This window comes from Flavobacterium terrisoli (assembly GCF_030167905.1).
In the GTDB taxonomy this organism is placed as follows: domain Bacteria; phylum Bacteroidota; class Bacteroidia; order Flavobacteriales; family Flavobacteriaceae; genus Flavobacterium; species Flavobacterium terrisoli.
In genome coordinates this window covers 115,344-173,014 of the sequence record NZ_JARGNA010000006.1, presented here as the reverse complement: position 1 = coordinate 173,014, position 57,671 = coordinate 115,344, and the positions used below count along the sequence as shown (strand labels likewise).

Here is a 57,671-nt window from a genome sequence, read left to right as displayed (position 1 = left end):
TCATTGGATTGGTCTTATCCTTCTTTGTTCATGACATGAATACCAAAAGCGAGAACAGCCATAAAGAGCTTTACATCCTTTCAATCGGTATTCTTGTTGCTGGAATTTTGTTTGCTTTGGTTTCCCAACTGAGGAAAAACCAAGTTCGAAACGGCTTTACCATTATCATTACTGATTTATTAAACATGCCCAAAACCATGAAGCAATTGGCTTGGGTACAGTTTTTCTCGTGGTTTGCTTTATTTGCCATGTGGATTTATACTACCAAAGCTGTTACCGGCCATGTTTTTGGAACCAATGACACTACCTCAAAAGTTTACAATGATGCCGCCGACTGGGTTTCTGTGATGTTCACCGTCTACAATGGTGTAGCTGCTGCAGTAGCCTTCTTGCTGCCGGTTTTGGCCAAAAGAACCAGCAACAAATTCACTCACATGCTGGCTTTGATTGCCGGAGGATTAGGATTGATTTCGGTTTATTTTCTATCCGACAAAGTTGGACTATTATTAGCCATGGTGGGTGTAGGTATTGCCTGGGCAAGTATCTTATCCATTCCATACGCTATGCTTTCGGGCTCATTGCCTTCAAGCAAAATGGGTTACTATATGGGTGTTTTTAACTTCTTTATCGTAATCCCGCAAATTGTGGCCGGAACCATTTTAGGTTTCCTGGTGAACACATTTTTTAATGATGAACCCATTTATGCTTTAATAATTGGCGGACTTTCCATGATACTGGCAGGTTTATTGACCCTGACCGTATCAACAAACAAAAAGATTGATATTAATGAGTAAAAAAGCATTCATTTTCGACCTTGACGGAGTAATCGTTGACACAGCCAAATATCATTTTTTGGCGTGGCAAAAATTAGCTCAGGAGTTAGGAATCGAATTTACCCCAGAACACAACGAAGAATTAAAAGGCGTTAGCCGCGTTCGTTCTCTTGACATCATTTTAGCTCTGGGCAATGTCCACGCTTCTCAAGAAGACAAAAACAGATGGCTGATCCAAAAAAATGAAGAATATTTATCCTATCTGGTCGATATGGATGAAAGTGAATTGCTCCCGGGAGTAATCAACGTTCTTGAATTTATTAAAGAAAAAAAACAACTGATTGCCTTAGGTTCGGCTAGTAAAAACGCCCGGCCTATTTTAGAAAAAACAGGGATTTTGCACTTTTTTGACGCCATCGTAGATGGCAATGATGTAGCCAATGCGAAACCTGATCCCGAAGTTTTTCTCAGAGCAGCAAAACTGGTGAAAGCAAACAACAAAAACTGTATCGTTTTTGAAGACAGTGTCGCCGGAATACAAGCAGCCAATATTGCCAACATGATCAGTGTCGGGATTGGAGAGGCAGAAATATTGCACGAAGCAAAATACAATTTTAAAGATTTTACGTTTATGGATCTTTCTTTTATAGAAGCACTCCTCGACTAAAATTGAATGATAAAAGGACAATAAAAAAATTACAATGAACCAAGATTATATAAAACCAGATAACTGGTCGATTATTGAAGAAGGATTTGATTTAGAAAGAGTAAAATCTTCGGAAAGTTTATTCAGTATTGGTAACGGCGCCATGGGGCAACGTGCCAATTTTGAAGAGTTTTACTCTGGTGATACTTTCCAGGGAAGTTACATCGCCGGTATTTATTATCCGGACAAAACCAAAGTGGGCTGGTGGAAAAACGGTTATCCGGAATATTTCGCCAAAGTGTTGAACGCACCGGTTTGGATTGGAATCTTAATCGAAATCAATGGCGAATCACTTGATATGGCTGCCTGTAAAATAGCCAACTTCAAACGCGAACTGAACATGAAAGAAGGTTGGTACAACCGCTCTTTCTCGGCGACCTTGAAAAACGGAATCGAAATCGACGTGAACGTTAGACGTTTCTTGTCTTTGGACTTAGACGAATTGGGCGTTATCAAGTATGAAATCACGCCAAAAAACAATGATGCCACTATTGTTTTCAAACCTTATCTGGATGCCGGAGTACACAATGAAGACGCCAACTGGGAAGAGAAATTTTGGGAACCATTGCTTACCCATCATAACAGCAACGAAGCTTTTGTCTTAGCCCGTACTTTCAAAACGCATTTTGAAGTGGCGACTTATATGCACAACAGCCTGTTTATTAATAACGAAAACCAAAATGTAAATCCAACAGCTGTCGAGACTACTTTAGACAAAGTGGTTTTTACTTATGAAAAATCGGTTGGTAAAGGTCAAACCGTTGCGTTCCAAAAATTGGGCGGTTATACCGTTTCCATGAATCATGCCTCAGCCGAATTGATTCCGGCGGCGCAAAAAGTAATCGAAAAAGGATTGGCTTTAGGTTATAATACTTTATTGCAAAATCAAATCGATGCTTGGGCCAAAATCTGGGAAATGAGCGATATTACTATTGAAGGCGATGTCAAAGCGCAACAGGGAATTCGTTTCAATATTTTCCAATTGAATCAAACGTATTTAGGCAAAGATTCCCGCTTAAATATCGGCCCAAAAGGATTTACCGGCGAAAAATATGGCGGTTCAACCTATTGGGATACCGAAGCGTATTGTATTCCGTTTTATATGGCCACCAAAGACCAACAAGTAGCGCGAAACCTTTTGGCGTATCGTTACAACCAGCTGGATAAAGCCATTGAGAATGCTCAAAAATTGGGCTTTACTAACGGTGCGGCTTTGTATCCGATGGTAACCATGAACGGTGAGGAATGCCACAACGAATGGGAAATTACTTTTGAGGAAATTCACCGAAACGGTGCGATTGCCTTTGCCATTTTCAACTATTACCGTTTCACAGGAGATTATAGTTATATACCGGAAAAAGGTTTGGAAGTCTTAATCGGAATTGCCCGTTTTTGGCACCAAAGAGCAACTTTCTCCACCTACAGAAATCAGTATGTGATTTTAGGCGTAACCGGTCCAAATGAATACGAAAACAACGTCAACAATAATTTCTACACGAATTATATTGCCAAATGGTGCATCGATTATACCATCGAGCAAATCGAAAAAGTGAAACAAGAATATGCTTCCGATTACTCAAGAATCATGAGCAAAGTAAAATTGGAAGACACTGAAATCCAACACTGGAAAAAAGTAGCCGATCATATGTACTTCCCGTATTCTGAAGAACACGATGTGTATTTACAACAAGACGGTTTCTTAGACAAGGAATTGGTAAAAGTCCACGATTTAGACAAATCACAACGACCGATCAACCAAAAATGGTCTTGGGACAGAATCCTGCGTTCGCCTTATATCAAACAGGCTGATACGCTGCAAGGTTTCTATTTCTTCGAAGATCATTTTACCAGAGAGCAATTGGAAAAACATTTCGACTTTTACGAACCGTTTACCGTTCATGAAAGTTCGTTATCGCCATGTGTTCACTCGATTCAAGCCGCTAATTTAGGCCGAATGGAACAAGCCTATACTTTCTATTTGAGAACGTCGCGTTTGGACTTGGATGATTACAACAAAGAAGTCGAAGAAGGTTTGCACATTACATCGATGGCCGGAACCTGGATGAGTATAGTAGAAGGTTTTGGCGGTATGCGTGTGAAAAACGACACATTACATTTCGAACCGAGAATTCCGAAAGACTGGAACGGCTATTCGTTCAAAATCAATTTCAGAAACCAGATTTTAAAAGTTTCTGTTCACCAAAATGAAACCAACTTTACCCTAGAAGGCGAAACAGCGATTTCGGTTTTCGTAAACGGAAAAGAAATCTTGGTTGAACCTAACAGTCTGGTAACCGTATAATTCAACAATCAAAACCCTTTCGGATGTCACTCTGAAAGGGTTTTTAATTTAACAAACAACATGAACAAACTACTATTATTGCTCTTGATTTCTGTTTCGGCTTTCGCCCAAGTGGACAAAGTGGAACCGCCGTTTTGGTGGAACGACATGACACATTCTGATGTGCAGGTTATGTTCTACGGCAAAAACATTGCCCAAAACGAAGTAACCGTTTCCAACGGCATCATCATCAAAGGCATACAAAAAACCGAAAATCCGAATTACTTATTTGTGACTATTGAAACAAAGAACATTCCGGCTCAGGATTTTGTCTTCACTTTCAAAAACGGTAAAAAGTCATTCACCCAAAACTATTCGCTAAAAGCAAGAAGAGAAAATTCACGCTTCCGCGAAAGTTACGACAGTTCGGATATGATTTATTTAATCATGTCTGACCGTTTTGCCAATGGTAATCCAAACAACGATAACAATGCTGCCTTAACGGAAAAAATGGACCGTTCTAAAGACAACGGCCGTCACGGTGGCGATATCGAAGGGATTATCAAAAACCTGGATTATATACAATCGCTTGGCGCGACAGCGGTTTGGCCAACACCGCTTTGCGAAGACAACGACGAACGTGGTTCGTATCATACTTACGGACAATCGGATGTGTACAAAATCGATGCGCGTTTCGGAACCAATGAAGATTATGTTCGCATGAGTGCCGAATTGCACAAACGCGGCATGAAAAACATCATGGATTATGTGACCAATCACTGGGGCTGGCAGCACTGGATGTACAAAGATTTACCAACACGCGATTGGGTTCACCAATTTCCTGAATTCACGAATTCCAACTACAGAATGACGACGCAATTTGATTCTAACGCTTCAGCTCGCGATGCCCAATATTGCATGGACGGCTGGTTTGTAAAATCGATGCCCGATTTGAATCAGTCGAATCCGTTGGTGTTGAATTACCTGACTCAAAATGCGATTTGGTGGATTGAATATGCCGATTTGGATGGTTTCCGCGTGGATACTTATTCCTATAACGACAAAGTTGGCATAGCCAAATGGACCAAAGCCATCACCGATGAATATCCACATTTCAATATTGTAGGTGAAGTTTGGATGCACGACCAAGCCCAAATGGCCTTTTGGCAAAAAGACAGTAAAATTGGTGCCATTCAAAGCTACAATTCCTATTTGCCTTCAGTAATGGATTTCACTTTACACGATGCTTTTGGTTCTGTTTTCAACGAAGACAAAGCTACTTGGGACAGAGGAATGATTAAAGTTTACGAGAATTTCACCAATGATTTTTTGTATCCCAACATTAATAACATTTTGATTTTTGCCGAAAATCACGACACGAATCGTTTCAACCAAGCGTACAACAACGACTTCAAAAAGTACCAGATGGCGATGACTTTATTGGCTACCGTTAGAGGAATTCCTCAATTGTATTACGGTTCTGAAATCGCGATGATGGGAGACAAAGGCAAAGGCGATGGCGACATCCGCAGGGATTTCCCCGGAGGTTGGAATGGCGATGCCAATAACGCTTTCACCAAAGCCGGCCGAACAGAAGAGCAAAACAAATTCTATGATTTCACCTCCAAACTATTCAATTGGAGAAAAAACAAGGACGTTATTCACTTCGGAAAAATGACACATTACGTTCCGGAAAACAATGTGTATGTTTATTTCCGATATAACGAAAAAGAAAGTGTAATGGTGGTGATCAACAATAGTGATGAAACACAAACTATTAAAACTAACCGCTTTCAGGAAAATATTAAAGGTTATACAACCGGAACTGATAATATCAACAAGCGATCCATAAATATATCTAAAGAAATAATCATTGAACCAAAATCTTCCTTGATTTTAGAATTGGGAAACAATCTGTATCGATTTGAATAAACCATGAAAAGAATACTTTTCTTATTACTTGTTTCTTCCATTGCATTTGCCCAAAATGCGAATCGAAAATACCTTTCCCACAGTTGGAAGAACAATCTTTTGGAAGTCAAAACCAATGACGGAACTTATCGAATCAAACCTTATTCTGATAAGATCATTGAAACTTCTTTTGTGCCGAATGGAGAAACATTTAACGCCAATTCGCATGCTGTTGTCAAAACACCTGAAAAAATAAAACCCGAATTCGTCAAAAACGACAATTCATTGATTTTACACACCAAAGGGATTACGGTTATTGTCAACAAATCGCCTTTTCAGATTGTCTATAATTCTAAAAAGGAATTGCTGTTTTCAGAAAAATTGGGTTATACCAAAAAAGATTCTACCGAGACTTTATCCTTTAACCTCGACAAGTCCGAAGTTTTATATGGTGGTGGCGCACGCGCTTTAGGCATGAACCGCCGTGGGAATCGTCTGCAGTTGTACAACCGCGCGCATTATGGTTACGAAACCAAAGCCGAGCTGATGAATTTCTGTATTCCGGTGGTTTTGTCTTCCAAATTGTACGCCGTGCATTTCGACAATGCCGCGATTGGCTACTTGGATTTAGATAGTAAAAATAACAACACATTAGAATACGAAACCATTTCGGGTCGAAAAACTTATCAGGTAATCGTCGGCGATACTTGGGAAGATTTGGTGTCGAATTATACTGATTTGACCGGGAAACAACCAATGCCTGCCCGCTGGACTTTTGGAAATTTCTCGAGCCGTTTTGGGTATCACAACCAGGAACAAGTAGAAAAAACCATTAACCGATTTAACAGTGACGGCATTCCGGTGGATGCTATTATTTTGGATTTGTATTGGTTTGGCAAAACCGTTCAGGGCACCATGGGTAATCTCGAATGGGACAAAGACCAATTTCCTAATCCGGAGAAAATGATAGCCGATTTGAATGCCAAAGGTGTTAAAACGATATTGATTACCGAACCGTTTATTTTGACAACCTCAACCAAATGGCAGGAAGCCGTTGATAAAAAAATATTGGTCACCGACAAAACCGGAAAACCGGCAACCTGGGATTTCTATTTTGGAAATACCAGTGTGGTTGACATCTTCAAACCCGAAGGCAATCAATGGTTTTGGAATGTATACAAACGTTTGATCAACCAAGGCGTTGGCGGTATGTGGGGCGATTTGGGCGAACCTGAAGTTTTCCCATCCAAAGCCATGACCGCAGCAGGAAAAGCAGATGAAGTCCACAATATTTATGGTCACCATTGGGCCAAATTAATCGCTGACGGTTACAAAAAAGATTTTCCAAACCAACGGCCATTTATCCTGATGCGTGCCGGTTATTCGGGTTCACAACGTTTTGGAATGATGCCTTGGAGCGGCGATGTTTCCAGAAGTTGGGGCGGATTGCAATCCCAAATGGAAATCGCGATGCAAATGGGAATGCAGGGAATGGCTTATATGCACTCGGATTTAGGCGGTTTTGCCGGAGATTATTTCGACAACGAATTGTATTTGCGTTGGTTGCAATATGGCGTTTTCAATCCTGTTTTCCGTCCGCATGCGCAGGAGGATGTAGCTTCGGAAGTCGCTTATAAAGATGTTCAGACTAAGGCCAAAGCCAAAAAATCGGTAGAACTTCGTTACCAATTGATGCCCTACAATTACACTTTGGCATTCGAAAACAACCAAAAAGGAACGCCTTTGATGCGTCCGTTATTCTTCGAAGAACCAACCAATGAAAAGCTGCTCAACGAAAAGGAAAGTTATCTTTGGGGTAATGCTTTTTTGATTAAACCAATCACCAAAGCAGGTGTAACTTCTACTGAAGTTTATTTCCCAAAAAGCAACAATTGGTTTGATTTCCATAATGGCAAAAAGTACTCAGCCGGCGCAACCGAAACTGTAAAAGTAGAAGAAGAATACATTCCGACATTTGTTCGCGGTGGCAGTTTTGTCCCAATGATTGCTACGATTCAAAATGCTTCGAAGTATTCCTTGGACAATTTTGATTTGCATTTTTACTTTGATGAAACGGTAAAAACTTCCACCGGAAAATTATACAACGACAATGGCGAAACGCCGCAGGCTTTTGAAAAAGGACAATACGAACTGCTTAATTTTATCAGTATTAACAACGGCTCAACATTAATTCTAAAATTGAACGCAACCGTGGGCAAAAACTATTCGGCTATCGATAAAAATGTTTCCGTGCTCATCCACAATATCAAAGCCAAACGCATTTTTGTCAATGGCAACGAATTGTTCTTCAAAACCTTCCACGAACCTTTGCAAATTCCGGTAACATGGAAAAAAGGCACAACGCCTGAAATTAAAATTGAATACTAATCATATGAAAAACATACTGCTTACGCTTTCCGCTTCACTCCTACTGTTGGGTTGTAATTCGACTAAAGAAACAACCAAAAATCAACCAACCAAGACGCCTTTTGTTTGGGAAAGTGCCAATGTCTATTTCCTGTTGATTGACCGATTCCAAAACGGCAATCCGGCGAATGACAAAATCATCAATCGCAATAAACCCACCGGAGTATTGCGTGGTTTTGAAGGTGGCGACATTCGCGGCGTAATCCAAAAACTGGACGAAGGTTATTTTACCAATTTAGGCATCAACGTCATTTGGATGACACCGGTCGTGGAGCAAATTCACGGTTCAGTAGATGAAGGAACAGGAAACACTTATGGTTTTCACGGCTATTGGACCAAAGACTGGACAGCAGTTGACCCAAGTTATGGCACCAAAGAAGATTTAAAGGAATTGGTCGATAAAGCCCATGCCAAAGGCATCCGAATCATGCTCGACGCTGTAATCAATCACACCGGACCGGTAACCGAATTGGATCCGGTTTATCCAAGTGATTGGGTTCGAACTTCGCCAAAATGCACTTACAAATCATACGACACTTATATCAATTGTACACTCGTTGAAAACCTTCCGGATGTGAAAACGGAAAGCAATGAAAACGTTTCTTTGCCTCCAATGTTAGCCGATAAATGGAAAAAGGAAGGCCGTTACGAACAGGAAGTAGCCGAATTGGATGCGTTTTTCAAAAAAACCGGTTATCCTCGTGCGCCGAAATATTACATCATGAAATGGCTTTCGGATTATATCACCGATTATGGGATTGATGGTTACCGTGTTGATACCGCCAAACATACGACTGAAGACGTTTGGGCCGATTTCAAAAAAGTATGTGACAAGACTTTCGCCGATTTCAAGAAAAAAAATCCTTCAAAAGTGTTAGACAACAATGGTTTCTTTACCGTTGGTGAAGTCTATGGCTATAATATCGGTGCCAAAAGACTATATGATTTTGGCGATAAAAAAGTAGATTATTACGCCAATGGTTTCACCGGATTAATCAATTTTGATTTCAGGAATGAAGCCAAAATGAACTATGAAGAATTGTTCTCAAAATATTCTAACATCCTGCAAAACGATTTGAAAGGCAACACCGTAATGAACTATACAACCTCACATGATGATGGTTATCCTTTTGACAAAAAACGTGAAAAAACCTTTGAAGCCGGAACCAAATTATTGTTGGCGCCCGGAATTTCACAAGTGTATTACGGAGACGAAACCGCCCGTTCATTGGAAATTGAAGGCGCACAAGGTGATGCGACTTTGCGTTCGTTTATGAATTTTGGCGACTTAAAAATCGACCGTTTCAAAAACAAATTGCTGATGCATTACCAATTGCTGGGTATGTTCAGAAAAAACCATCCGGCTGTTGGCGCCGGTGTTCACCAAATGATTTCGCAATCGCCTTATGTGTTCAGCAGAAGTTACAACAGCGATAAAGTTGTCGTTGGGTTGGATTTGCCAAAAGGTCAAAAAGAAATGGCTGTCGGAACCATTTTTGCCAACGGAACGAAAGTCAAAGATGCCTATTCAAACACGGAAACCGTAGTTGAAAACGGCAAAGTTTCTTTGAATACTGATTTTACGATAGTCCTACTCGAAAAAATATAACCATGCTCAAAATCGGTCATCGCGGTGCCAAAGACCATGCAGCCGAAAACACTTTGGCTTCCTTCCAAAAAGCCATCGATTTGGGCGTTGACATGATTGAACTCGATATTCAGCTAAGTTTGGATAAAATGCCGATGGTGATTCACGACCAGTCTGTTGACCGAACCACTCCGAAGACAGGTTTGGTTTCCGATTATTCCGCCAAAGAGCTGCAACATTTGGGCATTCCAACCTTAAGAGATGTTTTTGAATTGGTGCATAACCAATGTGAAATCAATGTTGAAATCAAAGCCTTTTCGGCAACGAAAAGCGTTTTGGATTTGATTGACAAAAACACTTTCGACAAAAATAAAATCCTCATTTCCAGCTTTGATTGGAATGCGTTGCAGGAAATCCGTTTTCACGATGACGACATTCGCATTGGCGTTTTAACCGAGACTGATTTGGACTTGGCTCTGGCTTTCGCCAAATTCATCAAAGCCTACTCCATTCATCCTCATTATCATTTGCTTTCGAGAGAAAATGTAGCGCAAATGAAAGACAAGCATTTTAAAGTTTTCCCATGGACGATAAATGAGCCGGAAGATATTACCTTTGTGAAATCGTTAAACGTTGACGGTATCATTACAGATTTTCCCGAGCGAATATGAATTCAAACTATGACATTATTATTGTTGGCGGCGGTGCGGCAGGTTTTTTTACGGCCATCAACACCGTCGAGAATAATCCTAAACTCAAAGTCGCTATTTTGGAGCGCGGTAAAACCGTTTTGGAAAAAGTGCGAATTTCGGGTGGCGGACGATGTAATGTTACCCATGCGTGTTTTGTGCCAAATGATTTGGTCAAATTTTATCCGCGTGGCGAAAAGGAATTGCGCGGACCGTTTCATAAGTTCTGCTCGGGCGATACAATTGAATGGTTTGAGAAGCATGGCGTTGAACTGAAAATTGAAGATGACGGCAGAATGTTCCCAACTTCAGATTCGTCACAAACAATCATCGACTGCTTTTTGGGCCTGACCCAAAAATTAAAAATCGATGTCTTAACCGGCCAGAGTGTACAATCGCTTTTTCACGGTGAGAATTACTGGAAAGTGGAAACGAATCACGAAATGTATTCTTGCCAAAAACTGGTGATGACCACCGGCAGCAATCCTAAAATTTGGGAAATGCTCCAAAGTATGAATCATACTATTGTGCCACCGGTTCCTTCGCTGTTTACTTTTAACATCAAAGATACCCGTATTAAAGATTTGATGGGCGTTTCGGCGTTCGCCACAGTCAAAGTCAAAGACACTAAGTTGGAAGCCTCTGGGCCTTTATTGATTACCCATTGGGGAATGAGCGGTCCCGGAATTTTAAGGCTTTCCGCTTGCGGCGCGATTATTTTGGCCGAAAAAAAATACCAATTTGTCATAGAAGTCAATTGGCTCAACGACGTCACTTTTGACGAAGCGATGGAAACACTAAAAGAACTCAAGCAGGAACATGCCAAGAAAGTAGTCAGTAAAAAATCGCCCTTTGACTTTCCGAATCGTTTGTGGGAAAGTTTGGTTTTGGCTTCCGGCATTTCGGACGAAACCAAATGGGCTGATTTGACTAAAACGCAATTGACCCATTTGGCGAACCAACTCACCAACGGGCAATTTCAAGTGAATGGCAAAAGCACTTTTAAGGAAGAATTTGTGACTGCCGGCGGTATTGATTTAAGGGAAATCAACTTCAAAACGATGGAAAGCAAGCTGCATGAAAACTTATTTTTTGCCGGAGAAATTGTCAATATCGACGCCATTACCGGCGGATTTAACTTTCAAAACGCCTGGACCAGCGGATTTATCGTAGCTAAAAAAATCACGGAATAATTCCTATAAGTAGCATTGTAGTTTGTTCAAAATCAGTTAAATTTGGTTTCCAAAATTGCTGACCGATGAAAAAACTATTACTCCTATTTGTTACTATTATCATTTCAAACAGTGTTTCAGCCCAATTTTACGAAGGCTTTGAAAACACCTCCGGGCCGGATCCTGTACCTTCCACCAACTGGACTTTAGGCAGTGGTAATTGGGCGGTGTTTGATAATGGTGTAGGACAAGCCGAACGATGGAAAATAAATAACACTGTTGGTATGCCTACGATACAGTATTCGGGGGCCAATGCTGCTTATATTACCAGGGAAAACATAGGTCAGGGAAATACTTCAGAGGATTATTTAGCCACTCCGGCGATAACCATAAATACAGATGATGTTTTGAGTTTTCAAAGCAGAAGCTGGACCATGGGCGACCAAGGCACCCTATACCAAATAAAGATTGCTCCCGCATCGGCTCAGCAAGATGACCCTAATGCATATACCCTAGTTGCTCAATTTACGGAGAGTGAATTAAGTTCAAATCACTATGTTTATGAAGCTAAGTTTGTTGATTTATCAGCTTATGCGGGCACAACTGTTTATATTGCTTTTGTTAAAAAATATACTCAGTCTTCTTCATCCTTAGACGGTGACCGCTGGTTGTTAGACGAAGTTACCGTTCAAGAAGACTATGATTGTTTGATTAATAACAGTTGTTCCAATTATTTTGTCATATCCGCTTTTATCGACAGCAACAACAATGGGATAAAGGATAATGATGAATTACCTTTCCAATATGGTAATTTTGTTTATCAGGTCAACAATTCCGGTAATGACATATATGCCAGTTCAAATTATGGAGACAATTATATATACAACCCTATCTATAATACTTCTTATGACTTTAATTATGCCATAAATAGTGATTTTACACCCTATTTCACCTGTGGCACCTCTTACACTGATTTTACCAACAATACACTTGGGACTACACTCTATTTTCCTGTCATTCAAACCGCTCCTTTTTCTGATGCCCGTGTTTCTCTTTACCCCTGGAACCAGCCTAAACCAGGCTATACTTACAGAGTTGGTGTCTATCTTAGAAATACTGGCGAACTCGTTATTCCAAATGCTAGTTTAACTTTTACCAAAGATCCTAATCTGACCATCAGTGCAATATCAGCACCACCAAGTTCAGATCCTGACCCTGTGATTACCCCTACCGGATTTACTTATGATTTTACATATTGGCAACCTAATGAAAATATAACAATCTATGTTGATTATTTAGTCCCTACGCTACCTACGGTTACTTTAGGGCAATTAGTGACTAGTAGTGGAACTATTCAAACAGCCAATGATGCTGTTTCAGGAAACAATTCATCTTCTTTTTCTTCAGTTATTGTGGCTTCCTATGACCCGAATGATATAACCGAATCCCATGGCAATCGAATTGTTTTTGCCGATTTTGGCACCAATGATTATCTGAATTATACCATTCGCTTTGAAAACACCGGTACGGCTGCGGCTGAGTTTATAAGAGTCATCGATGCATTAGACAATAAGTTAGACGAAAGCACCTTTGAGCTGATTGACGCAAGCCATAATGTAGATGCCATAAGAAGCGGTTCCCAACTGACCTTTAATTTCAACCATATCAATTTGCCACCAAGTACTATTAACACTGATGATGGCCATGGTTATGTTAAGTTCAGAATCAAGCCAAAACCGGGCTATGCCATCGGGGATATTATTCCAAATACGGCTTCTATTTATTTTGATTTTAACCCGGCGATTGTGACCAATACTTTTAATACGGAATTTGTTCAAAGCCTGGGCAATGATTCCTTTGAAAACAATAATGTTAGTTTGTATCCCAATCCGGCAAGCGATTTCATTACGATAACCAACTCAAATGAAGTAATCTCAAGTGTAAATCTTTATGATATTTCAGGTAAAAAAATATATTCGATAACAGAAAATATGACTGCCGAAATCAACTTTAATCTTTCCGGATTTGCTAAAGGATTGTATTTACTGGAGTTATCGACTGAGAACAACAAAAAAACAACTAAGAAGTTAATTATTAAATAGATAACTGCTCAACCAAAAGCAAAATCAATTATATTTGATAGTCAAAAACCAACCAACTATGAACAAAAAACTACTCTTCACTTTTTGGTCTATTTTATTGGTATCCATTTTCAGCGCCTCAGGTCAAGAACCTGTTTGCGGTGGAACATTTACCGATCCGGCAGGACCAAATGCCAATTATGCAGACAGCTCAGATTATACAGTTACCATCTGTCCAACCAACACCGACGAATTAGTAACTGTAACCTTTACCGCTTTTAACACAGAAGCCACTTGGGATGCGCTTTACGTTTTCAATGGAAATTCTATTTCAGCACCGCAAATTGCAAGTACCAATCCTGCAGCTAATGTTCCCGGTGGACTAGCCGGAGGTTATTGGGGAACTGTTATTCCCGGTCCATTTACCTCGTCGAGTCCGGATGGCTGTTTGACCTTTAGATTCAGAAGTGACAATACCATTAACAGACCGGGATGGATAGCCGATGTAACTTGTGCGCTACCACCAACTTGTCCAAAACCAACTCTTTTAACTGTTGCAGATATAACAACTTCATCCGCTACTTTAGGATGGACGGAAAATGGCTCAGCTACAAATTGGGAAGTAATTGTGTTGCCTTGTGGTTCACCTGCTCCAAGCGCTGTAACCTCTGGCACTTCAACAACTACAAACCCTCATGTATTGTCAGGTTTAAACAGTTTTACCTGTTATAATGTTTATGTTAGAGCCGTTTGTGCTGAAACCGATTTAAGCAATTGGAGTACTCTTGCTACTTTTACAACATTAATGGCACCGCCGGTTTGTGGAGGACAGTTTGCAGACTTTGAAGGACCAAATGCCAATTACGCCAATAATTCTGATGTTACGACGACCATTTGCCCAACCGTTCCGGGAGATGTTGTGACGGTTACCTTTACCTCATTCAATATTGAAGCAACATGGGATGCCTTATATGTTTTTAATGGTAATTCAATTGCCTCACCTCAAATCGCAAGTGCCAATCCGGCAGCGAACGTGCCCGGAGGTTTGCCCGGAGGATTTTGGGGAACTGTAATTCCGGAACCATTTGTTTCTTCAAGCCCTGATGGCTGTCTGACTTTTAGGTTCATCAGTGACGACGTGGTAAATAGACCCGGATGGATAGCCAACGTAACTTGTGGTCCACCTCCAACATGTCCAAAACCAACAGCATTAATCGTTACCAATATTACACCAACAACATTTACGGTAGGCTGGACGGAAAACGGAACTGCTGTACAATGGGAATGTCTCATCACTCCTGCTGGCAGCCCTATCCCTACTCCTAACGAGACTGGGACAGTTGTAACGGCTAATCCAGCCATATTCACAGGATTGGTCCCTAACACTTGTTATACTGTATACATAAGATCAATTTGTGGCGAAAATGACATCAGTCTTTGGTCTACAGGGGTTAATTTCTGTACCCAGCCCGAACCTCCTGTTTGTGGCGGAATCTTTGTTGACAATGGCGGACCAAATGGTAATTACGCCAATAGTTCTGATGACACTTATACCATTTGCCCAACCAATCCGGGTGAGGTTTTAACAGTCATTTTTAACTTCTTTGATTTGGAAGAAACCTGGGATGCTCTGTATGTCTTTGACGGAAACTCAATTGACGCACCTCAAATTGCAAGTTCCAATCCGGCAGCTAATGTTCCAGGTGGTTTAGCCGGTGGGTTTTGGGGAACGGCTCCTCCTGGTCCGTTTACGTCATCCAGTCCTGATGGTTGTTTGACTTTTAGATTCAGAAGTGATAATGCAGTCAACAGAGCAGGATGGATTGCCGAAGTGATTTGTGCACAAGATGCCGATAAAATTCTTTTGGTCGCTTATGTTGACGACAACAACAATGGTGTTAAAGACACCGGAGAAAGTCTGTTCCCGAATGGTTCATTTGTGTACCAACAAAACGATTCAGGTACTGATATAAATGGTTATTCCCCAACAGGACAATTTGCCATTTATGATACCAATCCGGCTAATAGTTATGATTTTAGTTATCAATTACAACCCGAATATGCCGCTTATTATAGTGCTACTGCAACAACATACAACGATATGAGCATAGCGGTCGGTAGTGGTACACAGTTTTTGTATTTCCCGGTAACGTTGACACAAGCTTATAACGACCTTAGTATATCAATAGCGCCATTGAGTGCCCCAAGACCGGCATTGAATTATCAAAATAAAATCATTTACAGAAACAATGGTGTTTCGGCTACCGATGGTACTTTAACCTTTGTAAAGCCAACACCGGTAACCATTAGCAATATAAGCCAAACGGGAGTTACAACAAGTCCAACAGGGTTTACCTATAACTTTACCAATCTTCAGCCTAACGAAACCAGAACCATCATCGTTACTATGACTGTTCCGACGATTCCAACAGTAAGTTTGAATCAATTGCTAACGGCCAATGCTACTATATCTGCTCCGGCAAATGACATTAATATGGCAAACAACGCAAGTGCCAATTCACAAGCGGTAGTAAATTCTTGGGATCCGAATGACAAAATGGAATCACATGGAGACAAAATCCGTATCAACGAATTTACTTCCAATGACTATTTGTACTATACCGTTCGATTCCAAAACAACGGAAACGCCAGTGCTATCGACATTAACATTGAAGACTTACTCAATGCTCAATTAGATGAAGAAAGCGTTCGAATGGTCAGCGCGAGCCACAATTATACGATGAGAAGAACCGGTAATCTTTTGGCCTGGGAATTCAAAAACATCTATCTTCCGTCTTCAACCGTAAATCCAAACGGAAGTAATGGCTATGTTCAATTCAAAGTCAAAGTCAATCCGGGTTTCCAGGTAGGTGATATCATCCCAAACAATGCATCAATCTATTTTGATGCGAATCCGGCTGTGGTGACCAATATCTTTAATACCAAATTCATCAATGCGTTAGACAATGCTACTTTCAATGATGGAAATCTGGTTTTATTTCCTAATCCAGCGAGCAACAGGGTTGAAATCAGTTTGATCAACACCGCGGAAAGCATCAGTAAAATTGTGCTGTATGATCTGTTAGGCAAAGCGGTCAAAACCGTTCCGGTACTCTCAAACGACAATATAACGGTTGATGTTTCGAGTTTGTCAAAAGGAGTTTACCTGATTGAAATCAATACAGAAAACAACCTCAAAACCATTAAAAAATTAGTAATTCAATAAATAAATGAAGTTAGAAATGAAAGTCCCGTCTTTACCAGACGGGATTTTTTATTTATTCAGCCACCAAATGCTCGCGTTGAGAATTGCAGCAAAACTGACCCAGGCCAAATAGGGAATCAATAACATCGCTGCTACTTTTTCAATTTTCTTAAACTGCGTATAGGTTTCAAATATCATCAACCAAAGCAAGACAATTTCAATCAAAGCCAATAACGGATTGTGCAATCCAAAAAACAGGTAAGACCAAAGCGCATTCAAAGCCAATTGGTAAATAAAAAATCGAAACGCTTTTTTTACATTCTCTTCATCGGTTTCTATTCGATTCCAAATCATGCCACCCGAAACGCCAATCATGACATAAAGGATTGTCCAAACGGGTGCAAAAATCCAATTCGGTGGATTGAAGACTGGCTTGACCAAAGTCGGATACCAAGTCGTGATGCTCTCACGAGTCACCATTCCCGATAAATAACCAATGACCAAACATGTGAAAACGACAAGTACAACTCTTAAAATCCTTTGCATGGTGATTTTGTTTAAATTTTAGTCAAATATACTAAACACGGCAACAATCTTTTATAAAAATGTATCTTTGTCACTCGAAGTTAATTTCAAGTCTATGCTTTCCGAAAAGGATTTTATTTCAAAACCATTTTCAACTGTAATCGAAAACGGAAGTTTTCAGTGGAGTGCGCCCAGTAATATTGCTTTAGTCAAATATTGGGGCAAAAAGGAAAATCAGATTCCGGCAAATCCTTCCATCAGTTTTACTTTAAATAATTGCAAAACGATTACCAAAACAACGTTTGTAAAAAAGAACACTTCGACGGCCCTCAGTGTGACAAACAACAGCTTTTCATTCGATTTGTTATTTGAAGGTAAACCCAAAGAAGATTTCAAACCAAAAATCCAAAAGTTTTTGGAACGCATTGAAATCTACTGTCCATATCTTAAAGACTATCATTTCACCATTGAAACCGAAAACACTTTTCCGCACAGTTCCGGGATTGCGTCTTCCGCTTCAGGAATGGCCGCTTTATCGATGAACATCATGAGTCTGGAAAAAGAATTGAATCCCGAAATGGCTGAAGACTTCTTTTATCAGAAAGCTTCTTTCCTAGCCCGATTAGGTTCGGGAAGCGCTTGTAGAAGTACAAAAGGAAGTGTGGTGGTTTGGGGAAATCACGCCGAAATCAACGGCAGTTCCGACTTATTCGGAGTGGAATTACCGACTGCTGTTCACGATAATTTCAAGAATTATCAGGACACCATTCTCCTGGTTGACAAAGGCGAAAAACAGGTTTCAAGTACGGTTGGGCATGATTTAATGCACAATCACCCATTTGCCGAACAACGTTTTGCACAGGCACACAATAATTTGTCAGCCATCAAAAAAGTTCTGGAGAACGGCGATTTAAATGAATTCATCAAGATTGTCGAAAGTGAAGCATTGACGTTACACGCCATGATGATGACCTCGCTTCCTTACTTTATCCTAATGAAACCCAACACGTTGGAGATTATCAATAAAATTTGGAAGTTCAGGAATGAAACGAATATTCCTATATGTTTTACCCTTGATGCCGGGGCAAATGTGCATGTTTTGTATCCCGAAAACGTTAGAGTTGCCGCAATGCAATTTATTACAACAGAATTAGTTGGCTATTGTCAAAATGGTAACTATATTTGTGATTCAATTGGAACAGGAGCAATAAAATTTTTATGAAAGGACCATTATTTTATTCAAAGATTCTTCTCTTCGGAGAATACGGAATTATTAAGGATTCTAAAGGTTTATCTATTCCCTATAACTTTTACAACGGCGCTTTGAAAGTGGACGAAAATCCATCAGACGAAGCAGTGAAATCTAACGCGAGTTTGCGTCGTTTTGTAACCTATTTGGAACAATTGCAAAAAGACCAACCCGAATTGGTGACGTTCAATCTTGAAACGTTAAAAGCCGATGTTGAACGTGGTATGTACTTCGATTCAAGCATTCCGCAAGGTTATGGCGTGGGCAGTAGCGGGGCACTGGTGGCGGCTATTTATGACAAATATGCCAATGCTAAAATCACCGTGTTGGAGAATTTAACCCGCGAAAAATTATTGCAGTTAAAAGCGATTTTTTCCCAAATGGAATCTTTCTTCCACGGAAAAAGTTCGGGTCTTGATCCATTAAACAGCTATTTGAGCATTCCGATTCTAATCAATTCCAAAGACAATATCGAAGCAACCGGCATTCCGTCACAAAGCGCAACCGGAAAAGGTGCCGTATTTTTATTAGACTCCGGAATCGTAGGCGAAACCGCTCCAATGGTGAATATCTTCATGGAAAACCTAAAAGAAGAAGGTTTCCGTAAAATGCTGAAATCCCAATTTATCAAATATACCGATGCCTGTGTGGAAAATTTTCTTGGCGGCGATATGAAATCTTTATTTGCCAATACCAAACAACTTTCCAAAGTCGTTTTGAACAACTTCAAACCGATGATACCGGAGCAATTTCACGGCGTTTGGCAGAAGGGAATTGACACCAATGATTACTATCTGAAACTTTGCGGTTCAGGCGGCGGCGGTTATATTCTTGGATTCACGGAAGATTTAGAAAAGGCAAAAAAATCCCTGAAAGATTACAAATTGGAAGTGGTTTACCAGTTTTAATTTCCCATAATGTTAAGCCGAAAAACCAAACACACCTTACTGAAAATTATAAGCATGTTTTCAGTAGTTCGCGGCTATAACATTCCCGTCATAGCATTAGCCCAGTATTTATCGGCCATCTTTATTTTGGCACCCGAAAAAAGAGCACTCGATGTATTGCTCGATTTTAACCTGTTTATCATTGTGATCGTTTCGGGTTTGACTATCGCTTCGGGCTATATCATCAACAATTTTTACGACAGCAAAAAGGACTTAATCAATCGTCCCAATAAATCCCAGCTCGACCGTTTGGTCAGCCAAAAAACCAAATTACAGGTTTACTTTTCAGTCAACTTCATTGTCTTTTTATTGGCGTTCCTGGTTTCGCTTCGTGCCGTATTGTTCTTTTCCGTTTACATTTTCCTGATTTGGTTCTATTCCCACAAGCTCAAAAAAATCACATTCCTTGGAAATCTGCTCGCGGCGTTTCTCGCCGTCCTGCCTTTCTTTGCGATACTTTTGTATTATAAAAACCTCTATCCGCAAATTTTTGCGCATGCCACATTTTTGTATTTGCTGATACTCATCCGCGAAATGATCAAGGATTTGGAAAACATCAAAGGTGATATTGCCAATGATTACCAAACCATAGCGGTGCTTTTCGGCGAAGCCATTTCCAAAAAAATCATCACCTTGCTGACCCTTTCAACCATTATCCCAATCTATTTCTTAATCGAAATATTCGAAGTTGGTTATATGGACATCTATTTCTATGTCAGCATGATTATCCTGATTTTCTTTTTGCAGAAACTATGGAAATCCAACTCCAAACCCGATTACTTAAAACTCCACAACATCCTGAAATTCCTGGTCGTTTCGGGCGTATTCTGCATTGTGCTTATAGACCCTTTAGTCTTAATTCACGGCAAAAAAATTGTCGAAACCATCGTTCGTTAGCAGCGAAAGTTTAGGCTTGTTGCTAAACCATTTTCCCGCTTTCCACAATATCTTTTTATTTATCACATCGAGCGCAGTCGAGATGCTTTTGTCAAAATAAAAAGAATATTCTGTTGCAATCGGGGCTAAAATTCAACCATAGCATTTTAATCGGCGGTATAAGCGGTTGAAATACGTATCTTTGCACTCACCTGAGACCAAAATGGCCGAACGGAACGAAGTTAAATTTAGAATTTATGAACAAGAAGGAAGGCAATAATAAAAGAGGAGGTTCACGACCAAACAGTTCGCGACCAAGTTCGAATAAGCCTAAACCAGCCATGCAGAAAAGAGCGCAAGGCCCAAAAAAGGCTAAGCCAACAACTGATAATACCGCACCCAAAAAAACCGCTACCCGAGCCGGAGGCGAACGGGGCGTAGCCAAACCGGTTAACAATATCCCGAAACCATTAAAATCGGATGACATTCGTTTGAACAAATACATCTCCAATTCCGGAGTTTGTTCGCGTCGTGATGCCGATATTTACATCCAATCCGGAAATGTAAAAGTGAACAACGTCGTGATTACCGAAATGGGTTACCGTGTAAAACCGGGCGATGTGGTCAACTTTGACGGTGCCGTTTTGACACCGGAACGCAAAGAATACATTTTGCTGAACAAACCAAAAAACTTTACGACTTCCAACGAAGACGATGCCGATCACAGAAATGTATTGGAATTGGTTCGCGCTGCGACCAAAGCCAAAATCCAACCGATTGGCCGTATGGACAAAAACACAACCGGTTTGTTGGTCTTTACCAACGATACCGATATGGTTCGTAAATTCAGTTTGCCAAATCAGAAATCAACCAAAATTTACCAGGTTTCTTTAGACAAAAACCTAAAATTTGAAGATTTGGAAAAAATTGCCGGCGGCGTAACGCTTGACGGACACAAATTATATGTGGATGAAATCACTTATATCGAGAACGAACCCAAAACAGAAATCGGATTAAAGCTAAGAACATCTAACGTAAAAGTGGTTCGCGCCATTTTTGAAAGTTTCAAATATGATGTTTTGAAAATTGACCGTGTCTCTTTTGCCGGTTTGACCAAAAAGAATTTACCGCGTGGCAATTGGCGTTTCCTAACCGAGCAGGAAATCATCAATTTGAAAAACGTATAAAAAATTATCATACATTTACCATTCTAAAAATCCCAATTGCTTGGGATTTTTTATTTACAAAACTTATGTCAGCAGAAAAAAATCTCTCTATTGCCCATCTTTGGTTTGAAGCATTTAATGCTCACAACCTTGAAAAACTATTATCGCTTTATGATGATGAAGCGGAGCATTTCAGTCCGAAGTTAAAAATCCGCCATCCGGAAACCAATGGTTTGGTCACGGGAAAAGACGCGTTGCGCTCATGGTGGCAGGATGCTTTTGACCGTTTGCCAACCTTAAACTACAAAGTCACTTCGCTAACTTCTAACTCCGATCGTGTTTTTATGGAATACATCCGAACGGTGGAAAACGAAGACCAAATGTTGGTCGCAGAAGTCCTGGAAATCAAAGAAGGCAGAATCATTGCCTCAAGAGTTTACCACGGATAATTTATCATTCTGTTAACAAATCAATTGACTAAAAACCAATAGTTTTACTCCAACTAAACCAAACTCATTATGAAGAACTTATATTCTTTTTCAGCCATGGTTTTACTGTCTTTACTTTTTGTAAACTGTAAATCAGAGGAAAAAACCGGCGACATCAATGCCGTTGCTAAATCCTATTTCAACGATAAGAATGCTTTGAATCCTTTGGATGCTACCTTGAACGGACAAAGCGATTTCAATGACCAATTGGTATTTGAAATGACCGATTCCTATCGCAAAAAGCAAGGCATTTTCTTTGATAAATATGAAAAGGAACTGGCAACCATTGACACCACAGCGCTTTCTGAAGAAGAAAAAAACAGTTTTGACATCATTGCCTGGGAAGTGGCCATCGGGAAAGATTTGTTAAAACAAAATGCCAATCTGACTCCGATACACCAATTCTGGGGAACGCATTTGACCATGGGGCAATTCGCCAGTGCCGAAAGTGCACAGCCATTCAAAACCGAAAAAGATTATCAGAATTTCTTAAAAAGAATGGACTCTTATTCCGTTTGGATTGACTCGGCGATAGTTTACATGAAAAAAGGAATGAAGGAAAAAGTAGTTTTGCCAAAGGCTTTGGCTGAAAAGGTAATTCCACAATTTGAAGATGTGATTACGCCAAAAGTGGAAGACAATCTTTTCTATTCGAGCTGTAAAAAGTTCCCGGCTGATTTTACCGAGGAACAAAAAAGCAATTTATCAAAACAGTATAGTGAGCTAATCAATACTAAACTGACGCCACAATTTCAAAAGCTAATCACTTTCATGAAATCGGAATATGTTCCGGCTTGCAGGACGACAAGCGGCATTGGCAGTCTTAAAGGCGGAAATGATTTGTACAAAGTCTATGTAAAACAATGGACGACTACAGATAAAACCCCGGAAGAAATCCATGAATTGGGTTTAAAAGAAGTGGCTCGCCTCAAAGCTGAAATGGAGAAAGTGAAAACTCAGGTTGGCTTTAAAGGAACCATCAATGAGTTTTTCGAGCACGTGAGAAACAATCCGTTATTGAAACCGTTCAAAAAACCGGAAGAAGTGATTGCCAACTTTGAACGAATCCATAAAATCATTGAGCCAAATGTAAACAAGTTTTTCTCTTTGCAGCCTAAAACGCCTTTCCAAATCAAAAGAACCGAAGCGTTCAGAGAGAAATCGGCGAGTGCAGAATATGTGCAAGGTTCAGCTGATGGTACAAGACCGGGGACTTTTTATGTTCCGATTCCGGACGTAGCAGCTTATAACTTATATGGCGATGAGGATTTGTTTTTACACGAAGCGATACCGGGACATCATTTCCAAATCTCATTGCAACAGGAAAACCAACAATTGCCTGATTTCAGGAAATTCAATTGGTTTGGCGCTTATGGTGAAGGTTGGGCTTTATACACCGAAAGCTTAGGAAAAGAATTAGGATTGTACAGCGATCCATACCAATACTTTGGCATGTTAGGCAATGAAATGCACCGTGCGGTCCGTTTGGTGGTTGATACAGGCATCCATTCCAAAGGCTGGACACGCGAGCAGGCCATCAAATATTCCTTGGAAAATGAAGCCGAAAGCGAAGCTAGTATCACAGCCGAAATCGAACGCTATATGGCGATTCCGGGACAAGCGCTATCCTACAAAATTGGTCAATTGAAAATTTTGGAATTGCGCCATAAAGCAGAGGAAAAAATGGGCAATAAATTTGACATCAAAGTGTTCCACCAAAAGGTTTTAGAATCAGGTGTAATGCCATTGGCTTTGTTGGAAAAGAAAATCAACAACTGGATTGCCACCGGAAAGTAATCATTAAAAAAAGCCTCTCAATTGAGAGGCTTTTTTATTTAGTTACTGATACTTTTTTCGAGATTATTGAAATCAATCGTATTTCCGTTGACATCAAAAAACTCATACGTATATTTTAATTTCCCGTCAACTTCTTCTATCTTGATAAACATCTGGTAAAACCCTTGGTTCCATTCCACAACCAAATGGTATTCATAATCGGCAACCCCAAAACTGGCCGGAAGATTACTGGTGTAAATCAGTTTTTTAGATTTTAAGTTAAGCGTATTGACTTCAAAATTTTCATACTCGAACATTTCTTCGTCATTTACTTTCTTGCCTAAATAGTCAAAGCTGGCAACGGCTTTCGCGTTTTTCTTTTTCTCTTTTCCTTTATTATAATCATCCTTAATGGAGAAAATTACATCTTTTAAAGAACTTTTCCCGGCGTTAACCAAAGAGAATCTGATTTGATGATGGTACATTAATTTATGTACTTTCTTATCACTGGTTTCAGCGGCTGCTCCTTCGCTTAAATCATTGTCTACGATTTCGATGATGGGAATATTTTGTCCTTCAGCCAAAGTAAAAGCATCAAATTTGTGGCTTTTCAGCTTTTGCTCTGTTTCTTCAACATACTTATCTTTTTCGACAATTTCAGCATTCAGAACCTCAATTTGCTTGATGGCTTCGTCTAATTGTTTCTGCTTTTCAGCTGAAATGGAATTGGAACTATTTCTATATAGCAAATAACCTGACAGTGCTAATAAAATAAATCCAAAAATCCCCAGTACCAAAGTTATCATACGCTTTTTCCCTTTCATTAGAATAAAAGATTTTACATCAAATTAGTATTGATGTTGTAAAAATAATCGAATTTTCAAAAATTAAAACACTCAAAAACAATAAACTGTAAACATATTATTAACCAATTCGTAACAATAAAAAAGCCCCAACTTTCGTTAGAGCTTCTGTTGTGCGGGTAATAGGACTCGAACCTACACGCCTTGCGGCACCAGATCCTAAGTCTGGCACGTCTACCAATTTCGCCATACCCGCAAAATCGTGAGTGCAAATATAATCATAACTTCAAACTTTCAAAGGAAAATTATTAAAAAAAATCACGGTCATTTTTGTACTTTTGAGGCATACCAAAATTAAACCCATGGACAACATAAAAAACTACGTTCAACAGAATAAGGAACGTTTTATAAATGAGTTAATTGAACTCCTGAAAATCCCTTCCGTAAGTGCCGACAGCGCTTACGCACATGACGTGATCAAAACAGCTGATGCGGTAAAAGCCAGCCTGGAAAAAGCAGGCTGCCAATTGGTGGAAATCTGCGAAACACCTGGTTATCCAATCGTTTTTGGGGAACATATCATTGACAAAAACCTGCCAACGGTTTTGGTTTACGGACATTACGATGTACAACCACCGGATCCGATTGATTTGTGGACTTCGCCTCCGTTTGAACCCGTAATCAAAACAACCGAAATCCATCCTGAAGGTGCGATTTTTGCCCGTGGCGCTTGTGATGACAAAGGCCAAATGTACATGCACGTAAAGGCTTTTGAATACATGATCCAAAGTAATTCGCTTCCTTGCAACGTGAAATTCATGATTGAAGGTGAAGAAGAAGTTGGGTCAAAAAGCTTGGGTTGGTTTGTTGAAAGAAACCAGGAAAAACTAAGCTGTGATGTGATTTTGATTTCCGATACCGGAATGATTTCCAACCAACAGCCGTCAATCACTACCGGTTTGCGCGGTTTAAGTTATGTGGAAGTAGAAGTGACCGGACCAAACAGGGATTTACATTCAGGATTGTATGGTGGCGCAGTGGCAAATCCAATTAATGTATTGACCAAAATGATTGCGTCGCTTCACGACGAAAACAACCATATTACCATTCCCGGATTTTATGACAAAGTAGAAGAGCTTTCGGCTGCCGAAAGAGCTGAAATGGCCAAAGCACCATTCTCTTTGGACAAATACAAACAAGCCTTGGATATCGCCGATATTTATGGCGAAACCGGTTATGTGACCAATGAAAGAAACTCCATCCGCCCGACTTTAGACGTCAACGGAATTTGGGGCGGTTATACTGGCGAAGGTGCCAAAACGGTTATTGCCAGTAAGGCTTACGCCAAAATCTCGATGCGTTTGGTTCCAAACCAGGACTGGGAAGAAATCACCGAATTGTTCTCTAAACACTTTGAAAGTATTGCACCAAAAGCAGTGAAAGTTAAAGTTTCGCCGCATCACGGTGGGCAAGGTTATGTAACACCTATTGACAGCATTGGTTATAAGGCAGCAAATAAAGCGTATACCGAAACTTTCGGTGTTCAGGCGATTCCGGTGCGTTCGGGTGGAAGTATTCCGATTGTAGCTTTGTTTGAAAAAGAATTAAAATCAAAAACAATCCTGATGGGATTTGGTTTAGACAGTGACGCGATTCACTCTCCAAATGAACATTTCGGGATTTTCAATTACTTAAAAGGAATTGAAACGATTCCATTGTTTTACAAATATTTTGTTGAATTATCGAAGTAATAAAAAAGGCGGCCAATTGGCCGCCTTTTTAGTTCTTTATTCTTTCAGAAACTGCTTAACACTTGTCGTGCTGTCGGTTTGGATCTTTAAATAATAATTTCCTATTGTCAATCGGGAGACATCTATGTTTTGTTGGTTTCCAATTTCCTTTTGAACCAATTGGCCCAAGTTATTATAGATTTCAATGGTTTTGATTTCAACATTTTGAGTTGAATAAATTTCAAGATTATTTTGTGCCGGAACAGGAGAAATGGTAAACTGATTGTTTAAAGTAAATGCTGCTGAACCTAAAATCGAAGAAGTACAATTTGTATTTACCTGAATCTGGTTTTGCAGTCCCAATTGGTTGATTCTTGTTTGAAAAAAAGGCTGTTCAAGCCCATCAACGCAAATATGTGAGAGGTTCGGGCAATTGCTTATTGCCAAATACAACGCCGGAATATCAAAAATGTCACCTCCTTCATCACAGGTAATTGCCGTGTGGTTAAAGCCATTTTTGAAAATAACCTGCTGTAGATTTGGGCTGTTTTGAATTGTAACATTTCCCTGCTCCTCCGGATCACAATCTCTGACCCTATTAAAATTCCCTAAATCAAAGCTTGTATTATTAGACCTGTAATCAATGTTTCCGGGCTGCAAACCATTAAAATAAACATTATCCACAGTATTATCGCCTAATTCGAGATGGGCATCGCTACCAAAATTTACATTGGCAGGAAAACTCAACAAGCTAAACTGATTGTTACTAAAGTCTGCCACAGGCCAATAAAAAGCAACATTCCCAATGTACTGAACAGCGCTCAGATTATTATTATTAATAAAAAAATACGAAAAAATCGAGTTACTAATCGTCAGATTCGAAAGTGATTGTAGGACAAATCAAAGATATCCGTAAAATCGGCATTGGCTACAGTAAAAGTCGTCAGGTTATTGTGGCTCAAATCCAATACTTCCATTATTGCAAAATTGACATTGACTGACGTAAGCGCATTGTATTTTGCATTTAGCGTCATCAAACTAACAGAATTATTAATCGAAATAGAAGTCAGCGAATTATAATTACAATTTAAGGTTTTAAGGTTGGTAAAGTTTGATATACCTGTTAAATTAGAAATGTTGCTATTGGAAAGATTCAGTCTATCAACATTCTGAACTTCACTTACCTCAATCTGACCGTTATTATTGGCATCAATAGTCAAACTATTTCCCAAATAATCATAGGCTGTATTTGCCTGCAACAGCTTAGTCTTAAAATTAGCATCTGGAAAATTGATGATTTGTGCGTTAACCAAACAGGCAAAGACCAAGCAGAAGCACAAGTAAAAATATCTCATATTCAATTGTTTATACCTTAAAAGTACTGTTTTATTTTTATTTCCAGCAATGAGAATAAAAAATAGCCTCGATAGATTTATTCTTATATCAAAAAAAGCGGCTGATTAGCCGCTCTTCAATATTATTTCGTCAGTTCATGTACTAATCTATAAATATAATCGCTATGTCTTCCGTCATCATACTTATTGCGTTTGTCCCAATAGGCTTTTCGTTTGGCATCATCTGTCCAGGCAGCACTGAATAAATCCCTGTTTTTATTTAGTGCATTTTCTAAATCGGCTAACGTCTCTACCACAAATACTTCTGTGAACTCTGTTTTGTCTGCGCCCCAAGCGTGTTGGTTAGGATAATAGGCTTTAATCAAATCATTTTTGTTGATTACGGCATCAAAATATTGTTTGCTTAACTCCATAAATTCTTTCTCTGTTCCGTCTTTCGGGTAGGTAAAATGACTTACACGAACATAATAAAGCACATCTTTATCAAAATTAGCTTTGGGTAATTTGGCGCCCGGAAGAGTAGCATAAATTTCATCTGAATGATGGAGTGCATAATACTTTCCTTTTTTTTCAAAATAAGTTTTTCTGGCTTTTTCATCCGGCCATGCTGCTTTCTCCAATTCATCGCTTCGTTCACTGGCTTTTTCAATCGCACCCCAGTTTTCATAAGTGGTAACTAATAAAATTTCGGTATTATCAGCGGTGAAATGATGCATTAAAAACTCTTGACCAATGATAAATTCATTCTTCTTAACGACTTTATCTAAATATTCTTTTTCAACGGCTTTCCATTCATCCATTGAAAAATTATCCAAATCCATGTTCCAATGGAGTTTGGTTACTGTCACTAAGTAACTTTTTTCGTCCTGAGCAAAACCGGTGTTGCTCAATAACAGCAATCCTAAAACGGCTGTTAAAAGAATGTTTTTCATTGCTTTCATAATTTCAAATTTTGTTATTTATAATTGGTTATTGAATACAAAATTGAAATTTGGGACCGAAATGACCTGAGGATATTTTTTTTGAGGAAATCTAATTTACGAAATTTTAACATACCTATCTTATTGATAATAAAATATTTACGTTTTTTAAATAGTCCCCCTTAAAACCTGTGTTATTTACTACAATAAATTAAATAATTATCAGAATGCTAACACGTTGAAACTTTTGGCTTTAAATTTGTACTAATCATCATCAATCAACCTGACCCGAATTATTTCGGGTTCAAAATCAAATCATCATGTTAAAACGTTTCTTTCTTCTTTGTTCCGGTGCCGACAGCGATATCGTGAACTCTTGTTCCAATGGCGAACAAAACAAATACGCCGGCATCGGAGCTACCGTATTTTTTACCGCAGTTATGGCATTCATTGCCAGCAGTTATGCACTTTACACCGTTTTCGACAATGTTATTACCGCGATAGCTTTCGGGCTGATTTGGGGATTCCTTATTTTCAATCTTGACCGATTCATCGTTTCTACCATCAAAAAAAGAGACCATTTTTTAGACGAATTCATTCAGGCTTCACCACGAATTGTATTGGCGATTATCATTGCCATCGTAATTTCAAAACCGCTGGAAATCAAAATTTTTGAAAAAGAAATCAATACGGTTTTATTGAAAGAGAAAAACGAATTGGCGATTGCCAATAAAAATCAGGTGACCAATTATTTCAAAAGCGATGTCGATAAAAACAAAGCCGAAATGGACAGTTTGAAATCCTCGATTACCAAAAAAGAAAAAGAGGTTTCGTCGTTATACAATTCCTATATCACCGAAGCGGAAGGCACCGCCGGAACCAAGAAAATGGGTAAAGGGCCAATTTACAAAGAGAAACGCGCTGCTCATGATTTGGCTATCAAACAATTGGATTCCTTAAAAATTACCAATGCTAAAATCTTAGCCGATAAAGAAGCTCGAAGCAAAACGCTTCAAGCGGATTTGGACAAAAAAGTAACTGAAACACAACCCATTATTGACAGTTTTGATGGTTTAATGGCGCGCATCAATGCACTTGGGAAATTGCCATGGCTGCCTTCTTTTTTCATTATGCTGTTGTTTTTAGCGATAGAAACTTCGCCGATTATTGCCAAATTGTTATCGCCAAAAGGAGAATATGATTTGAAACAGGAAGACAAAGAAATGGGCGTCAAAAATGTGATTGAGCAAAACCGTTACCAAAGCGAATTGCAAAAGAAAACTGATGCCGAAATCTATGATAAGGTTTATGCGGATATTCGGGAAGACAAAGAATTGTACAACTACAAGAAAAAAGGTGCGATTGAGTTGCTCAAACTCCAGGCCGATGGTTTTGTAGACAAACAGAAGAAATCAATGTGATAAAAAAATCCCTTTCAGTTTGAAAGGGATTTTTTTTACATATGACTCAGAATTTCTTTTTTCAGTGCATCGTATTCGCCCTGAAGAATCAATCCGTTGTCCAATAACTTTTTATAGTTTTGTAGTTTTTCAAACAGTTCGTCCTGTGACAATTCTGCCAAACCTGATTTGTCATCCGGGAATTGTTTTTCATCGCGGTAACCCGATTGCTCTACCGGTATGATTTCGGCATAATTGATTACTTCTTCAGTCGCAACTTCTTCAATTACTTCCGGCTCTTCGGTTACTTGTGGATCTACAACAACTTCAGCAGCTTTTGGCTGTTCATAAACCGGAACCTCAACTTTTGGATTTTTCAATAAGTCCAATTGTTCTTTGGCAAAAGTGTATAATTTTCGGGCTTGATTTTTTGGCAAATAATCAACGGTATGCGTTAAATCAGATTTGGTTGAAAATGTAAAATCAGCACCTAAAATGCCTTCTTTTACAAAACTCGCTTCAATATCATCCCAATCGTAATCGATGAATTCCATTGACAATCCTAAGTTTTTTGGTTTGCAAAGGATGATTCTTTTGTTGGTTACCACAATACTGTCAGGGAAAATGTTCACCGCCGGTTTTTTCTGAACCGCAATGTATCCGATTTCTTCATTGCTCATCAACAAATTATCCAATTTGCCGGTGATTTTCTCAATCGCTTTTGGGTCTTGGTCTTCGTTTAATATCTTTTTTAAATTATCTAACATGGTTTGTGTTTTAATTTGACGCAAAAATTTAACTTCGTTCTGTTCGGTCTCACGACCTCGAGTATGCAAAAGTAATGCCTAATTCTCACTTAAGAGAATTTCGTTTTGGATTTTTTTGGTCAAACTTTTGAAAACCAATTCATAGGAATGGTTGATCAGTTCGCACATCATTTTATCATTTACATCACTGTGGAAATCGACCGTGTTCCAATGCACTTTGCTCATATGGTAACCGGGATTGATGGCATCATATTCGGCGCGCAATTCTTCACCGCGTTCGGGATCGCATTTTAGATTGAGCGATGGCGTGTCCTTTTCCCATGCTGCCAAGGAAGTCAGGCAAAACATTTTGCCACCAACCTTAAACACCAAAGTATCTTCGTCAAACGGAAAATGTTCGGTTACGCCTTTTTTGGAAAGGCAGAATTCATAGAGTTGCTGTATGTTCATTTGATTACTTTTTCCATCATTTTCTCCGGATGTGCCAAAGCGGTAAATCCGAATTTTTCATATAAAAAATGGGCGTCAGATGTTGCCAAACGCCAAATCTTGACTTGCTGCAGTTGTGGTTCGTTCATCATCGCCTCAATCAAAACAGAGGAATAACCTTTGCCTCTGTGTTGCTCATCAATAAAAACATCCATCAGATAGGCAAAAACGACATAATCAGTAATTACTCTGGCAAAACCAATCTGCTTGCCATCCAAATAGATTCCAAAGCAAACCGAAGCATCAATGGTGGTTTGGACATCTTCCATAGTTCTTCCGGCTGCCCAATAAATGTCTTTGAGAAAGTTTTGGATAAACGGAACGTCTAATTGGCTTTTATCGGTAGAAACAAGAATCATATCGCGTACAAAACAGGTTTTGACGGAGAAGCATCATTTTCGAAGGATGCGATTTGGATATTGAGGATATAACTTCCGTCTTTAACCTCGTCTTCCACATAAATCATTTCGGTAATCGTGCAATCCAATCGCGCGTCATGATTGAGGTTGTTGACATTTTTTACATTCCAAAAGGCTTTGTGTGCCAACAATCGGCCTTCATCTTCTTCCCGGTCAACGCTAGGCAAATCAATCAAAAGATGTTTGATGCCCACTTCACGGATGAAATCGGCTGCTTCTTCTGTCAGATATGCCGGATTGGTATGCGAATAATTTTTGTGCTTTTTGGCGTGCGGATTGGGCAACGTACGAATAACAATGGCTTCAGGCGTTTCATCATCGAGTGCGGCTTTGATTTGGGTTTTGGTAATGATCAGATCTGTCCCAACAATTTTAGGTTCAATCGAAATCAGTTCTGCCGTGAAGAAAAACTGTTTCAGGCATTGGTTGATGCTATAAAACTCTTTCGTGATATGTCCGAGACACTCCGTATGTGTACCGTGTCCGTGAGGATTAAAAAAAATATTATTGAAATTGGTCGAACTTCCTTCGGATACTTTCCCTACCCAACCTTCAAACCTTACCGGTTTGATTTCTGGTTTTTGAATGTACCAGGCAATAGGATTAGCGTCCGTATTGGTCAATGGAATAGAGATGTCAATTGGTTTTGACAAATCTATTTCGAAGTTTTGATTGTTATGAAGAATTGTCGCTTTCAAGGGAATATATTTTACTCCAAATTTAGCAAAAATAAATCTGATGCAATTCCGTCTCCCAAAAACTTCCCGCTTTTTGTAGTGCGCAAAACATTATCATCCACAAAAAGCAAATGGTCTTCGATGTATTTTGCCGCCTGTTGGTTCAGATAATCCAAGTAACTTTTCCCAAATTCTTTCTCGATTCTATCCAACGAAACACCCCAAATGGTTCGCAAACCGGTCATGATGTATTCGTTGTAACGGTCAGTTATCGTTAAGGTTTCGGTTTCTATAGGCAGTTTGTTTTCGGCTAAAGATTTTAGGTAAAGCGAATTATTGGAGACATTCCAACCGCGTTTCACGCCGTCATAACTATGTGCAGATGGCCCGATTCCGAGGTATTTTTTGCCCAGCCAATAACTCGAATTGTTTATGGAAAAATAGTTTTCTTTCCCAAAATTGGACAACTCATAATGGATAAAACCATTTTCCTCGAGTTTGTCCACCAGCAGGTGAAAATGCTCTTGTGTCAATTCATCATCAAGCTGTGGAATGATGCCTTGCTTTATGAACTTGTGCAAAGCCGTTTTGGGCTCCACAGTGAGTGCATAACTCGAAATGTGCGGAATATTATAGGACAAAGCGGTTTCGATGTTCTGAAGCCATTTTTCGTTGCTCATATTCGGCATGCCATAAATCAAATCGATGGTGATGTTGTCAAAATATTTGGTGGCAATTTCCAAACATTTTTTGGCTTCCTCGACATTATGCGCGCGGTTCATTAGCTTTAAATCATCTTCAAAAAACGATTGGATTCCGATGCTTAATCTGTTTATTTGGTTATTCGCCAATTCGATAATTCGGGTTTCTGTCAGGTCATCCGGATTGGCTTCAACAGTAATTTCGGGATTATCAGCGACCTTATAATTGTGGAAAACAGTATCAATCAATAATTTTAAATCTGAAACTTCCATTATGCTTGGCGTTCCGCCTCCAAAGTAAATGGTTTCGACAACCTCATCCTTAAACTCCTCTTTTCGCAAAGTAATTTCCTTCGCTAACGCGGAAACCATTTCGTCTTTTTTCTTCAATGAAGTCGAAAAATGAAAGTCGCAGTAATGACAGGCTTGTTTACAGAAAGGAATATGGATATAGATGCCGCTCATTGATTGGAAAATTAATCAATTTGAAAATTTGAAAATGAAATTTTAATCTTCAAATTCTCAAATCTTCAAATTATTTAATTCTGTCTTCATTCTGTTTTACAAAAGCATCCCAACCGGTATAACTTTTGGCTCTTGTCACTTTTCCTGAATTAAAAAAATGACAAACCGCTGCTGCCAAGCCATCAGTTGAATCAAGATTTTTGGGCAATTCTTTTAAACCCAAAAGTTGTTGTAGCATTTTAGCCACCTGTTCCTTGCTGGCGTTTCCGTTTCCGGTAATGGCCATTTTTATTTTTTTGGGTTCGTATTCCGTAATGGGAATTTGACGCGACAAACCGGCTGCCATCGCAACGCCTTGCGCTCTTCCAAGCTTTAGCATCGACTGCACATTTTTTCCAAAAAAAGGTGCTTCAATCGCAATTTCGTCTGGATGATGGGTTTCGATAAGCTCAATGGTGCGCTCAAAAATCACTTTCAGTTTGGTGTAATGATCGTCATATTTACTCAAAATCAATTCGTTCAACTGAATGAATTCCATTTTTTTGTTCACTACTTTGATTAACCCAAAACCCATAATGGTTGTTCCGGGGTCAATGCCTAATATGATGCGTTCGTTGGCCACTTGTCAGATTTGATTTGATGGTAAAAATAGGAAACAATAATGGATTTCATAAAAAAAGGCCGTTTAAAAAACGACCTTTCTTTGATTAATTTTAAAGACTATTGCTTGATAAATTTCTTGGTAATTTCATTTTTACCATCTTTCACTTTAACTAAGTAAACACCTGACTGTAAACTATTCAATCGGATATTCTGATTAAAGAAACCGTTGTTAGCATAAGTATTCATGTATATTTCTCTTCCTCTCATATCATAAACTGAAAGGTTGATGTTTTCGTTTGAAGTCGAATTGAATTGGACATTAAAATCTCCGTTATTCGGATTTGGATACAAACTGAAATTCTGAATTGTATTTTCTTCCACTCCTAATGGAACCGCAGTAGTACTACACAATTCCAAAGACCAAAAATCAATAGAACCACCATCTTCATTAAAAGTATCCAAAACTCTTAATGTCCAAAGTCCATTCATGGCTTGCCCGTTGAAAGCCGATAATGACTGTATTGGTATAAGCGTCCCTGAAATGGCTGGATTAACTGCACAAACTAACGCTGTACCAGCATCATCAAAAGTAGCATCCACATTTTCCAAAGGATTACTTACACATGGATGATTCACCAATTGAACCTGAGTTCCTGCCGGGCTAATCAAGGTGATAATCATATCATTTACCCAGGTATGCGTAATATACATGCTGATATTTACATCCGAAATGGTTCCGGTTTGCGTTACAGTTAAAGTTGAGTTTGCCGTAACATTCGCGGTTACCGGAATCGTAATTGGCACATTTGGAGATTCAAAAGAGGAACAATCAGACAAACCTGTTTTGAATAAGTTTGCTGTACTATAAGCGCCTAAACAACCATTATTCCTTGGCATAACTCTCCAATAATATTGGGTAGATTCACTCAATCCCGATAGTGTATAAGAATTAGTACTTACAGTCGCTGTAGCTATGATATTGGTAAAAGTACCATCCGTTGACACCTGAACATCATACAATGTCGCAGTTGCATTTACCGGCCAGGTAAAATTAATTGTTGTTGGTTGACCAATAGCTAAGTTAGCCGGTGCAGTCAAGGTTTGAGCCGAGAAATTTGAACTAAATATTTCCAGGTAGAAAGGTATTGTTTTTGTCTCTGCTCCAGAAGTTGCCGTTACCGTCATTGAATAAAAGCCCAGAGTAGCACTGCCCGTATTACTGATCGTTAGTGTTACATTCCCGTTAGCTGAAATAGAACTTGGCGTAAAAGTCGCTGTAGTTCCTGCAGGCTGACCAGTAACCGTTAAATTGGTTACACCACTGAATCCTGCATAAGTCGTATAAGGAATGGTATAAGTTGCTGTACTTCCTGTACAGATTTGTTTGTTTTGTTCTCCGGCAACGCCATTAAACGCCACACCAAAAGTTGAAGTTGGTGCTGCTATCGTAAAGTTGGCATTTGAAATGTCATAAAAAATATGATTGTAACCTTTTACCATAACTCTATTGGTTGTTCCAACATTGTTTGGTACCGTTATCGTTTCTGTTCCATCATTAGGTACTTTACTAGCCAATAAAATTGGATAAGTATTTCCTCCGTCAGTAGACAAATAAATATCAACATACGCTGCATTTACGCCATTCGCCGTTGTTCCGGCCACAGCCCAAGTCACCGTTTGATTGGTTCCTACGGCCCAGCTTACCGCTGTATTTGGAGCGGAAACCAGGAATGGTCCGGCTGTTGTATTTACTGTAACAGTCATGTCATCTGATTTAGTTTGTCCTGCACCGGCAAAGTTATCCCTAACCGTTAAAACAAAATTCAATGTTCTGGCAACTGAACTCAAAGCTTCTACTGTAATTTCGGATCCTTGTGTTATCACCGAATTGGCAATTACTCTTGCTATTGGCGGACAAAATCTGCTTGGTGAAGTCGTTGGGTTATAAGAACGCCAGTTTGGTCCACCCGTTTTTGTTGCTGAAGCCGCACTCGCTGCACCGGTTTGTGTCGTTGCAGTGTCATTCTGTTCCCAGCAATAGGTCAATGCATCTCCATTGGCATCTGTTGCTGTTCCGGTTAAAATAAAAGGAGTGCTTTTTGGTATCGTATAATCTAAACCGGCACTTACTACCGGAGCAACATTGGTCAAATCTATTCTTACCGGACAAGTTTTAGCAATCATATTGTCCTGAATTTGTTTTACACTGGCATACACAAAATAAGCATCAGAATGTGGTTGAACATCTTGTGCCGTAATCCCGGCATAACCCATAATGGTTGATCCCGAACCCGGTTCTACGTTTACACCGCTTCCTTCAACACCATTGGAAAAAGTATGATTTGCTCCAAATTGGTGACCCATTTCATGAACAACATAATCAATATCAAATGTATCTCCTGCCGGAACACCATCAGCCGGAGAAGTATATCCACTACCTTTTGAACCATCTTCACAAACACAACCGATACATCCTGCGTTTCCACCACCACCGGTAGAACCGAAAAAGTGACCTATGTCGTAATTGGCTTCACCAATAACACTGGTCAATGTATTTTGCAATTGCGTATTCCAGTTGCCCATAGTAGTATATGGATCCGTAGCCGCATTAGTGTAAATTACACTTGAGTTGTTAGGAATCAAATTCATGTGAATGGCTAAATCTTTTTCAAATACCCCATTAACTCTGGTCAAAGTAGCATTCATTGCCGCTAAAGCTCCGGCTATAGTACCACCAAAATAAGCCGTATATTCTCCGTTACAAGACAATGCCAATCTGAAAATCAATAATTCTCCTGAATTCGACATTGTTGTTAAAGGATTTTGTTTTTGTAGACTATTAGAAAGATTAGTATCAACCGTTGAACAGGTAAATGGTAATTCCCCATCAGCTCTTCTCGATTCATAGACTGCATAAACAGTACCGTCAACAGAATATGGCTCGATGAATTCATTCTTTTTGTCTGTTCTGAAAATCATAGCCTGAATGCCATTCTCATCAGAACTCATTCTGATTTGCGCATTTTTATCGTCAATCCCGATTCCAACATAAGACCTGATGTTGGGAAATTGTGCTTGCAATTCAGGTGCAAAGTTTGAAAACTCAAACATTTGGAAGCGCTCAGTTGCGCCACTTGCATTGGGCACCGTAATAACCACATTGGATTTATTATGGCTTAGTCTGCTTGGAGCAGCTTGCAAAACTGATTTAATCTCTGCAAGCTGTGCCTTGTACAGTTGAAATTCTTTTGGGAATGTTGATCGCTGAACCTGTTTTAAAGGCTCGATATTTTGCTGGGTTGTGACAACCCATGTGGCCGTTTTTTGAGAATAAGCTGTAATGCTTATCAAAAAAAGTAACAAAATTGTAATTTTTTTCATCGGTAATTGTGGTTTTTAAGGTGTTTTTAGTAGTTTTAATAGAGATTTATCAATTAAAGGCGTAAAAATATGCTTTTTTTTCAAAAAAACAATTTTTTAAACTCAAGAATGTGGTAAATAGATATTTTAGGATTCAAAACAAGATATCCGTTAATTTGCGGTATGAAAAATCTTCTTCAAAATAGGTATTTACTTTTTATTATCAAGCTAACTATCGTTCTGCTTTCGTTTTATTTTATCTATGGAGAATTAAAAAACAATGACAAACTCGATTGGGCAAAATTCTTCCTTTTACTGGAAGAAAAACAGTCTGTTTTAGGCATTGCTTTTCTGCTTTCGTTTAGCGTTGCCAATCGTTTTCTGGAAATCCTGAAGTGGCAAAACCTGGTTTCTTTTTTACGGCCAATTTCCGTTGGAGAATCTACCAAACAAGTATTGGGTGCCCTGACTGCCGGAATATTTACACCAAACGGCTTAGGTGAATATGCTGGAAAAGCGTTGTATTTTGACAAAAAGAAAACCAAGAAGATTATTTTCCTCAACCTGATCTGCAATGGGATTCAAATGATTTTGACCATTATATTCGGAACAATTGGATTATTTATTATTGGTTATTGGAAATGGGCATTGGCCATAATTGGCTTGGCTTTCTTATTCCTTCTTATTTCCTTTCTCTCCAAAAAAATAAAAGTCAAAGGCTATTCTATCGAAAAACTGATTCACAAAATCAACGAAATCCCCAAAACCATTCATCGCAAAAATATCCTGCTGGCTATTGGCCGTTATTTGGTTTTTTCTCACCAATACTATTTTTTATTTCTCGCTTTTGATGTAGATTTACCTTATCTAACGATGATGGCAACCATTGCTGTGGTTTATTTTTTGGCTTCTTCCTTACCGAGTTTTCAGTTTTTGGATTTTGCCGTAAAAGGAAGTGTGGCGATGTTTTTCTTCGGAAAATTGGATGTCAATGAATGGATCGTTGTTTTCATTTCTACACTGATGTGGTTTTTGAACGTTGTGTTGCCGGTCGTTATCGGAAGTTATTTTGTCTTAAAATTTAAACCCAAATGGAACTAATCACAATTGCATTTTATTTGATTTTATTCGTCTATCTCATTCTTATGGCCCAATTGATTTTGGGTTATGACAAAGTGAAAGCTTTTAAAAGAACCGATATTGAACCCAAAACGGCCTTCTCGATTATCGTTCCGTTTCGCAATGAAGAAAAGAATTTGCCGAGATTATTGCAGTCATTTTCCAAACTGAATTATCCCTATAAATTAATCGAAATTGTAATGGTTGATGATTTCTCGACCGACAGTTCGGAGCGCGTTTGCATCAAATGGCGATTGGACCACGAGTTTCTGGACACGACGCTTTTGGAGAATTTGCGTTTGTCCAATTCGCCTAAAAAAGACGCTATCGGCCGAGCGGTTCCTATTATCAAACACGACTGGATTATCACTACCGATGCCGATTGTACCGTAAATGAAAACTGGCTGCTGACCTTGGACGATTACATTCAGAAAAACAATCCTGAAATGATTGTCGGTGCGGTGAAATACAAAACCAAAAACAACTGGTTCCATCGTTTTCAACAGATGGATTTACTGAGTTTGCAAGGCACAACGATAGGCAGTTTTGGTATCGGGAAACCGTTTATGTGCAATGGTGCCAATTTTGCTTACACCAAAAAACTATTTCATGAAATTGGCGGTTTTGAAGGGATTTCAAAAAATGCCAGTGGCGATGATGTTTTATTATTACAGAAAGCGACAAAAAATCATTTGGATAAAATCCATTACTTAAAAAACAACGACAGCATCGTCAAAACCAAACCGGAAAACGATTTGTTCAAATTCTTTATGCAACGCGTTCGCTGGGCAAGCAAAACAACGGGCTATCAGAGCGGTTATGCAAAGTTCTTAGCGGTTATCGTCTTGTTGATGAATGTGAGTTTGGTTGCCGGTTTTGTATTGGCTCTCATCGGAAAATTGGATTGGAGAATGCTTCTTGGACTGTTTTCGGCTAAATATTTAATCGATTACTGGTTGCTTTATAAAACCAACAAATACATCCTCAAAGGCAAATGGATTTTACCCTTGGCAACAAGTGTCATTTATCCTTTGTATTCAAGTTTGGTTGGGATTTACTCTTTGTTTGGCAGTTTTACCTGGAAAGGCAGACAGTTTTCTAAATAGCCAATTTGAGATTAAGAGGAATTTGAGATTAAGAGGAGAATGTCCGGTGGACATTCGGTTTATGCCAGTGGGCTTCAGGTATTTTTGCATAGCAAAGTCTAGCCCGGATAGCAGTGGAAATCCTTTTTATGGTTTGCAAAAAGCCCTTCGACTGCGCTCAGGGTGACAAACCATAAAAAGATTGGAACGCATAGCCGGAAACAGCTCCTGAAAAATTTACTCTTGTTTGATAATCACTGGAAGCACAAACTGGGTTTTTACGGGAATGCCTCTTTTGAGTGCGGGATTTACTTTTGGAAAATCGACCAATCGCGCACGGAGAATGCTGTCAATCTTGATGGTGTCATAAGCCACGGAATCTTTTGGGAATTCGGGATTGAATTCCAAAGTCGCATCGGGCAGCACCGTCACCCTGACTTCAATCGTATCCAATTTTGGGAACATGGTAGCCAAAGTATCTATGGCTAATTTTTCCTGAATCGTTGCCGTCAGAAAGTCAAAAAAACATTGCTTGCGTTGGGCGGCATCAGTGAGTTTTTCGCAATCATCGACAGATGGATATTCATCGACTTCTGTCCAGTTGATTTCCTTCATTTGTTTGTCGAGCAATTCTTTTTCAGAAGGCACTTTCTTCTCCAAGTATTGGCAGGAAAAACAAAGTAAGACTGCAACTAAAGCGAGCGCTTTTTTCATGAATGGGTTCCATCGATTAACATTTTCAAAAATAAGAAATTATATTCACCATACTACGGTTTGCCTAAAAAAAGAAAAGCCTTCCCGAAAGAAGGCTTTTGTATTTGAAAGATTAAAATTTATTCTACGATTAATTTCTTCACTACTTTCAGGTTGGCATCGGTAGTCACTTCAAGCAAGTACATTCCTTTCGATACCGAAGACATATCAAGTGTTTGTGTTGACAAAGCTGTGGTTGGTTTTTGAGCGATGATCATTTTGCCCAATACATCATACACCGCAATATTTGAAATCGTTCCATTGTTTTTAACCTTGATGGTTACCATATCTGAAACCGGATTCGGGTAGAACACAAAATCACCATTTTCAAATTCGCCAAGACCTAATTGCTGTACAAATTCCGTATTGAAGGTATTGGTTACAATCGCCGGATTGAAATCAAAATAAATTGACGCCGTATTTGGGATAATATCACCAACCGAGTATCCTGCTCTTGGTTTTATTTGGAAAGTAATATATCCTTTACCGATATTGGTGTTGGCTACAGATGGCGGTAATTGAATATCATCAAAAATCCAATTGACATTACTACCCAATCTGTCCATAATGTATGGATGACTGGCACTTACCATTCTGATGGTACTTTCATCCAAATCAGCATCTAAAAGATCGTTTACCCTTACGTTCTCAGCATTGGCTGTTCCCGAATTTTCGAAACGGATGGTATAGGTTAAATAATCATTTGACGTAAATGTGGAATGAAGGATTCTTCCACCATGCGCTTCCATTTTGTCATTTGGATCATAAGAACCAATGATAACCTGGGTGCTTGAAACATTATTATTGAGTGGAACCACATCGCCTGTTAATGGTACGATTGAAGCCGTATTGGTTAACAAGCCTCCAATTGCAACAGTCGGAATGGTCGGCACCTGCATAGTTACTGTCATTTCTCTTGACTCAAACGGTAACAAATTGGTGAAATTATAAGTGAATCCATTGGTTATCGGCGTTGTTCCTGACTGTGTGTTTGCAGTAATGGAAACTAACGGATCGTGGTTAAACGTTACCGTTCCCGATGCAACAGTTTGGTTACCATTATTGGTATATACAATTTTATTCATATAGGTAAAACCAGGTCTTGGTGCATTTAACGGAACGATATTTACAGCCAAATCGTTATAGGTTTGGGTTACTGTTATTGGGAAATTATAGGTAGTTACTCCACCTCCAACAACTACTTGCACATTACTATAAGATGATGTTGTAATACCATAAGACGCTAAATAATTTGGATTAATGGCATAACTCAAATCATAAGAGTTTGCGCCATTGGTATCATAAATATGATAAATTCCCGTTGGAGAAACAATATTGTGAACATTGCCATTATTATTGATTTCATAAGTAAATTGCCCTAAAGGGAAATTTTGTTCTCCATTGTCCTGTGTTCCATTATTATTTGAATCAAGGAAAGCATTCAATCTCAACCCCGAACAATCAATTGTTCCTGTAGATTCAACTTCCGAAATGGTTATTAAACCCGGTTGACCGCTATAGTTGGTTACCATAATTAAATAGTATTGTCCTGCTTGTGCATTTGGAATAAAAGGAAATTCAACCGCAGCAGCAGAAAAACTACAAGAAACTATACTATTTGCCAATAATTCCGGATTGCCACAAGGCATAGTTGGACTGGAAAACGGACCGTGAACGATATAATCAACATCAATAGGAGTTCCTCCATTGGTTACCTGATTGATTTGTAAATTAATGCTTCCTGAAGAGCTTATCGGCAGATAAAACCATGTTGGGTTTGGTGCCGACCCCAGACATCCATAAGGAGTTCCATTCATACCAACGGTATTGGAAAAAGGAGCGCCCAATGAGTTACACAATGAATTAGCCATCTCACAGGTATATCCTAAATTACAATCCCCGTAAGCCAGTAATTGGAAATTATAAATATTATCGCACCCATTAGGCACAATCTCTCTTACAAAAACATCCGTAACAGGGTTTTGAACACTCAAATTTACAGCTGATGGGTTGTTAAAAGGCACTACCTGATTTATGGCATTGGCCCAACTCGGATAATATTCTAAAGTGTTTCCGGTATTGATTTGTGTTTGAACTGATGTCAAATCAAAAGTTACAATATTGTCGTTATCCGTATCACACTGACTTATATCGTTCAATTGAAATATTGCTACTATATATGTCTCAACCACCAAAGCAAATGGGAAAGTTTGAAATGATGAAGGATTGGCATTCTCCTCCAATCGGGCATAAATTACTGTCCCGTGTTGTGCACAGAAATTACTCGGATTGGTAATGGCCAGCATATCTGCATCTGCATTTGCCTGAGTCAAATGATAGGTAATGGTATAATCAGCCGGATTTAAATTCCCGATGATAAAATCGTCATTAATGGTGAGATTAAAACAACCCGAATCAGTATCTCCACAAATGGTTATATTAGTTGCCTGACCCGGTTGTGGCGGACAAGCCATGGTCATAAACTCGCCCCAGCTCGAACCTGTACTTACTCCTGAAGCATCACAGTTAGCAATAACATTAAAAACATAATTAGTGTCACACATTAAATCTGTTAATACATATGGATTTACCTGTGTAAAAATAGTAGTCACCGGCATTCCATTAGCAGTAATTCCTATATTCCAAGAAGTTTCTGTGCCACCCGAAGTCCAGCTAAGCGTAGCTGAAGTTTGTGTAACATTGGTAACTGCAAGTTGTGTTGGCGCAGGACAATTTGGGTTTTCGCAATTGATTGTAACCAATTGTATCATTCCAATAGATGAACAACCTGTTGCCATATTAGTAACCCTGTAATAAACCGGCGGTTCATTTGGCGGCATTGTCATACTAAGATAACATGCAGGATTTGCTATTGCATTTGCATTCACCTGTGCGTCCATTTCTGTCATAAAAAATTGAACTTCCAAACCTCCTTGTCCCATGATGATAGAAGGAATTACACTAGTCAAATCCCAACATTGAAAACTAGTAGTTACATCGGTACAATGGGTAATCGTTTGTATTGGCGCTTCCGGCGTTGGATTAACATTCAGGTTATAGGTCAAAATCGTAACATCGTTTGTAGCAACAGTTACGATTCTAACAAAAATAGTTTGCGTCCATGGGTTGATGTTTTCGTAAGGGCTTGTCAGTGCATTAGCCCCTATAGCTGCATCAGCTTGCGTTTCATGATGTGTCACGACGTAATCTTGGGAGCTTAAATTTCCGAGAATTTCAAAAGAGATTTCTCCCAGCCAAAAAGAGGCAAATCCGTCATTGTTTTCATCACACACATTATTAAATTGTGAAGGCTGGTTAAAATTTTGAGCCAACAAAATTGAAGTGGAAAAAAATAAGATGAGAATAAGTAATAATTTTTTCATAAGACATTGGTTAGATTGATTGTTGTTTTGAATTCTTTTTTCAAAAACCCTGAAAAAAGGAAAATGCAATTTACAATTTTTCAATGAATTACATAAAAAAAATTAGAATTTGAGGGCTTTGAATGAGTAAATGCTCATTCTGACTTATAAACGAATAGAAATGGAACTTCTATAAAGCAAAAAAGCCATCCACAATAAAGTGGAAAGCTTTTCATTGGTCTAACTACTAAACCTTGATACGAGTTACAAATTCGTATCGAAACAACACAACTAATTTTAAATGACCTGCTTACATTTTCTAAAATGACAGATGCATTTCGTTTGCTTTTTTGGAACCTAAAAATCAGATTTATTTAAAATCCTATTTTGGGCAAAAAAGGTTTTCGTTTCCGAAAACCTTTCCCAATTTTAGCGGTCTGGACGGGACTCGAACCCGCGACCCCATGCGTGACAGGCATGTATTCTAACCAACTGAACTACCAAACCATCGCTTAATTGCGGTTGCAAATATACAACTGATTTTGATTCCTGCAACTTTTTTTTAATAAAAAAAACAACCTTGTTTTTTATTGCTAACCAAACATTTGTTTTTCAACCAAGTATGTCGTTAAAATTTTTTCAAAACTTTCTTCAACTGCCACCGGAACGTACTTAATTTTGTTTTGGGCACAAGTCATCGCCAGTGATTTGAAATACCCATTTACCTTTTCTTCGTAGGCTTCTTTTATGGTGTCTGCAAAAACATTGATCTGTTCACCGGTTTCCAAATCGATGAATTTTCTCGGTGCATTGTCAAAATTGAAATTGATTTCGGTTTTCTTATCAATCACATGAAACACGACAACTTTATGCTTATCATGCTTTAAATGTTGCAATGCATTGAACAACGCTTCATTATTGCCGGTTTGAAACATATCGGTAAACAGGATAATCATTGAGCGACGGTGAATTTTTTCGGCTATCTGATGCAAAAAAGTCACGGTATCTGTGCTTTTGGATGTCGCTGGTTTTTCCAAAAGCTGCTCCAGTTTGTTCAAAATCATGCGGTGATGGCGATCACTTCCTTTTTCGGGCGCATAATATTCATAAGTATCCGAATACACGCTCAAGCCAACAGCATCACGCTGTTTCTTTAATAAATTCATCAAAACAGCTGAAGCCAATACGGAAAAACCAATTTTATTATGGTAAAATAACTCATCGTTTTTCAATTTCGGATAATGCATTGACGAGGAATTATCGATAATCAAATGACAACGAAGATTGGTTTCTTCTTCAAACTTTTTGGTGTACAATCGGTCTGTCTTGGCAAATAATTTCCAGTCGATATGCTTGGTGCTTTCGCCGGAATTATAGACTTTATGTTCGGCAAATTCAGCTGAAAATCCGTGAAAAGGGGATTTGTGCATTCCCGAGATAAAACCTTCCACTACCTGATTGGCCAACAATTCAAGGTGCTGGAAACTCGATATTTTCTCTATTTGTGATTCGATGTTCATTTTTCAAATATACTATGAAAAACAAATTATCGAACTCCTATTAACATAAAAATATGCGGTTGACTATTCCTCGTAAGTTACGAGAACTCGAATCGGCTTGGTTAAAATATTAGCTGAATTAGCCGTTTTGTTCCAAACCACAACACTCGTACTTGAAACGTAATAGTCATACTCATAACCTGCAGATGCTGTATAAGAAGGCGGTACAGAATTCCCTGAACTATACTCTACCAAAACACTTGCTGATAATATTTTCGAACTGGTCAACCCATGAACAAGTTGTACAAATCCTCCTTGGGTATTACTGGTTGTTCCTGTTAACTTGATCATTTTCACCGCTGGAGCAGTACTGCCTCCCATTTTTGTAAAGCCATTGACTTCGAGTTCTGCAGTTGGTGCATTGGTCCCAATTCCAACTTCACCGGTTCCTTTAATACGCATTCTTTCAGTAAAAGAACTGCTGCTTCCATAACCAAAAGCGATATCACTTCCTGATAAATCTGAATGGATTTGCATTAAGTTCCCCTGAATCCCAAAACCATAATTGGCTGCTGCCGAACCATAGATGGCAATTTTTTCACCTAAGGTATAATCGGTTATGTGCAATGGAACCTGAGGTGTAAATGTTCCTCCAACACCCACAAATCCATCGCTGGTAACCACCATTTTAGTTGTATTGTTATTTGTTCTGAAAAGCAATCCATTCGGCACTCCTGCTGAGTTATAAATGATTCCTCCGCTGGTAGCTGTTGCATTTGACCCGAACAAAACTCCTGTTTCCGATCCCGAAAGCAAATTCATATAGGTAGACACATCATTTTCAATGGTAACCAAAGCTGAAGTATTGGGCGTCATCCCTGAAGAATTGCCTCTAACGTGTAATTTAGAGGATGGACTCGTAGTCCCAATTCCAATATTACCACTTCCTTTAATTCTCATTCTTTCGGTAAAGGAAGCGCTGCTCCCATATCCGAAAGCTATGTCGCTGAAATCATAATCGGCATATATTTGTAATAATTTATTTTGAATTCCGAAACCATAATGATTGGTAAGCGTACTGCCCCAAAGTGATACCTTATCACCATAACCATCGCTAAAATGAAGCGGAAACTCAGGGGTAAAATTACCTAATGCAACATTCCCGGTAGAACCGATAACCATTCTGTTGGTATTTCCACCGGTTCTAAACATCATACTATTTGGATAAGCGGTAGAATTGTAAATCACACCTCCGTTAGCCGATGCGCCACTGGCTCCAAACAAAACGCCTGTTTCCTGGGTAGAAAGTAAATTGGTATACACATTGGTACCGCTGCCTTCAACCGTAAGCAATGAACTGCCGTTGGCAGCAATTCCTGAAGAACCATTTTGAACATGAAGTCGGGATGAAGGTGCGGATGTACCAATACCCACATTGCCAGTCCCTTTAATTCGCATTCGTTCAACTAAGGCATCCGTTGTTCCATATCCAAAAGCTATATCATTGGCACTACTTGGTGTATACATTTGTAATAATGCACTTTGAATCCCGAAACCATACATATTTGAAGAAGTTCCAAAGAGGCAAATTTTCTCTCCTAAAACATTATCAAATTCTAATTGAACAGTAGGCGTAAAATTACCTAATGCCACTTTTCCTGTCGAACCAATAATCATTCGATTGGCGTTGCCTCCCGTTCTAAACATCATACTATTAGGATAAGTGGTTGAGTTATAGATTACACCTCCGTTAGCCGATGCTCCACTGGCACCAAACAAAACGCCAGTCTCTTGTGTAGAAAGTATATTTGCATACACATTGGCACCGCTGCCTTCCACAGTAAGTAAAGAACTCCCGTTAGCCGTTATTCCTGAAGTCCCATTTTGAATATGTAATCTTGACGAAGGACTAGAAGTTCCTATCCCAACATTCCCTGTTCCTTTGATTCGCATTCTTTCAGTAAAAGAAGCACTACTGCCGTAACCAAAAGCAATATCATCTGAAACGATACCACCATGGATTTGCAGTAAATAATCCTGGATGCCGATTCCATGGTGGGCTGCCGCGTTACCATAAAAAGATATTCTGTCGCCAAGTCCCCACCCAAATTGCAGTGGAACCGTTGGGTTGGTATTGCCTATACCCACAAACCCGTTTCCTTTGAAACGGACTGTTTCGGTAAAAGCAGCACTACTTCCATAACCAAAAGCAATGTCGCTGAAATTAAAATCGGAATGTATTTGAAATAAATTGGATTGCAATCCAAAGCCATAATGATTGGCACCGCTTCCCCAAAAAGAAACTTTATCTCCCAAACTTGACTGAAAATGCAAAGGAAAACTTGGGCTATTCAATCCTATCCCAACGTTACCCATATGATACATACTGTCTGTATTTGAAGGCGTATCGGTAGTTCCGGCTTTGTACCAATCCTTATCACCATTGGCAGTTGAAACAATTCCAATCCAACTCGTTGTGGCATTGTCCCAATAATAAAATCCGGGAGTATTGCTTCCAGAAGCGGTGGTCAAATAAACCATCATACCTTGTTGGGTCGCAGTCGGATTTGTAACCGGGAAAGCATCCACTTTCGGAATAATGATTCCGTCATTGTTAGCCGGTGCCGATTGATTGCTCGCTTTTATCTCAAGTTGAGCACCTGGTGTTGTGGTATTGATTCCAACCTGAGCATACGTTTGAAAGAAACAAAATAATAATCCGAGTCTGAAAAATGCTTTCATTTTTATTGTTTTTTTGGCAAAATTGAAAATTTAAAACGCACCAAATCTGACTATTATACCAACGACATTTATATTATACGAATGACATATTTTAACATTTTTTATTATTTTTGAAGGATAAAGTGGTCAAAATGAAAAAATGGAACTGTTTAATTATTGACGATGAAGACATAGATCGGCTGATGGTTTTGTCATTTGCCAAAAAATTTCCTCAACTCAACATCATTGGTGCTTATAGTTCTGCTCAAGAGGCGCTGGACATTTTAACCAAAACTCCCATTGACATTCTTTTTCTCGACATTGACATGCCCGGATTCAGCGGTGTGGAATTCCGAAAAAAAGCCATGGAAGTTCCGGTCTGCATTTTTATCACCGGCCATGCTGAATATGCCGTAGAAAGCTTCGAATTGGAAACGCTAGATTTTATTGTAAAACCTTTACGCTTCGAAAGATTTGAAAGAGCAATGCAACGCGTTGATCAGTTTTTGGAAATCAAGGAAAAGGCTTCACTATTCGAATTGAGCATCGGTGACGATGTGATTTATATTAAGGAAGGCAACGAAAAATCCAAAATCAAACTGTTCGACATTTTATATTTAGAAGCTTTAAAGGATTATACACTTTTGGTGACCGAGCAAAAGAAACACTGCATCTGGTCGAATATCGGTTCGCTTTTAAAACAAGATCCTTTTCAGTCTTTCACCCGAATCCATCGAAGCTTTGCCATTCAGAAACAATTTGTAAAGAAAGTTTCCGCTCAGGAAATCATGCTTAGCAATAATGCTTTAATTCCTGTAGGAAGAAGCTATAAAGAGAGTGTAAAAATGCTGTTATGAGGAATTACTTCTGTGGTTTACTTGTTCTTTTTTCCACTTTTGCGTTGGGCCAAAAGCAAACTTCCATCGACTCATTATTGCGCACCATTCCTCAATTAAAAGAAGATTCCGCAAAGGTAAACCGCTACAATAAAATTGCGGTTCATTATTCCGAAATCGATTCAACTAAAGCCTTTTTGTACAACAAAAAAGCCCTGCAACTGGCAGAGAAGATAGATTGGAAAGAAGGCATAACCAAATCCAATTTTTATCTGGGGACAATCTACAACACCAACTTCAATTACGACAAAGCTTTGGTGCATTTCAATAAAGCCCTGGTTACTGGCAACCAGAAATTATTGGCCAAAACCAATTTGAATATCGGTTGCGTTTACACCTATAAAAGTAATTTCTCGAAGGCATTAGACTATTTCCATCGGGCCTTAAAAATTGACGAAAAATTAGGTGATAAAAAAGAAATTGCCAAAATCGCTACCAATATGGGATCAGTGTATTATGGCATTCAAAACTATAAAAAGGCGCTGTTTTATTTTAACAAAGCGGCAAAGGTCAATACAGAAACTGGAAACGAAAATGATTTGGCCATTATAAACCGAAATATCGGTGGCGTTTATAACAGTTTGGGGCAAACCCAAAAAGCCCTGGTTTTTTATGAGAAAGCCTATCAATCAAGTAAAAAAATAAAAAACGAATCTTTACAAGCCCGCATTCTATCAGACTTTGCGCTTGTATATTACAACCTGGATGATTTCGATAAAGCCATTTATTACAGCCAACTTTCACTAAAGAACAAGAGTGTTGTGGACAAACAAACTTTGGCATTCAATCATGGTCTTTTGGGTGATGCTTATGTGGGGAAAGCAAAAAGAAACAACAATAACCAAATTTTGCTGGACAGTGCTGCTTCCAGCTTAAGCAAAGCCATTAAACTACACCAGCAACTCAATAGCAGTCGTGATTTAGCCTATGATTTTTCAAGCATTACCCAAGTATATAAACTCCGCGGCGATTATAAGAAAGCTTTAACTTCGTATGAAACGGCGATGGTTTATGAGGATTCGGTATTTAATTTTGAAAATAAAGAGACCATCAAAAACCTGGAAGACAAAAGAGCCATTGAACTTCGGGATCGGGAAATTAAAATCAAAAAACTCCAGCTCGAATCTAAGGAAAGACAAAAATGGATGCTTGTATCAGGCTTGGCTTTGCTGGGTATCATTGGAGGATTGCTTTTTTACCAAAGCTCTAACCGAAGAAGAGTCAACAAAAAACTACAAAATTTAAACCTCGATTTAGAGAAAAAGAACATTGAATTGGACGAAGCCAATAAAATAAAAGCGCGTTTTTTCAGCATCCTGAACCATGATTTGCGAAGCCCGGTTTATAATCTGATTCATTTCCTGCATTTGCAGAAAAACAATCCCGAATTGATGGATGCCGAAATGAAAATTTCGATTGAAAAGAAAACCGTTTCATCGGCAGAAAACTTGCTCACTTCAATGGAAGACATGCTTCTATGGAGCAAAAGCCAGATGGAAAACTTCAAACCGCAACCCAAAAAAATTAATATAAATACTTTATTTGAAGATACCCAAAAGCACTTCTCAAGCGAAGAGAAAATTAAGTTTTCTTTTGAAAACCCAAATGATTTTGAAATCACAACCGATGAAAATTATCTGAAAACCATCATCCGAAACCTTACCGGAAATGCAATAAAGGCTTTGGGCAAAACTGAACATCCAACCATAGTTTGGAAAGCCTGGCAAGAAGGAACCAACTCATTTTTATCCATTACCGACAATGGTTCCGGTGCAAGTCAGGAGCAGCTGAGAGCGCTGTATGACGATAAAGAAGTCGTCGGCATCAAAACCGGTTTAGGATTGCATTTGATCCGCGATTTGGCCAAAGCAATTGATTGCACTATAGTCGTAGACAGCAAAGCGGATGTTGGCACCACTTTTACTTTAGCCTTATAATAATAAAAAAAGGCCTGACTTTCGTCAGACCTCAATCTCTTTTTCATTCCTATCTTATAATAATGCATCGATTGCATCAGTGTAAGTCTTTTTAGGAGCAACGCCAACCTGACGTCCTACTACTTCACCATTTTGGAAAACCAAAACCGTTGGGATGTTACGCACACCATATTTTGCTGCAAATTCCTGATTGGCATCTACATCAACTTTTCCAACCACTGCTTTTCCTTCGTATTCTGATGAAATTTCGTCGATAACCGGACCAACCATACGACATGGACCACACCAAGCTGCCCAAAAATCTACCACAACTGGTTTATCTGATTTTAATACTACTTCGTCAAATGTAGCATCTGTAATTGCTAAAGCCATATTTTATATTTTTAAATTACTTTTATTATTTGAGCACAAAATTAGACATTTTATTTTGGTTTTCTTCACTAAAAAAATCAGATTTGACTATGATTGTATTTGAAAAGCTGATTGCTGATTTAAATTTTCATCTGTAAGATTGTTTGCATCAATTTTCAATTATATTTGTTTCTTATTTCTTATTTTCCATGACTGACAAATATTATACAAAACTCATTTTAGGCCATATCGGTATTGGTTTTTGTATTTTTCTCTTCCCTTTTTTAGCCAAACTTTATGCTGTTCTGATTGCGGTCGCCGGATTTTATTTCATCTTTAAAAATAAGAACAAAAACAACGAAGCACTTTACGCGTCAGCCTATGTTGTTGGCTGTGAAGTTTTTCTGAGGACGACCTTTGGAAATCCTTTTCATGAATATGGAAAATACTTTGTGCTGTTGTTTGTCCTATTAGGCTTGTTTTACAACGGCATTTCTAAGAAAACCTATCCCTATTGGATATTCCTGCTCTTGCTAATTCCAAGTACAATACTGGCTATAAACAATTTTAACACCGAGACCAGAAGGCATGTTTTTTTTAATATCATTGGCCCAATTTGCTTGGGCATTTGTTCCATATATGCCTATAAAAGAAAAATCAGCCGCCATGAGTTGGATAACATTTTACTCGGAATAGGTTTGCCAATTGTATCCAGCTGTATCTTTTTGCTTTTGAAATATCCTTTGAACGGTACTGTTATAGACAATACAGAATCCAATTTCTTTTTATCCGGGAATTATGCTCCTAACCAAATGGCAACATCATTAGGATTGGGATTATTTGTCTTTGTTTTGCGTTTTCTAACCGCTTCTAAAACACTTCAATCACAAATTATAAATGCCCTGATCATTGTATTGCTATACTATCGTGGACTATTGACTTTTTCGAGAGGCGGAATGATTACCGGTATGGCAATGATTGGTCTTTTATTGTTGCTTATTTGGATTAGCCACAGAAAAAATCCCGCTGTCAGATTAAAACTTGGGCTGCTCTTTTTATTGTTCCCTTTAGTGTTTGCTTTGACTTCTTTTCGGACGAATCATCTTTTATTCAAGAGATACAACAATCAAAATCCTTCTGGTTTATACAAAAGTCGTGAAGTCAACGGCAGAGAAGACATTGCTTTGGAAGAAATTCAAATTTTCAGAGATAACCCTATGACCGGAATTGGTGTTGGCAAAACCAAAGAACAGCGAAAAATAAAAAATGGAAACAATATATCCTCTCATAATGAAATAACCCGTATGCTGGCAGAGCATGGTGTTTTTGGAATACTATCGATTTTAATTCTCATTTTAACCCCATTGCCACTTTATCTCAAAGACAAACAAAATTTTTATCTGGTTTGCTTTTTTGCCTTTTGGCTGCTCACCATCAATCATTCGGGAATGAGGGTTGCTGCACCTTCATTTATCTATGCGCTGGCGCTTTTCTGCATTAAAAATGATGACGAGGCTAATTTAGCTTAAAGGTCAATCCCATCTTTTCCAACTCCTGAAGTAATTCGGTTGAGATTTTGATTTTTAACTTGCGGCTCGGAAGCGTGACTTTCGTTATCAACTGGATTTCTTCTTCAACTGTCGGAATCTCCATTTCTATTTCTTCCAGGCTTTCAACATCCAAATTGACTTCTTCATCTACCACAATTTTTGGTGCTATCTCAATTACTTTTTTAACTTTTTCCTGCTCGATGATTTCAAATGTAACCGTGTTGTCTCCTTTGTTGGAAGTAAAAATTTGGCCTAACTGCTGAATGAAATTCTGATGCAAATCATGAATATCCATTTGGATGCTGAGCTTTTTGGCAAATTGCGGCAATACATCCTGCAACTGTTTCACATCAACGAATTGTATTCTTGGTTCCGATTTTTTTCCGGTTTCCCTGTTGACCCAACCGTCTTTTACTCCTACTTTAAAATAGACAAATTGGTTGTTCACCAGGAAATGCCTGAACTTCAGGTATTCTTCATCAAAAATCCTGAAATCATGGCTTTCTTCATAACCTTCCAACGTAAACATGGCCCAGTCTTTCCCATTTTTAGCGGTTTTATACTGTACATTGGTTACAATGCCGGCAAAGGTTAAATTCTTCCCGATATAGCTGGTAAGGTTCTTTAAATTCTCCAGTTTGCTGCTGCAGAAGTATTTCATTTCAAATTTAAAATCATCCAATGGATGTCCGGAAATATAAATCCCAACGACTTCCTTTTCCTTGGCCAATTTCTCCATCGTGCTCCAGTCTTCACATGGCGGAACTGTTGGCTCAGCAATTTGAACATCACTGGCATCACCAAACAAACTTACCTGCGACGAATTTTCATTCTCCTGGAATTTGGCTCCATAACGCATCGCCTTTTCATAAAAAGTGATGTTGTCACCATCGGTGTGGAAGTATTGTGCTCGGTGTGTATCATTAAAACAGTCGAAGCCTCCGGCCAAAGCCAGGTTTTCAAAAGCTTTTTTATTGGCGGCCCGCAAATCAATTCGTTTCGCCAAATCAAAAATGGATTTGTAGTTTCCTTCTTTTCTGTTGGCTACTATGGTTTCCACCGCACCCATTCCAACGCCTTTAATCGCGCCCATTCCAAAACGAACGGCATAGTTTTCATTTACGGTAAACTTATAGTAACTCTCATTCACATCGGGACCGAGAACCTGCAATCCCATGCGCTTACATTCTTCCATAAAGAACGATACCTGTTTGATGTCATTCATATTGTTGGAAAGTACCGCCGCCATATATTCTGCCGGATAATGCGCTTTTAAATAAGCTGTTTGGTAAGCGATCCAAGCATAACAGGTCGAATGCGATTTGTTAAACGCATATTGCGCAAACGCTTCCCAGTCTTTCCAGATTTTCTCTAATTTTTCAGCATCATGACCTTTGGCAACCGCCTGGTCGATGAACTTGGATTTCATTTTATCCAGAACATCTTTTTGCTTTTTACCCATCGCCTTACGCAAAACGTCGGCATCACCTTTAGAAAAATCGGCGAGTTTTTGCGACAAAAGCATTACCTGCTCCTGATAGACCGTAATTCCGTAAGTTTCTTTGAGGTATTCTTCGTTGGCCTCCAAGTCATAAGTGATAGGTTCTTCGCCATTTTTCCTGCGAACGAAAGACGGAATATACTCCAATGGCCCCGGACGATAGAGCGCATTCATTGCAATCAAATCCCCAAAGACCGTAGGCTTCAAATCCTTTAAATATTTCTGCATTCCGGGCGACTCATATTGGAAAATCCCAACGGTTTCACCTCTTTGGAACAACTCATAAGTCTTGATATCATCAATCGGGAAAGTATCCGGATCGAGCTCTACTCCGGTTCTGTATTTGACTAATTTAACGGTATCTTTTATCAACGTCAGGGTTTTCAACCCCAGGAAGTCCATCTTTAATAAACCTGCACTTTCTACGACCGAGTTGTCAAATTGAGTTACATATAAATCAGAATCTTTGGCTGTGGCTACCGGAACGAAATTGGTAATGTCATCCGGCGTAATAATCACACCACAGGCGTGAATCCCTGTATTTCTAAGATTTCCTTCTAATATTTTAGCCTGTTGAATGGTTTCTCCGCCAAGGTCGTTGGCATTCGCCAATTCTATTAATTCTTTGACCTTATCATATTCTTCTGCCCGAAGTGCGGCTTTTAATTTGTCATTTTCCAAAGAAAAAATCTTGGCCAGATTCAGCGTCGTCGGAATCAACTTGGCAATTTTATCGGCTTCAAATAAAGGCAAATCCAACACACGCGCGGTATCACGAACCGATGATTTCGCCGCCATCGTACCATAAGTGATAATCTGTGCGACTTGTTTGGAACCGTATTTATTGATTACATAATCCATCACGCGGCTTCGGCCTTCATCATCAAAATCGATATCAATATCGGGCATCGACACACGATCCGGGTTAAGGAAGCGCTCAAAAAGCAAATCATAAAGCAGTGGGTCAATATTAGTAATTCCGAGACAATAGGCAACCACCGAACCGGCAGCAGAACCACGACCGGGACCAACAGAAACATCCATTCTTCGGGCTGCGGCAATGAAATCTTGTACAATCAAAAAGTAACCGGGATAACCTGTGTTTTCAATCGTTTTTAATTCGAAATCCAATCGTTCCTGAATCTCCGGAGTGATTTCTCCGTAACGCCTTTTGGCACCTTCAAAAGTTAGGTAAGCCAAATATTTGTTTTCGCCTCGCTTGCCGCCATCGGTTTCGTCTTCGGCTACCAAAAATTCCTCAGGTATGTCAAATTTCGGTAACAAAACCTCGCGTGACAAATCGTAGATTTCAATCTTATTGACAATTTCTTCAGTTGTTACTATCGCTTCAGGCAAATCGTGAAAGAGTTTTTTCATGGCTTCGCCCGACTTGAAATAGTATTCCTTATTGTTTAATCCATAGCGATAACCGCGTCCGCGACCAATTGGCGTGGATTGCTTTTCACCATCGCGAACGCACAGCAAAATATCATGCGCATTGGCATCTTCTTTATTGATATAGAAAACGTTGTTGGTGGCAACGGTTTTGATTTGGTATTTTTTGGCCAACGCAATCAGCGACACATTCACGCGGTTTTCATCTTCCTGATTGTGGCGCATTAACTCGAGATAGAAATCATCGCCAAATTCCTGTTTCCACCAAACCAAAGCTTCTTCGGCTTGGTTTTCTCCAATATTTAAAATCTTACTCGGAATTTCCCCATAGAGATTTCCGGATAAAACGATAATGTCTTCTTTGTATTGCTGGATGACTTTTCGGTCTATCCTTGGCACATAATAAAATCCTTCTGTGTAAGCGATGGAAGATAATTTGGCCAAATTGTGATAGCCTTTTTTGGTTTTGGCCAAAAAAACAATTTGGTAACCATTGTCTTTTCGCGACTTGTCCTTTAAGTCATCACAAACGTAAAACTCGCAGCCTACGATAGGCTTTACGATAGTTTCTGTTGGTGTTTCCCCGTTTTCCTCAGCTTGTTTGTTTTTGGCCTGTGCCGATTTATTGTGGTATAAAATATCGCGAACAAAGTGAAATGCTCCCATCAAATTGGCATGATCGGTCATGGCCACAGCAGGCATTTTATTTTGAACTGCTGCTTTGACTAAATCGGCCACACTGATAGTCGATTGCAATACCGAAAACTGGGTGTGATTGTGCAAATGCACAAACTCTACATCGGCGACATCATGATGGACTTGTTGGTCTTCATCTGTTGGAGTGACAACTTCTTCCTGCTGCTTAAATTGCTTTCTGATTTCCTCAGAAGCCTGCTTCAGGTTGATGTGTTTTAATCCGATGAGTTGGATTTCCTTCGGATTGTTTTCACCAAATTCCCTAAAATAGTCAGTTGGAACATCGAGTTCTTCTTTGGTAAAAACTTCTCTTCGGATTAATTCCAGGAAACAACGCGTCGTGGCTTCAACGTCTGCAGTCGCATTGTGCGCTTCGGAAAACGGAACCCCAAAAAGATAACTGTGGAGTTCGGTTAGTGTTGGTAATTTATACCTTCCGCCACGACCCCCGGGTAATTTTAAAAGTTCGGCGGTAACTTCGGTACAAGTATCCAAAACCGGCATTGAGACCATTGGTGAATCAACATCCAAACGGTAAAATTCACAACCCATAATGTTGACATCAAAGCCTACATTTTGCCCGACTATGAATTTGGCTTTCGCCAAAGCTGCATTGAATTTTTCTAATACTTCCGCTAAAGCGATTCCCTGTTCCTGGGCCAATTCGGTAGAGATACCGTGAATTCTTTCGGCATCATAAGGAATATTGAAACCTTCAGGTTTGACCAAATAATCCTGATGCTCTATCAGATTCCCCATGGCATCGTGCAACTGCCAAGCAATTTGGATACAGCGCGGCCAATTGTTGGTGTCGGAAATCGGCGCTGCCCAATTTCTTGGTAAGCCGGTAGTTTCGGTATCGAAAATTAAATACATGCAAGGAAATTTGAAGGAATTCTAACTCTTCAAAAATACATTTTCAATGGTTAGAAATCAATTTTAGTTATCAACAAAAAACAAAAAAAGCCAACTCAAATGAGTTGGCTTTTTAAATATCTATAAAGAATGTAGATTAGTATCTTCCTCTATTTCCACCGCTGTTTCCACCACTGTAGCTTCCGCCACCACGTGAGTTTCCACCGCCATTATATCCACCACTACCACCTGAACGGTTGTTGTTAAAAGATCTTCTTTCGCCTTCCGGTTTCGGTTCTGATTTGTTAACTACAATCGTACGACCGTCAACAGTAGCACCATTTAATTCCTGAATTGCTTTTTCAGCTTCTGTGTCATTTTCCATTTCCACAAAACCAAAGC

Annotated in this window: 42 protein-coding genes and 2 tRNA genes (2 of these 44 cut by a window edge); 23 read left to right on the top strand and 21 right to left on the bottom strand. The window is 39.1% G+C overall.

Translation table 11 applies throughout. The features are described 5' to 3' along the window. The 10 genes from P1K33_RS09805 to P1K33_RS09760 form a co-directional block, all read left to right on the top strand. A protein-coding gene (locus P1K33_RS09805) for an MFS transporter (RefSeq protein WP_284652779.1) crosses the window boundary here: on the top strand, positions 1-794 show its 3' portion. Its footprint begins 736 nt before the window's first position; only the last 794 of its 1,530 coding nucleotides appear in the window; the start codon falls outside the window, past its left edge; the stop codon is at positions 792-794. After that, positions 787-1,440 (top strand): beta-phosphoglucomutase, encoded by a 654-nt coding sequence (gene pgmB / locus P1K33_RS09800; protein WP_284652778.1) that lies wholly within the window; start codon positions 787-789, stop codon positions 1,438-1,440. Before P1K33_RS09805 ends, pgmB begins: the two co-directional genes overlap by 8 nt. A 34-nt stretch (positions 1,441-1,474) precedes the next feature. After that, positions 1,475-3,781 (top strand): maltose phosphorylase MdxK, encoded by a 2,307-nt coding sequence (mdxK, locus tag P1K33_RS09795; protein WP_284652777.1) that lies wholly within the window; start codon positions 1,475-1,477, stop codon positions 3,779-3,781. 60 nt (positions 3,782-3,841) lie between these two features. Further along, positions 3,842-5,692, top strand: coding sequence for a glycoside hydrolase family 13 protein (locus P1K33_RS09790; RefSeq protein ID WP_284652776.1), 1,851 nt, complete (start codon positions 3,842-3,844; stop codon positions 5,690-5,692). A gap of 3 nt (positions 5,693-5,695) precedes the next feature. Beyond that, entirely contained in the window at positions 5,696-8,059 is a 2,364-nt protein-coding gene (locus tag P1K33_RS09785) for a glycoside hydrolase family 31 protein (RefSeq protein WP_284652775.1), read from the top strand. A 4-nt stretch (positions 8,060-8,063) separates the two neighbouring features. After that, positions 8,064-9,707, top strand: coding sequence for an alpha-amylase family glycosyl hydrolase (locus P1K33_RS09780; RefSeq protein WP_284652774.1), 1,644 nt, complete (start codon positions 8,064-8,066; stop codon positions 9,705-9,707). A gap of 2 nt (positions 9,708-9,709) precedes the next feature. Continuing rightward, entirely contained in the window at positions 9,710-10,357 is a 648-nt protein-coding gene (locus P1K33_RS09775; protein WP_284652773.1) for a glycerophosphodiester phosphodiesterase, read from the top strand. After that, positions 10,354-11,568: a BaiN/RdsA family NAD(P)/FAD-dependent oxidoreductase gene (locus tag P1K33_RS09770; RefSeq protein ID WP_284652772.1), complete on the top strand. Its 1,215-nt coding sequence runs from the start codon at positions 10,354-10,356 to the stop codon at positions 11,566-11,568. The genes P1K33_RS09775 and P1K33_RS09770 overlap by 4 nt, the downstream gene beginning before the upstream one ends. 65 nt (positions 11,569-11,633) lie before the next feature. After that, a complete protein-coding gene (locus P1K33_RS09765; RefSeq protein WP_284652771.1) occupies positions 11,634-13,649 on the top strand; it encodes a T9SS-dependent choice-of-anchor J family protein in 2,016 nt (671 codons plus the stop codon). Between the two features lie 58 nt (positions 13,650-13,707). After that, positions 13,708-16,854 (top strand): DUF7619 domain-containing protein, encoded by a 3,147-nt coding sequence (locus P1K33_RS09760; protein WP_284652770.1) that lies wholly within the window; start codon positions 13,708-13,710, stop codon positions 16,852-16,854. Positions 16,855-16,902: 48 nt separating this feature from the next. Here P1K33_RS09760 and P1K33_RS09755 read toward each other — a convergent pair whose 3' ends face one another. Then, the gene (locus tag P1K33_RS09755; protein ID WP_284652769.1) at positions 16,903-17,379 is read right to left on the bottom strand and encodes a TspO/MBR family protein; all 477 of its coding nucleotides are present in this window, start codon (positions 17,377-17,379) and stop codon (positions 16,903-16,905) included. Between the two features lie 94 nt (positions 17,380-17,473). Here P1K33_RS09755 and P1K33_RS09750 point away from each other — a divergent pair, with 94 nt between their 5' ends. From P1K33_RS09750 to P1K33_RS09725, 6 genes are all read left to right on the top strand, one after another. Further along, positions 17,474-18,580, top strand: coding sequence for a diphosphomevalonate decarboxylase (locus P1K33_RS09750; protein WP_284652906.1), 1,107 nt, complete (start codon positions 17,474-17,476; stop codon positions 18,578-18,580). Next, positions 18,577-19,515, top strand: a complete 939-nt coding sequence (locus P1K33_RS09745; RefSeq protein ID WP_284652768.1) for a mevalonate kinase family protein — start codon at positions 18,577-18,579, stop codon at positions 19,513-19,515. The genes P1K33_RS09750 and P1K33_RS09745 overlap by 4 nt, the downstream gene beginning before the upstream one ends. Positions 19,516-19,524: 9 nt before the next feature. Continuing rightward, positions 19,525-20,451, top strand: coding sequence for a geranylgeranylglycerol-phosphate geranylgeranyltransferase (locus P1K33_RS09740; protein WP_284652767.1), 927 nt, complete (start codon positions 19,525-19,527; stop codon positions 20,449-20,451). Between the two features lie 236 nt (positions 20,452-20,687). After that, a complete protein-coding gene (locus P1K33_RS09735; protein ID WP_284652766.1) occupies positions 20,688-21,617 on the top strand; it encodes a pseudouridine synthase in 930 nt (309 codons plus the stop codon). A 65-nt stretch (positions 21,618-21,682) separates the two neighbouring features. Then, the gene (locus P1K33_RS09730; protein WP_284652764.1) at positions 21,683-22,045 is read left to right on the top strand and encodes a nuclear transport factor 2 family protein; all 363 of its coding nucleotides are present in this window, start codon (positions 21,683-21,685) and stop codon (positions 22,043-22,045) included. Positions 22,046-22,114: 69 nt separating this feature from the next. Next, complete coding sequence (locus P1K33_RS09725; protein ID WP_284652763.1) at positions 22,115-23,881, top strand: DUF885 domain-containing protein; 1,767 nt, start codon at positions 22,115-22,117, stop codon at positions 23,879-23,881. 38 nt (positions 23,882-23,919) lie between these two features. On the opposite strand, the gene P1K33_RS09720 is transcribed toward P1K33_RS09725, so the two are convergent. Together P1K33_RS09720 and P1K33_RS09715 are read right to left on the bottom strand one after the other, a co-directional pair. Beyond that, positions 23,920-24,684 carry a hypothetical protein gene (locus tag P1K33_RS09720; protein ID WP_284652762.1) on the bottom strand — a complete coding sequence of 255 codons (765 nt, stop codon included), beginning with the start codon at positions 24,682-24,684 and terminating at the stop codon, positions 23,920-23,922. Positions 24,685-24,837: 153 nt separating this feature from the next. Beyond that, a tRNA-Leu gene (locus P1K33_RS09715) sits at positions 24,838-24,919 on the bottom strand. A 106-nt stretch (positions 24,920-25,025) separates the two neighbouring features. Between P1K33_RS09715 and P1K33_RS09710 the strand changes: the two genes are divergently transcribed. Then, positions 25,026-26,414 (top strand): dipeptidase, encoded by a 1,389-nt coding sequence (locus tag P1K33_RS09710; protein WP_284652761.1) that lies wholly within the window; start codon positions 25,026-25,028, stop codon positions 26,412-26,414. Positions 26,415-26,450: 36 nt separating this feature from the next. On the opposite strand, the gene P1K33_RS09705 is transcribed toward P1K33_RS09710, so the two are convergent. The 3 genes from P1K33_RS09705 to P1K33_RS09695 all read right to left on the bottom strand — a co-directional run bounded on the left by P1K33_RS09705 (position 26,451) and on the right by P1K33_RS09695 (position 28,689). After that, entirely contained in the window at positions 26,451-27,173 is a 723-nt protein-coding gene (locus tag P1K33_RS09705) for a T9SS type A sorting domain-containing protein (RefSeq protein WP_284652760.1), read from the bottom strand. 92 nt (positions 27,174-27,265) lie between these two features. Continuing rightward, entirely contained in the window at positions 27,266-27,748 is a 483-nt protein-coding gene (locus P1K33_RS09700) for a leucine-rich repeat domain-containing protein (protein ID WP_284652759.1), read from the bottom strand. A gap of 122 nt (positions 27,749-27,870) precedes the next feature. Then, positions 27,871-28,689 carry a hypothetical protein gene (locus P1K33_RS09695; protein ID WP_284652758.1) on the bottom strand — a complete coding sequence of 273 codons (819 nt, stop codon included), beginning with the start codon at positions 28,687-28,689 and terminating at the stop codon, positions 27,871-27,873. 299 nt (positions 28,690-28,988) lie between these two features. Between P1K33_RS09695 and P1K33_RS09690 the strand changes: the two genes are divergently transcribed. Beyond that, a complete protein-coding gene (locus tag P1K33_RS09690; protein WP_284652757.1) occupies positions 28,989-30,089 on the top strand; it encodes a DUF4407 domain-containing protein in 1,101 nt (366 codons plus the stop codon). A 35-nt stretch (positions 30,090-30,124) separates the two neighbouring features. Here P1K33_RS09690 and P1K33_RS09685 read toward each other — a convergent pair whose 3' ends face one another. From P1K33_RS09685 to P1K33_RS09655, 7 genes are all read right to left on the bottom strand, one after another. Beyond that, on the bottom strand, positions 30,125-30,835 hold the full coding sequence (locus P1K33_RS09685; RefSeq protein ID WP_284652756.1) for a PH domain-containing protein: 711 nt from the start codon (positions 30,833-30,835) through the stop codon (positions 30,125-30,127). A 78-nt stretch (positions 30,836-30,913) separates the two neighbouring features. Further along, a complete protein-coding gene (locus P1K33_RS09680) occupies positions 30,914-31,285 on the bottom strand; it encodes an MmcQ/YjbR family DNA-binding protein (RefSeq protein WP_284652755.1) in 372 nt (123 codons plus the stop codon). Then, positions 31,282-31,683 (bottom strand): GNAT family N-acetyltransferase, encoded by a 402-nt coding sequence (locus P1K33_RS09675; RefSeq protein ID WP_284652753.1) that lies wholly within the window; start codon positions 31,681-31,683, stop codon positions 31,282-31,284. Before P1K33_RS09675 ends, P1K33_RS09680 begins: the two co-directional genes overlap by 4 nt. Next, on the bottom strand, positions 31,680-32,441 hold the full coding sequence (locus P1K33_RS09670; protein ID WP_284652751.1) for a cyclase family protein: 762 nt from the start codon (positions 32,439-32,441) through the stop codon (positions 31,680-31,682). The genes P1K33_RS09675 and P1K33_RS09670 overlap by 4 nt, the downstream gene beginning before the upstream one ends. An 11-nt stretch (positions 32,442-32,452) precedes the next feature. Further along, positions 32,453-33,586 carry a radical SAM family heme chaperone HemW gene (gene hemW, locus P1K33_RS09665; RefSeq protein ID WP_284652749.1) on the bottom strand — a complete coding sequence of 378 codons (1,134 nt, stop codon included), beginning with the start codon at positions 33,584-33,586 and terminating at the stop codon, positions 32,453-32,455. A 70-nt stretch (positions 33,587-33,656) separates the two neighbouring features. Next, complete coding sequence (gene ruvC, locus P1K33_RS09660; protein WP_284652748.1) at positions 33,657-34,208, bottom strand: crossover junction endodeoxyribonuclease RuvC; 552 nt, start codon at positions 34,206-34,208, stop codon at positions 33,657-33,659. Positions 34,209-34,306: 98 nt separating this feature from the next. After that, positions 34,307-37,570 carry a zinc-dependent metalloprotease gene (locus P1K33_RS09655; RefSeq protein WP_284652747.1) on the bottom strand — a complete coding sequence of 1,088 codons (3,264 nt, stop codon included), beginning with the start codon at positions 37,568-37,570 and terminating at the stop codon, positions 34,307-34,309. Positions 37,571-37,732: 162 nt separating this feature from the next. Here P1K33_RS09655 and P1K33_RS09650 point away from each other — a divergent pair, with 162 nt between their 5' ends. Beyond that, the gene (locus P1K33_RS09650) at positions 37,733-38,650 is read left to right on the top strand and encodes a hypothetical protein (RefSeq protein ID WP_284652746.1); all 918 of its coding nucleotides are present in this window, start codon (positions 37,733-37,735) and stop codon (positions 38,648-38,650) included. Further along, positions 38,641-39,774, top strand: coding sequence for a glycosyltransferase family 2 protein (locus tag P1K33_RS09645; RefSeq protein WP_284652745.1), 1,134 nt, complete (start codon positions 38,641-38,643; stop codon positions 39,772-39,774). Before P1K33_RS09650 ends, P1K33_RS09645 begins: the two co-directional genes overlap by 10 nt. Before the next feature lie 216 nt (positions 39,775-39,990). Here P1K33_RS09645 and P1K33_RS09640 read toward each other — a convergent pair whose 3' ends face one another. The 5 genes from P1K33_RS09640 to P1K33_RS09620 form a co-directional block, all read right to left on the bottom strand. Continuing rightward, a complete protein-coding gene (locus P1K33_RS09640) occupies positions 39,991-40,467 on the bottom strand; it encodes a hypothetical protein (protein ID WP_284652744.1) in 477 nt (158 codons plus the stop codon). A 119-nt stretch (positions 40,468-40,586) separates the two neighbouring features. Further along, positions 40,587-43,889, bottom strand: a complete 3,303-nt coding sequence (locus P1K33_RS09635) for a T9SS type A sorting domain-containing protein (protein WP_284652743.1) — start codon at positions 43,887-43,889, stop codon at positions 40,587-40,589. A 412-nt stretch (positions 43,890-44,301) separates the two neighbouring features. Continuing rightward, positions 44,302-44,375, bottom strand: a tRNA-Asp gene (locus P1K33_RS09630). Positions 44,376-44,461: 86 nt separating this feature from the next. After that, a complete protein-coding gene (locus tag P1K33_RS09625) occupies positions 44,462-45,388 on the bottom strand; it encodes a DUF58 domain-containing protein (protein WP_284652742.1) in 927 nt (308 codons plus the stop codon). 63 nt (positions 45,389-45,451) lie between these two features. After that, positions 45,452-48,109, bottom strand: coding sequence for a phage tail-like protein (locus P1K33_RS09620; RefSeq protein WP_284652741.1), 2,658 nt, complete (start codon positions 48,107-48,109; stop codon positions 45,452-45,454). A gap of 131 nt (positions 48,110-48,240) precedes the next feature. Here P1K33_RS09620 and P1K33_RS09615 point away from each other — a divergent pair, with 131 nt between their 5' ends. Together P1K33_RS09615 and P1K33_RS09610 are read left to right on the top strand one after the other, a co-directional pair. Next, a complete protein-coding gene (locus P1K33_RS09615; protein ID WP_284652740.1) occupies positions 48,241-48,945 on the top strand; it encodes a LytR/AlgR family response regulator transcription factor in 705 nt (234 codons plus the stop codon). After that, positions 48,942-50,921, top strand: a complete 1,980-nt coding sequence (locus P1K33_RS09610; RefSeq protein ID WP_284652739.1) for a tetratricopeptide repeat-containing sensor histidine kinase — start codon at positions 48,942-48,944, stop codon at positions 50,919-50,921. Before P1K33_RS09615 ends, P1K33_RS09610 begins: the two co-directional genes overlap by 4 nt. Before the next feature lie 54 nt (positions 50,922-50,975). On the opposite strand, the gene trxA is transcribed toward P1K33_RS09610, so the two are convergent. Further along, positions 50,976-51,293 (bottom strand): thioredoxin, encoded by a 318-nt coding sequence (gene trxA, locus P1K33_RS09605; RefSeq protein ID WP_121312549.1) that lies wholly within the window; start codon positions 51,291-51,293, stop codon positions 50,976-50,978. Between the two features lie 188 nt (positions 51,294-51,481). Here trxA and P1K33_RS09600 point away from each other — a divergent pair, with 188 nt between their 5' ends. Further along, positions 51,482-52,801 (top strand): O-antigen ligase family protein, encoded by a 1,320-nt coding sequence (locus P1K33_RS09600; protein ID WP_284652738.1) that lies wholly within the window; start codon positions 51,482-51,484, stop codon positions 52,799-52,801. Here the strand turns inward: P1K33_RS09600 and dnaE are convergent. Both dnaE and rbp read right to left on the bottom strand, forming a co-directional pair. Beyond that, positions 52,788-57,290 (bottom strand): DNA polymerase III subunit alpha, encoded by a 4,503-nt coding sequence (gene dnaE / locus P1K33_RS09595; protein WP_284652737.1) that lies wholly within the window; start codon positions 57,288-57,290, stop codon positions 52,788-52,790. The two genes, P1K33_RS09600 and dnaE, sit on opposite strands and share 14 nt — an antisense overlap. 136 nt (positions 57,291-57,426) lie before the next feature. Then, positions 57,427-57,671, bottom strand: the 3' portion of a protein-coding gene (gene rbp, locus P1K33_RS09590) for an RNA-binding regulator (RefSeq protein ID WP_284652736.1). It continues 127 nt past the right edge of the window; the window shows 245 of its 372 coding nt (coding positions 128-372); the start codon falls outside the window, past its right edge — the gene reads right to left on this strand; it ends in the stop codon at positions 57,427-57,429.

Coding starts and splice junctions, on each gene's coding strand:
- P1K33_RS09620 (WP_284652741.1), bottom strand. CDS start 48,109: ATGAAAGCATTTTTCAGACTCGGATTATTATTTTGTTTCTTTCAAACG.
- hemW (WP_284652749.1), bottom strand. CDS start 33,586: ATGAGCGGCATCTATATCCATATTCCTTTCTGTAAACAAGCCTGTCAT.
- P1K33_RS09710 (WP_284652761.1), top strand. CDS start 25,026: ATGGACAACATAAAAAACTACGTTCAACAGAATAAGGAACGTTTTATA.
- P1K33_RS09600 (WP_284652738.1), top strand. CDS start 51,482: ATGACTGACAAATATTATACAAAACTCATTTTAGGCCATATCGGTATT.
- P1K33_RS09690 (WP_284652757.1), top strand. CDS start 28,989: ATGTTAAAACGTTTCTTTCTTCTTTGTTCCGGTGCCGACAGCGATATC.
- P1K33_RS09780 (WP_284652774.1), top strand. CDS start 8,064: ATGAAAAACATACTGCTTACGCTTTCCGCTTCACTCCTACTGTTGGGT.
- P1K33_RS09775 (WP_284652773.1), top strand. CDS start 9,710: ATGCTCAAAATCGGTCATCGCGGTGCCAAAGACCATGCAGCCGAAAAC.
- P1K33_RS09760 (WP_284652770.1), top strand. CDS start 13,708: ATGAACAAAAAACTACTCTTCACTTTTTGGTCTATTTTATTGGTATCC.
- P1K33_RS09750 (WP_284652906.1), top strand. CDS start 17,474: ATGCTTTCCGAAAAGGATTTTATTTCAAAACCATTTTCAACTGTAATC.
- P1K33_RS09770 (WP_284652772.1), top strand. CDS start 10,354: ATGAATTCAAACTATGACATTATTATTGTTGGCGGCGGTGCGGCAGGT.
- P1K33_RS09785 (WP_284652775.1), top strand. CDS start 5,696: ATGAAAAGAATACTTTTCTTATTACTTGTTTCTTCCATTGCATTTGCC.
- P1K33_RS09650 (WP_284652746.1), top strand. CDS start 37,733: ATGAAAAATCTTCTTCAAAATAGGTATTTACTTTTTATTATCAAGCTA.
- P1K33_RS09730 (WP_284652764.1), top strand. CDS start 21,683: ATGTCAGCAGAAAAAAATCTCTCTATTGCCCATCTTTGGTTTGAAGCA.
- pgmB (WP_284652778.1), top strand. CDS start 787: ATGAGTAAAAAAGCATTCATTTTCGACCTTGACGGAGTAATCGTTGAC.
- P1K33_RS09745 (WP_284652768.1), top strand. CDS start 18,577: ATGAAAGGACCATTATTTTATTCAAAGATTCTTCTCTTCGGAGAATAC.
- P1K33_RS09610 (WP_284652739.1), top strand. CDS start 48,942: ATGAGGAATTACTTCTGTGGTTTACTTGTTCTTTTTTCCACTTTTGCG.
- P1K33_RS09685 (WP_284652756.1), bottom strand. CDS start 30,835: ATGTTAGATAATTTAAAAAAGATATTAAACGAAGACCAAGACCCAAAA.
- mdxK (WP_284652777.1), top strand. CDS start 1,475: ATGAACCAAGATTATATAAAACCAGATAACTGGTCGATTATTGAAGAA.
- trxA (WP_121312549.1), bottom strand. CDS start 51,293: ATGGCTTTAGCAATTACAGATGCTACATTTGACGAAGTAGTATTAAAA.
- P1K33_RS09740 (WP_284652767.1), top strand. CDS start 19,525: ATGTTAAGCCGAAAAACCAAACACACCTTACTGAAAATTATAAGCATG.
- P1K33_RS09625 (WP_284652742.1), bottom strand. CDS start 45,388: ATGAACATCGAATCACAAATAGAGAAAATATCGAGTTTCCAGCACCTT.
- P1K33_RS09675 (WP_284652753.1), bottom strand. CDS start 31,683: ATGATTCTTGTTTCTACCGATAAAAGCCAATTAGACGTTCCGTTTATC.
- P1K33_RS09645 (WP_284652745.1), top strand. CDS start 38,641: ATGGAACTAATCACAATTGCATTTTATTTGATTTTATTCGTCTATCTC.
- P1K33_RS09735 (WP_284652766.1), top strand. CDS start 20,688: ATGAACAAGAAGGAAGGCAATAATAAAAGAGGAGGTTCACGACCAAAC.
- P1K33_RS09680 (WP_284652755.1), bottom strand. CDS start 31,285: ATGAACATACAGCAACTCTATGAATTCTGCCTTTCCAAAAAAGGCGTA.
- P1K33_RS09615 (WP_284652740.1), top strand. CDS start 48,241: ATGAAAAAATGGAACTGTTTAATTATTGACGATGAAGACATAGATCGG.
- P1K33_RS09655 (WP_284652747.1), bottom strand. CDS start 37,570: ATGAAAAAAATTACAATTTTGTTACTTTTTTTGATAAGCATTACAGCT.
- P1K33_RS09700 (WP_284652759.1), bottom strand. CDS start 27,748: ATGAGATATTTTTACTTGTGCTTCTGCTTGGTCTTTGCCTGTTTGGTT.
- P1K33_RS09640 (WP_284652744.1), bottom strand. CDS start 40,467: ATGAAAAAAGCGCTCGCTTTAGTTGCAGTCTTACTTTGTTTTTCCTGC.
- P1K33_RS09765 (WP_284652771.1), top strand. CDS start 11,634: ATGAAAAAACTATTACTCCTATTTGTTACTATTATCATTTCAAACAGT.
- P1K33_RS09790 (WP_284652776.1), top strand. CDS start 3,842: ATGAACAAACTACTATTATTGCTCTTGATTTCTGTTTCGGCTTTCGCC.
- P1K33_RS09755 (WP_284652769.1), bottom strand. CDS start 17,379: ATGCAAAGGATTTTAAGAGTTGTACTTGTCGTTTTCACATGTTTGGTC.
- P1K33_RS09635 (WP_284652743.1), bottom strand. CDS start 43,889: ATGAAAAAATTATTACTTATTCTCATCTTATTTTTTTCCACTTCAATT.
- P1K33_RS09725 (WP_284652763.1), top strand. CDS start 22,115: ATGAAGAACTTATATTCTTTTTCAGCCATGGTTTTACTGTCTTTACTT.
- dnaE (WP_284652737.1), bottom strand. CDS start 57,290: ATGTATTTAATTTTCGATACCGAAACTACCGGCTTACCAAGAAATTGG.
- P1K33_RS09695 (WP_284652758.1), bottom strand. CDS start 28,689: ATGAAAGCAATGAAAAACATTCTTTTAACAGCCGTTTTAGGATTGCTG.
- P1K33_RS09720 (WP_284652762.1), bottom strand. CDS start 24,684: ATGAAAGGGAAAAAGCGTATGATAACTTTGGTACTGGGGATTTTTGGA.